Annotated in this window: 62 protein-coding genes, 1 pseudogene and 1 riboswitch (2 of these 64 running past the window's edge); of the genes and pseudogenes, 11 read left to right on the top strand and 52 right to left on the bottom strand. The window is 52.9% G+C overall.

Translation table 11 applies throughout. The features are described 5' to 3' along the window. The 4 genes from thiD to AC6BYQ_RS15685 all read right to left on the bottom strand — a co-directional run. Positions 1-423, bottom strand: partial view of a bifunctional hydroxymethylpyrimidine kinase/phosphomethylpyrimidine kinase gene (thiD, locus tag AC6BYQ_RS15700; protein ID WP_498057185.1) — the 5' portion only. Its footprint begins 378 nt before the window's first position; only the first 423 of its 801 coding nucleotides appear in the window; its start codon is at positions 421-423; its stop codon lies beyond the left edge, outside the window. Continuing rightward, positions 423-1,214, bottom strand: coding sequence for a hydroxyethylthiazole kinase (thiM, locus tag AC6BYQ_RS15695; protein WP_498057184.1), 792 nt, complete (start codon positions 1,212-1,214; stop codon positions 423-425). The genes thiD and thiM overlap by 1 nt, the downstream gene beginning before the upstream one ends. A 35-nt stretch (positions 1,215-1,249) precedes the next feature. After that, positions 1,250-1,346, bottom strand: a riboswitch (TPP riboswitch). Between the two features lie 472 nt (positions 1,347-1,818). Beyond that, positions 1,819-2,766, bottom strand: coding sequence for a hypothetical protein (locus AC6BYQ_RS15690; RefSeq protein WP_498057183.1), 948 nt, complete (start codon positions 2,764-2,766; stop codon positions 1,819-1,821). Positions 2,767-2,797: 31 nt separating this feature from the next. Then, entirely contained in the window at positions 2,798-3,064 is a 267-nt protein-coding gene (locus AC6BYQ_RS15685) for a hypothetical protein (protein WP_498057182.1), read from the bottom strand. Positions 3,065-3,695: 631 nt separating this feature from the next. Here AC6BYQ_RS15685 and AC6BYQ_RS15680 point away from each other — a divergent pair. The 3 genes from AC6BYQ_RS15680 (at position 3,696) to AC6BYQ_RS15670 (ending at position 5,311) form a co-directional block, all read left to right on the top strand. Continuing rightward, a complete protein-coding gene (locus tag AC6BYQ_RS15680; protein WP_498057181.1) occupies positions 3,696-4,022 on the top strand; it encodes a hypothetical protein in 327 nt (108 codons plus the stop codon). A gap of 81 nt (positions 4,023-4,103) precedes the next feature. Then, the gene (locus AC6BYQ_RS15675) at positions 4,104-4,529 is read left to right on the top strand and encodes a GNAT family N-acetyltransferase (protein WP_019452377.1); all 426 of its coding nucleotides are present in this window, start codon (positions 4,104-4,106) and stop codon (positions 4,527-4,529) included. 101 nt (positions 4,530-4,630) lie between these two features. Further along, a complete protein-coding gene (locus AC6BYQ_RS15670) occupies positions 4,631-5,311 on the top strand; it encodes a class I SAM-dependent methyltransferase (protein WP_063919883.1) in 681 nt (226 codons plus the stop codon). On the opposite strand, the gene AC6BYQ_RS15665 is transcribed toward AC6BYQ_RS15670, so the two are convergent. After that, positions 5,288-6,517, bottom strand: a complete 1,230-nt coding sequence (locus tag AC6BYQ_RS15665; RefSeq protein WP_498057180.1) for an MFS transporter — start codon at positions 6,515-6,517, stop codon at positions 5,288-5,290. The two genes, AC6BYQ_RS15670 and AC6BYQ_RS15665, sit on opposite strands and share 24 nt — an antisense overlap. 94 nt (positions 6,518-6,611) lie before the next feature. Here AC6BYQ_RS15665 and AC6BYQ_RS15660 point away from each other — a divergent pair, with 94 nt between their 5' ends. Both AC6BYQ_RS15660 and rluF read left to right on the top strand, forming a co-directional pair. Further along, the gene (locus AC6BYQ_RS15660; protein ID WP_498057179.1) at positions 6,612-7,052 is read left to right on the top strand and encodes a winged helix-turn-helix transcriptional regulator; all 441 of its coding nucleotides are present in this window, start codon (positions 6,612-6,614) and stop codon (positions 7,050-7,052) included. 105 nt (positions 7,053-7,157) lie between these two features. Continuing rightward, positions 7,158-8,027 carry a 23S rRNA pseudouridine(2604) synthase RluF gene (gene rluF / locus AC6BYQ_RS15655; RefSeq protein WP_019452373.1) on the top strand — a complete coding sequence of 290 codons (870 nt, stop codon included), beginning with the start codon at positions 7,158-7,160 and terminating at the stop codon, positions 8,025-8,027. 147 nt (positions 8,028-8,174) lie between these two features. Here the strand turns inward: rluF and AC6BYQ_RS15650 are convergent, their stop codons facing one another. Next, complete coding sequence (locus AC6BYQ_RS15650; protein ID WP_498057178.1) at positions 8,175-11,237, bottom strand: autotransporter outer membrane beta-barrel domain-containing protein; 3,063 nt, start codon at positions 11,235-11,237, stop codon at positions 8,175-8,177. A 195-nt stretch (positions 11,238-11,432) separates the two neighbouring features. Continuing rightward, entirely contained in the window at positions 11,433-11,747 is a 315-nt protein-coding gene (locus AC6BYQ_RS15645; RefSeq protein WP_004941478.1) for a lipoprotein, read from the bottom strand. A gap of 175 nt (positions 11,748-11,922) precedes the next feature. Here AC6BYQ_RS15645 and AC6BYQ_RS15640 point away from each other — a divergent pair, with 175 nt between their 5' ends. Together AC6BYQ_RS15640 and AC6BYQ_RS15635 are read left to right on the top strand one after the other, a co-directional pair. After that, positions 11,923-12,555 (top strand): LuxR C-terminal-related transcriptional regulator, encoded by a 633-nt coding sequence (locus tag AC6BYQ_RS15640; protein WP_498057177.1) that lies wholly within the window; start codon positions 11,923-11,925, stop codon positions 12,553-12,555. Further along, positions 12,552-14,333, top strand: a complete 1,782-nt coding sequence (locus AC6BYQ_RS15635; RefSeq protein ID WP_019452370.1) for a hybrid sensor histidine kinase/response regulator — start codon at positions 12,552-12,554, stop codon at positions 14,331-14,333. Before AC6BYQ_RS15640 ends, AC6BYQ_RS15635 begins: the two co-directional genes overlap by 4 nt. Positions 14,334-14,495: 162 nt before the next feature. Here AC6BYQ_RS15635 and AC6BYQ_RS15630 read toward each other — a convergent pair whose 3' ends face one another. The 13 genes and pseudogenes from AC6BYQ_RS15630 to AC6BYQ_RS15570 all read right to left on the bottom strand — a co-directional run bounded on the left by AC6BYQ_RS15630 (position 14,496) and on the right by AC6BYQ_RS15570 (position 28,273). Further along, positions 14,496-14,723: a type II toxin-antitoxin system Phd/YefM family antitoxin gene (locus AC6BYQ_RS15630; RefSeq protein ID WP_038872484.1), complete on the bottom strand. Its 228-nt coding sequence runs from the start codon at positions 14,721-14,723 to the stop codon at positions 14,496-14,498. A gap of 651 nt (positions 14,724-15,374) precedes the next feature. After that, a complete protein-coding gene (locus AC6BYQ_RS15625; RefSeq protein ID WP_498057176.1) occupies positions 15,375-16,406 on the bottom strand; it encodes a DNA helicase UvrD in 1,032 nt (343 codons plus the stop codon). Beyond that, positions 16,391-17,953 carry an ATP-dependent nuclease gene (locus AC6BYQ_RS15620; protein ID WP_498057175.1) on the bottom strand — a complete coding sequence of 521 codons (1,563 nt, stop codon included), beginning with the start codon at positions 17,951-17,953 and terminating at the stop codon, positions 16,391-16,393. Before AC6BYQ_RS15620 ends, AC6BYQ_RS15625 begins: the two co-directional genes overlap by 16 nt. Before the next feature lie 125 nt (positions 17,954-18,078). Next, positions 18,079-19,185, bottom strand: a complete 1,107-nt coding sequence (locus AC6BYQ_RS15615; RefSeq protein ID WP_498057174.1) for an ATP-binding protein — start codon at positions 19,183-19,185, stop codon at positions 18,079-18,081. Further along, positions 19,185-19,838, bottom strand: coding sequence for a hypothetical protein (locus tag AC6BYQ_RS15610; RefSeq protein WP_498057173.1), 654 nt, complete (start codon positions 19,836-19,838; stop codon positions 19,185-19,187). The genes AC6BYQ_RS15615 and AC6BYQ_RS15610 overlap by 1 nt, the downstream gene beginning before the upstream one ends. A gap of 1,155 nt (positions 19,839-20,993) precedes the next feature. Then, a complete protein-coding gene (locus AC6BYQ_RS15605) occupies positions 20,994-22,376 on the bottom strand; it encodes a Shedu immune nuclease family protein (RefSeq protein WP_498057172.1) in 1,383 nt (460 codons plus the stop codon). 154 nt (positions 22,377-22,530) lie between these two features. Further along, a pseudogene (locus tag AC6BYQ_RS15600) lies at positions 22,531-23,721 on the bottom strand (tyrosine-type recombinase/integrase). A gap of 416 nt (positions 23,722-24,137) precedes the next feature. Continuing rightward, the gene (locus AC6BYQ_RS15595) at positions 24,138-24,446 is read right to left on the bottom strand and encodes a hypothetical protein (protein ID WP_498057171.1); all 309 of its coding nucleotides are present in this window, start codon (positions 24,444-24,446) and stop codon (positions 24,138-24,140) included. Continuing rightward, on the bottom strand, positions 24,443-24,817 hold the full coding sequence (locus AC6BYQ_RS15590; protein WP_498057170.1) for a hypothetical protein: 375 nt from the start codon (positions 24,815-24,817) through the stop codon (positions 24,443-24,445). Before AC6BYQ_RS15590 ends, AC6BYQ_RS15595 begins: the two co-directional genes overlap by 4 nt. Further along, a complete protein-coding gene (locus tag AC6BYQ_RS15585) occupies positions 24,802-25,317 on the bottom strand; it encodes a lysozyme (protein WP_498057169.1) in 516 nt (171 codons plus the stop codon). The genes AC6BYQ_RS15590 and AC6BYQ_RS15585 overlap by 16 nt, the downstream gene beginning before the upstream one ends. After that, positions 25,301-25,534 (bottom strand): class II holin family protein, encoded by a 234-nt coding sequence (locus AC6BYQ_RS15580; RefSeq protein ID WP_380830423.1) that lies wholly within the window; start codon positions 25,532-25,534, stop codon positions 25,301-25,303. The genes AC6BYQ_RS15585 and AC6BYQ_RS15580 overlap by 17 nt, the downstream gene beginning before the upstream one ends. Positions 25,535-25,559: 25 nt before the next feature. Further along, positions 25,560-25,727 carry a hypothetical protein gene (locus AC6BYQ_RS15575; RefSeq protein WP_498057168.1) on the bottom strand — a complete coding sequence of 56 codons (168 nt, stop codon included), beginning with the start codon at positions 25,725-25,727 and terminating at the stop codon, positions 25,560-25,562. Positions 25,728-25,735: 8 nt separating this feature from the next. Next, a complete protein-coding gene (locus tag AC6BYQ_RS15570; protein WP_498057167.1) occupies positions 25,736-28,273 on the bottom strand; it encodes a putative phage tail protein in 2,538 nt (845 codons plus the stop codon). Between the two features lie 188 nt (positions 28,274-28,461). Here AC6BYQ_RS15570 and AC6BYQ_RS15565 point away from each other — a divergent pair, with 188 nt between their 5' ends. Together AC6BYQ_RS15565 and AC6BYQ_RS15560 are read left to right on the top strand one after the other, a co-directional pair. After that, positions 28,462-28,710: a hypothetical protein gene (locus AC6BYQ_RS15565; protein ID WP_033632346.1), complete on the top strand. Its 249-nt coding sequence runs from the start codon at positions 28,462-28,464 to the stop codon at positions 28,708-28,710. A 365-nt stretch (positions 28,711-29,075) separates the two neighbouring features. Then, a complete protein-coding gene (locus AC6BYQ_RS15560) occupies positions 29,076-29,234 on the top strand; it encodes a BRO-N domain-containing protein (protein ID WP_498057166.1) in 159 nt (52 codons plus the stop codon). Positions 29,235-29,334: 100 nt separating this feature from the next. On the opposite strand, the gene AC6BYQ_RS15555 is transcribed toward AC6BYQ_RS15560, so the two are convergent. From AC6BYQ_RS15555 to AC6BYQ_RS15480, 16 genes are read right to left on the bottom strand one after another with little or no spacing between them, the layout of a single operon-like run. Then, on the bottom strand, positions 29,335-29,736 hold the full coding sequence (locus tag AC6BYQ_RS15555; RefSeq protein ID WP_498057165.1) for a Rap1a/Tai family immunity protein: 402 nt from the start codon (positions 29,734-29,736) through the stop codon (positions 29,335-29,337). Beyond that, positions 29,733-33,122: a hypothetical protein gene (locus AC6BYQ_RS15550; RefSeq protein ID WP_498057164.1), complete on the bottom strand. Its 3,390-nt coding sequence runs from the start codon at positions 33,120-33,122 to the stop codon at positions 29,733-29,735. The genes AC6BYQ_RS15555 and AC6BYQ_RS15550 overlap by 4 nt, the downstream gene beginning before the upstream one ends. Further along, positions 33,122-35,929 carry a hypothetical protein gene (locus tag AC6BYQ_RS15545; protein WP_498057163.1) on the bottom strand — a complete coding sequence of 936 codons (2,808 nt, stop codon included), beginning with the start codon at positions 35,927-35,929 and terminating at the stop codon, positions 33,122-33,124. The genes AC6BYQ_RS15550 and AC6BYQ_RS15545 overlap by 1 nt, the downstream gene beginning before the upstream one ends. Further along, positions 35,892-36,491: a hypothetical protein gene (locus tag AC6BYQ_RS15540; RefSeq protein WP_498057162.1), complete on the bottom strand. Its 600-nt coding sequence runs from the start codon at positions 36,489-36,491 to the stop codon at positions 35,892-35,894. Before AC6BYQ_RS15540 ends, AC6BYQ_RS15545 begins: the two co-directional genes overlap by 38 nt. Next, positions 36,484-36,957 carry a hypothetical protein gene (locus AC6BYQ_RS15535; RefSeq protein ID WP_498057161.1) on the bottom strand — a complete coding sequence of 158 codons (474 nt, stop codon included), beginning with the start codon at positions 36,955-36,957 and terminating at the stop codon, positions 36,484-36,486. Before AC6BYQ_RS15535 ends, AC6BYQ_RS15540 begins: the two co-directional genes overlap by 8 nt. Continuing rightward, positions 36,957-39,452 (bottom strand): phage tail protein, encoded by a 2,496-nt coding sequence (locus tag AC6BYQ_RS15530; RefSeq protein WP_498057160.1) that lies wholly within the window; start codon positions 39,450-39,452, stop codon positions 36,957-36,959. The genes AC6BYQ_RS15535 and AC6BYQ_RS15530 overlap by 1 nt, the downstream gene beginning before the upstream one ends. Then, complete coding sequence (locus AC6BYQ_RS15525) at positions 39,452-40,060, bottom strand: phage connector family protein (protein ID WP_498057159.1); 609 nt, start codon at positions 40,058-40,060, stop codon at positions 39,452-39,454. Before AC6BYQ_RS15525 ends, AC6BYQ_RS15530 begins: the two co-directional genes overlap by 1 nt. After that, positions 40,060-40,383: a capsid staple protein gene (gene gp10 / locus AC6BYQ_RS15520; protein WP_421080320.1), complete on the bottom strand. Its 324-nt coding sequence runs from the start codon at positions 40,381-40,383 to the stop codon at positions 40,060-40,062. The genes AC6BYQ_RS15525 and gp10 overlap by 1 nt, the downstream gene beginning before the upstream one ends. 39 nt (positions 40,384-40,422) lie before the next feature. Further along, a complete protein-coding gene (locus AC6BYQ_RS15515; RefSeq protein WP_498057158.1) occupies positions 40,423-40,716 on the bottom strand; it encodes a hypothetical protein in 294 nt (97 codons plus the stop codon). Between the two features lie 11 nt (positions 40,717-40,727). Then, the gene (locus AC6BYQ_RS15510) at positions 40,728-41,174 is read right to left on the bottom strand and encodes a Bbp16 family capsid cement protein (protein WP_404769090.1); all 447 of its coding nucleotides are present in this window, start codon (positions 41,172-41,174) and stop codon (positions 40,728-40,730) included. A 53-nt stretch (positions 41,175-41,227) separates the two neighbouring features. Beyond that, positions 41,228-42,211 (bottom strand): major capsid protein, encoded by a 984-nt coding sequence (locus AC6BYQ_RS15505; RefSeq protein WP_498057157.1) that lies wholly within the window; start codon positions 42,209-42,211, stop codon positions 41,228-41,230. A 6-nt stretch (positions 42,212-42,217) separates the two neighbouring features. Next, positions 42,218-42,928, bottom strand: a complete 711-nt coding sequence (locus AC6BYQ_RS15500; protein ID WP_498057156.1) for a peptidase — start codon at positions 42,926-42,928, stop codon at positions 42,218-42,220. 10 nt (positions 42,929-42,938) lie between these two features. Next, positions 42,939-43,205: a head fiber protein gene (locus tag AC6BYQ_RS15495; RefSeq protein ID WP_498057155.1), complete on the bottom strand. Its 267-nt coding sequence runs from the start codon at positions 43,203-43,205 to the stop codon at positions 42,939-42,941. Beyond that, on the bottom strand, positions 43,171-43,470 hold the full coding sequence (locus AC6BYQ_RS15490; RefSeq protein ID WP_228005607.1) for a Bbp19 family protein: 300 nt from the start codon (positions 43,468-43,470) through the stop codon (positions 43,171-43,173). The genes AC6BYQ_RS15495 and AC6BYQ_RS15490 overlap by 35 nt, the downstream gene beginning before the upstream one ends. Continuing rightward, positions 43,467-45,152: a portal protein gene (locus AC6BYQ_RS15485; protein WP_498057154.1), complete on the bottom strand. Its 1,686-nt coding sequence runs from the start codon at positions 45,150-45,152 to the stop codon at positions 43,467-43,469. Before AC6BYQ_RS15485 ends, AC6BYQ_RS15490 begins: the two co-directional genes overlap by 4 nt. Positions 45,153-45,154: 2 nt before the next feature. Beyond that, on the bottom strand, positions 45,155-45,358 hold the full coding sequence (locus tag AC6BYQ_RS15480) for a hypothetical protein (RefSeq protein ID WP_033648882.1): 204 nt from the start codon (positions 45,356-45,358) through the stop codon (positions 45,155-45,157). 461 nt (positions 45,359-45,819) lie between these two features. On the opposite strand from AC6BYQ_RS15480, the gene AC6BYQ_RS15475 reads away from it, so the two are divergent. Further along, a complete protein-coding gene (locus AC6BYQ_RS15475) occupies positions 45,820-46,191 on the top strand; it encodes a Gp49 family protein (RefSeq protein ID WP_498057153.1) in 372 nt (123 codons plus the stop codon). 76 nt (positions 46,192-46,267) lie between these two features. Continuing rightward, positions 46,268-46,441, top strand: coding sequence for a hypothetical protein (locus AC6BYQ_RS15470; protein ID WP_498057152.1), 174 nt, complete (start codon positions 46,268-46,270; stop codon positions 46,439-46,441). 36 nt (positions 46,442-46,477) lie between these two features. Here AC6BYQ_RS15470 and AC6BYQ_RS15465 read toward each other — a convergent pair whose 3' ends face one another. The 16 genes from AC6BYQ_RS15465 to AC6BYQ_RS15390 form a co-directional block, all read right to left on the bottom strand. Further along, complete coding sequence (locus tag AC6BYQ_RS15465; RefSeq protein WP_498057151.1) at positions 46,478-47,950, bottom strand: terminase; 1,473 nt, start codon at positions 47,948-47,950, stop codon at positions 46,478-46,480. After that, the gene (locus AC6BYQ_RS15460) at positions 47,947-48,498 is read right to left on the bottom strand and encodes a terminase small subunit (protein WP_498057150.1); all 552 of its coding nucleotides are present in this window, start codon (positions 48,496-48,498) and stop codon (positions 47,947-47,949) included. Before AC6BYQ_RS15460 ends, AC6BYQ_RS15465 begins: the two co-directional genes overlap by 4 nt. Positions 48,499-48,596: 98 nt before the next feature. Further along, positions 48,597-48,983: a hypothetical protein gene (locus tag AC6BYQ_RS15455; protein ID WP_498057149.1), complete on the bottom strand. Its 387-nt coding sequence runs from the start codon at positions 48,981-48,983 to the stop codon at positions 48,597-48,599. After that, positions 48,976-49,602, bottom strand: coding sequence for a hypothetical protein (locus AC6BYQ_RS15450; protein ID WP_498057148.1), 627 nt, complete (start codon positions 49,600-49,602; stop codon positions 48,976-48,978). The genes AC6BYQ_RS15455 and AC6BYQ_RS15450 overlap by 8 nt, the downstream gene beginning before the upstream one ends. A gap of 10 nt (positions 49,603-49,612) precedes the next feature. Next, a complete protein-coding gene (locus AC6BYQ_RS15445) occupies positions 49,613-49,921 on the bottom strand; it encodes a hypothetical protein (protein ID WP_171404180.1) in 309 nt (102 codons plus the stop codon). Position 49,922: 1 nt separating this feature from the next. After that, positions 49,923-50,351 carry a hypothetical protein gene (locus tag AC6BYQ_RS15440; protein WP_498057147.1) on the bottom strand — a complete coding sequence of 143 codons (429 nt, stop codon included), beginning with the start codon at positions 50,349-50,351 and terminating at the stop codon, positions 49,923-49,925. Between the two features lie 243 nt (positions 50,352-50,594). Continuing rightward, a complete protein-coding gene (locus tag AC6BYQ_RS15435; protein WP_498057146.1) occupies positions 50,595-50,894 on the bottom strand; it encodes a DUF7739 domain-containing protein in 300 nt (99 codons plus the stop codon). After that, positions 50,891-51,091, bottom strand: coding sequence for a hypothetical protein (locus tag AC6BYQ_RS15430; protein ID WP_197666068.1), 201 nt, complete (start codon positions 51,089-51,091; stop codon positions 50,891-50,893). The genes AC6BYQ_RS15435 and AC6BYQ_RS15430 overlap by 4 nt, the downstream gene beginning before the upstream one ends. Beyond that, positions 51,088-51,261, bottom strand: coding sequence for a hypothetical protein (locus tag AC6BYQ_RS15425; protein ID WP_498057145.1), 174 nt, complete (start codon positions 51,259-51,261; stop codon positions 51,088-51,090). Before AC6BYQ_RS15425 ends, AC6BYQ_RS15430 begins: the two co-directional genes overlap by 4 nt. Beyond that, a complete protein-coding gene (locus AC6BYQ_RS15420; protein WP_498057144.1) occupies positions 51,254-51,979 on the bottom strand; it encodes a Dcm methylase in 726 nt (241 codons plus the stop codon). Before AC6BYQ_RS15420 ends, AC6BYQ_RS15425 begins: the two co-directional genes overlap by 8 nt. Next, on the bottom strand, positions 51,979-52,638 hold the full coding sequence (locus tag AC6BYQ_RS15415) for a hypothetical protein (protein WP_498057143.1): 660 nt from the start codon (positions 52,636-52,638) through the stop codon (positions 51,979-51,981). Before AC6BYQ_RS15415 ends, AC6BYQ_RS15420 begins: the two co-directional genes overlap by 1 nt. Continuing rightward, complete coding sequence (locus AC6BYQ_RS15410) at positions 52,635-53,009, bottom strand: hypothetical protein (RefSeq protein ID WP_498057142.1); 375 nt, start codon at positions 53,007-53,009, stop codon at positions 52,635-52,637. The genes AC6BYQ_RS15415 and AC6BYQ_RS15410 overlap by 4 nt, the downstream gene beginning before the upstream one ends. A gap of 34 nt (positions 53,010-53,043) precedes the next feature. Then, positions 53,044-53,232 (bottom strand): TraR/DksA C4-type zinc finger protein, encoded by a 189-nt coding sequence (locus AC6BYQ_RS15405; RefSeq protein WP_498057141.1) that lies wholly within the window; start codon positions 53,230-53,232, stop codon positions 53,044-53,046. 2 nt (positions 53,233-53,234) lie between these two features. After that, a complete protein-coding gene (locus tag AC6BYQ_RS15400) occupies positions 53,235-53,705 on the bottom strand; it encodes a hypothetical protein (RefSeq protein ID WP_498057140.1) in 471 nt (156 codons plus the stop codon). 209 nt (positions 53,706-53,914) lie between these two features. Next, positions 53,915-54,397 carry a replication protein P gene (locus AC6BYQ_RS15395; RefSeq protein WP_195892178.1) on the bottom strand — a complete coding sequence of 161 codons (483 nt, stop codon included), beginning with the start codon at positions 54,395-54,397 and terminating at the stop codon, positions 53,915-53,917. Next, positions 54,354-55,252 carry the 3' portion of a DnaT-like ssDNA-binding domain-containing protein gene (locus tag AC6BYQ_RS15390; protein WP_498057139.1) on the bottom strand. 115 nt of this gene lie beyond the right edge of the window, so the window shows 899 of its 1,014 coding nt (coding positions 116-1,014); the start codon falls outside the window, past its right edge — the gene reads right to left on this strand; the stop codon is at positions 54,354-54,356. Before AC6BYQ_RS15390 ends, AC6BYQ_RS15395 begins: the two co-directional genes overlap by 44 nt.

Raw genomic sequence — 55,252 nt, 5'->3', positions numbered from 1 at the left:
CGGCAGATTCGGCGTAATGATCGACACCAGTGGCAACAGCTCGCTGCGAATCGAGGCCACCGCCTCCGGCGCCAGCAACGGATCGCCGCTTTTCGCCAGCATCACGGTATCCAGCACCACGAACTCCGGCCGATAATGGCGCAGGCGTTCGGCCACCGCCTGCACGATGTCGGCGTTGGCCAGCATGCCGATCTTGACGCTGTCGATGCGCACGTCGCTGAACACCGAGTCCAGCTGCGCGGCGACGAACGCCGGATCGATGTAATACACCGACTGCACGCCGCGGGTATTCTGCGCCACCAGCGCGGTGATCACCGAAGTGCCGTAGGCGCCAAGCGCCGAGAAAGCTTTCAGATCGGCCTGAATACCGGCGCCGCCGCTGGGATCGGTGCCGGCGATGGTCAGCGCGTTGATACGTTTCATCACAGATCCTCCCCGCGCAGTTGATACAACGCGTCGAGGAACGCCGGTGTAAAGCTGCCCGGCCCGGCGGCCTGTTTGGCCGCGAGGCCGCCGCAATGGGACATCACCCGGCAGGCGGTCGCCACATTGTCCAGGCGATCGCCCGGCAGCGCGCAAAACGCCGCCACCACCGCCGACAGCGCGCAGCCGGTGCCCACCACCCGCGTCATCAGCGGGGAGCCGCCTTCGATCGCCCAGTCGCGCTGGCCGTCGGTGACGTAATCCACCACGCCGGTGACCGCCACCACCGCGCCGCTGCGCAGCGCCAGCTCACGCGCGGCGGGCAGTGCCGCCAGCGAATCGTCACCGCTGTCCACGCCGCGGCCGCTGGCCAGCAACCCGCTGAGCGCCATGATTTCCGAGGCATTGCCGCGTATCGCCGCCGGTTGCCCGTCCAGCAGCTGTTTAGCGAAGGCGGTGCGGTAGGAGAGCGCGCCGACCGCCACCGGATCCAGCGTCCAGGGCTTGCCGGCCTGATTGGCGGCGGCCACCGCCGCCCGCATCGATTCGGCGCGCAGCGCGTTGAGGGTGCCGACGTTGATCAGCAGGCCGTCGGCCAGCGCGCTGAACTGCGCCGCTTCTTGCGGCTCCACCACCATCGCCGGGGAGGCACCGAGCGCCAGCAACACGTTGGCGGTCAGCGATTGCACCACTTCGTTGGTCAGGCAGTGGATCAGCGGAGACCGCTGTTGGAATTGGGTCAGACAGGCCGCGGCGCGAGCGCCGGGTAGTGCATCAGGTCGAGCGATCATATTCCTCCCAACCGGCGTTCAAGAAGGCGGCGCCGGTTGGGCGGCCGTGACTTCCCTACGCTGGCATTATCCAGATCAGGTAATACGGGTATTTCTCAGCCTTCACGTAGAAGGGCACCCCGAGTCATGAAAATCAATAGGTTGTGATCAACGCTGCGTTAATCCCTGAGCGGGATGGTAATGCCAGCGGGAAGTCTTGTAAACGGCAAAGCTACTCTTTTGGGGCATGTATAGCAGATTGAATGTCAATCTATGTGATACAAATAACTCCCCATCCCTTAGACGCAAGTTCTCATGGGCGTTAGAATATGAAGAAATTAACGAAGGGAATTGCATACCAAACTAACCGAGAAGCATGCACTAGCGATCCAGCAATGGGTTAATAGTAAAATATGCGAGCTCACTGATAATCACGAGGGAGTGCTACGTCAGCTTTACTAAACAATGCCTTTTGCCATTACTACAGAATTCCGGCTTAAGACTCACAAAAACCGGGAGTATCCCGGTTTTTGCTGTCAGGCTTGTTAATTCGGTTAGATATCGCCATCAACTATTAGGTAATCAAGAATAGTTGTTCAAGAGAAAAAACCTAATATTTATTATGTTAAAAATCAATTTTATCACGATTATAGTTGGCACGAAGGAAGTCTTCATACTTCACTGGAAGAATCCCAATCTCCCCCCATGTTTTATCTTTAGACCAATACCCTGCACCACATGGTTCGACTTTTCCAAAAAACAGAAGAATTCGTCTTAATGAATTACTCTGAGTAATTCCTCTAGCGTCCAGATCACCGTTACTGGCTGATATTCTAAAATCGACGTTACCAACAAGCCTAGGGTGTCTTAAAAAAACATGACTTTTATTTTCAAATCGTTCTATGCGTACAATTTCCCCAAAATAGAATCTAGGGAAATCATCTTCAGCATCTATTTCAGAAGCTTCTTTCAAGCATTCTGCTAAAACATACTGATGCACATTTTCTCCCACCACTAGATGAATATCTCGGTAGTAATTTTGACGAAAATTCGCACATAAGGATTGAATGCTGGTTATCTTACTTGGTAGATTAAACGTCTGACCTTCGTGACGAGATGCTGGAACGTTAACTGATGGCCCATCTTCGCTTTCAAATTCTGTCTCAACCGGTTCGCCATGCTCTTCATCTTGCTGCCTAGCAGTATTTTGAGGCCTTTCCTGTTTAAAGCCGCTAATAATAATCAGATCGCCATCTTCAACAGCTTTAGCTGCTTCAGCCTCTGAATCGTATTTTTTTCCAACCATAATACCACTCCGTAAGCGGCAATATGGTGCATCTTCATCAGGGAAATGACGAAAAAGAGCATCAGCCCCATTAGCCATAACAGCTACTGCTGGATCTCCAGGAACCCTTAACAAAGGCTCATAACAAGAAGGACAATGTAGATGTCCTTTCATTTCTGCTTCATATTCTAAAGGCTCAACCTCAGTACGGCTCAGAGCAACAATAGGCATTGTTGATTTATCCCATCGGGGATCATAATAAGCATAGGCGATTCTTCGAATGGTCATGTTTTTCTCCCTATAAAAACTACATCTACACTTATTTCTTATTACCGTAAGACGCAGAAACACCATCAAGATAGCCCTGAGCATAGGCAGCATGCGGGCTTTTATGCCGTACATTCCCAGCTTGGCTCTCAGGAAGTGAATCTAATTCAATTCGAAGCATTTCATCTCTTCTTACCCCCGCCAGGTACCCTCTTTCATATGCACAACCACAGCACTTATGCCTGCCTATCCCTCCCTGATCGTCAGGAAGCTGTTCGAAAAAACCCCAGTATCGATGTTGATCTTCACAATTAGCCATAGATCAATTTTCCTTTAGGAAAGGAGTATCAAAGCTATATGAGTACCACCACCTTATTTTTCAAGAAAAATCTCCATGAATTTTTGACCAACCTCACAAAACCAATGGAAAAAGATGACTATTTATACTAAGACAGCTAATCAACCACATAAAAAGCTCATGAGGTAGGAGGGAGGAGAAAATGTCTAACAAGGTCCAGCACTTCTCATGCCTACCATTATTGTTGATTAAAAAATTTACTATTTCAGTCAGAAATCACCACTAAGAAAGTTGCGCGAAAAATAATTTACAACGATTGGTATTACCAAAAACACTCAAGTGCTGGATGTCAAGATGTTCGTAAACATAGACATACATTTTCCCAATTCAGGAAACTCTCGTTTTTAGTGTTCTAAGAAAGTCCTATTCTTCTGTTAATATCTAACATAATTTTTAAATTTCTACTCAATCAGTTTCGAATAGCCCACTACTTGTAAGAGATATCGTTAGCTTTCATCTTCCCTCATCATTCCAACTTCAGTTTCCCCGAAACATCGAAGCCGCTTTTTCCCTTCCACCGATTGTCTTATGATTAGGCAATACCGACCAAGAGACATTTAACTCTCTGCACGCATTATGGACAGGACTGGCGATGCAACGACTTTATACCTACCTCTGCGGCATTCACGCACGCTCTTCACAGGTGCGGGCAATCAACAAAACGGAAAGCGTCGAACGCTTCTTTGATGAGGAAAACGTCATTGAAGAGCGCGAAATACTTTATGAATTCAGCAACGGCGTCACCCTCTTGTGCAAGATGGAATCGGATAGCTTTCAATCCGACGATCTGTGCCGCGAATGCTGGATAAGCTACGAAGTCGTACACGATGGCGGCCATGCCGTCTCGCCGAGAAAAAAGCAGTTTTATAATCGCTGCCAGGAAGCGTTCTGGATGAAAATGCAGGCGGAGCACGCCTGACGACATATCGCCACGCGCTTAAGATGGCCGTGCGTTCCCACCGCAATGCGCTATAGTCTGCATACACCACCGGGAGATGCCATGCAGATAAGACCTTACCAAGAGGCCGATCGCCCCTTCTTGCGCACGCTATACCTGGCATCGCGCAAGGCGGCGTTCGGTTGGCGCGATACCTCAAACTACCAGTTGGAAGATTTCGACAGCGCGACGCTGGGCGAAGCGATTTGGGTGGCGGAAGACGGCGGCACGCTGCTGGGATTCGTCTCCGTCTACCGCGAAGACAACTTCATTCATAACCTGTATGTCGATCCCCATCAGCCGCCGCGCGGCGTCGGCAGTGCGTTGCTGCAGGCGGCGCAAGCTACCTTCACCGCCACCGGCTCGCTGAAATGCCTGGTGAAAAATGAAAAGGCGCTGGCGTTCTACCGCAAGCACGGCTGGCGCGTCATCTCTACCGGCAACGACGGCGAAGAAGATTATTACCTGATGCATTCGCCGGTTCGTTAGCGCCGCATGTCCTGTCACAGAATCCATTAACGATAATGGATTTCATTACCATTTAGGCATACCCTTCTTTGCTTCTCTCGATGAACTTTGCAAGGAAGGTTATGCAACATCAAACGGATACTCGCTTCCCCGATGCTGCGGCGGCAGACTACGATCGCCGTATTCTGACCCTGGTGCCCGGCTATCAGTTTGCCCAGGCGCTGCTGACGGCGACGCTCGTGCAGACGCTGCCGAATGACGCCACATTGTTGTTGGCCGGTTGCGGCACCGGCAGCGAACTGGAGGCGCTGGCCGCCGCCAACGTAAGCTGGCGTTTCAGCGCCGTGGAACCCTCCGCCGGCATGCTGGCGGCCGCACGCGCCAAGGCCGAAGCCGCAGGTTACACACAGCGGGTGAGCTTCCAGCCAACCCTGCTGCAACAAGCGCCGCAAACTCGCCACGACGCGGCGGTGTGCTCATTGGTGCTGCACTTTATCGCCGACGATGGCGCAAAACTGGATTTCCTGCGGCAGTTGGCACAGCGCCTCTCCCCCGCCGCACCGCTGCTGCTGTTCGACTATCAACCGGAGGGCCTGCCCGCCAGCCACTACCAACACTGGCTGCAAAGCACCGGGCATTCGGCGGCGCAGGCGCAGGAAACGATCGAACGCATCCGCCGTAACTGGCACCCGATGACGGCGGCGCGCAGCCGTCTCCTCCTGGCGGAAAGCGGCTTCACCGCGCCTCAGGCGTTGTGCGGTGCGCTGGGGTTCCAGCTTTCACTGCTCCACCGCCGCAGCTGAGCCCGGCATCCGGCGCAGCGTCAGCCACCAAAACAGCAACGCGCTCAGGCTGACGCCAGCACCCAGCCAGCAGACGCCGCGCCAGCCCGCCCAGGCGTACATATGGGTGCCGGCAAAGGCGCCCAGCCCGCTGCCGACGGCGTAAAACAACATGTAGCAGCCCACCAGGCGGCTGTGCGACTGAGGGTGGGCGCTGAAGATCATGCTCTGGTTCAGTACGTGGATCGCCTGCCCCGCCAGATCCAACAACACAATGCCCGCCACCAGCCAAGCCAGGCCGCTGCCGAGCAAACCGAGCGGCAGCCAGGCCAGCGTCAACAGCAGCAGACACACGCCGCTGGCCGCCTGCCCCAGCCCGCGATCCGCCAGATGCCCGGCGCGCACCGCCGCCAGCGCCCCCACCGCGCCGACCAGGCCGAACGCCCCCACCGCCGCATGCGTGAAGTTGAACGGCGCCTGGCTCAGCGGCAACACCAGCGAACTCCAAAAGAGGCTGAAGGCGCCGAACATCAGCAGCGCCAGCATGCCGCGAATTTGCAGCGTGCGATCATGCCGCAACAGGGTCAGCATTGAACACAGCAAGGCGGGATAACTCAGCGTGCTGGGAGAGGTGCGCGGCGCAGGCAGCAGGCGCGCCAGGATCGGCAGCAGCACCAGCGTCACCCCAGCGGAAAAGAAGTACACCGTGCGCCAGCCGCCGACGTCCGCCAGCGCGCCGGACAGGGTGCGCGCCAGCAGCAGCCCCAACACCACGCCGCCCTGCGCTGCACCGACCACCCGTCCGCGCTCCTGCGGCGCAGCCAGTGCGGCGGCGAAAGCGATCAGTCCCTGCGTCATGGCGGTGCCCAGTAACCCCACCAGCAACATGCCCGCCAGCAGCCAAGACGCGCCGTGCGCCCAGCCCACCAGCAGCAGCGCGCCGATCAGCCCCAGCTGTTGCCCCGCCAGCAGCCGATGCCGGTTCAGCCGATCCCCCAACGGCACCACCAACAGCAGCGCCAGCGCACAGCCCAGTTGGGTCACGGTGATCACCATACCGACCGCCGCCAGGCTGATGGAAAAATCACGGGCGATGGCGTCCAGCAGCGGCTGCGCATAGTAAACGTTGGCCACGCTAAAGGCGCTGGCGGCGGCCAACAGCAGCACCAGGGCGGCCGGCAGGCGCCCCAGCGCCGCACAAGGAGGATCCAGCAGTTTGTCGCTCATGCACACCTCAGACTGGTTTCATTATTAAACCCAATGAACTTTAGGCGTGGAGGTTTTATAATGCAACCAGAATGTGCAGCTGGAGATAACCGCCGTGAAACGTAAAAGCCTGGAAGACGCGCCCTGCCCGGTGGCGCGCACGCTGGATGTGATTGGCGACTGGTGGTCGCTGCTGATCGTGCGCGACGCCTTCGACGGCGTCACCCGTTTCAGCGAGTTTCAAAAAGGGCTGGGGATGGCGAAGAACATTCTTTCTACCCGGCTGCGCGCCCTGGTGACGCACGGCGTGCTGGAGATCGTGCCCGCCGCGGACGGCAGCGCCTATCAGGAATATGTGCTGACCGAGAAAGGCCGTGCGCTGTTTCCGGTGATCGTCGGCCTGCGCCAATGGGGGGAGGATCATCTGTTCGCCGAGGGAGAGGCGCACTCAACGCTGGTGGAAAGCGACAGCGGCCGCCCCGTACCGCGCCTGACGCCGATCGGCAGCGCCGGGCAGACGCTGACCCCGCTCAATACCCGGGTGGTGAAGGTATGAAGCGTCTTAATAAGGCCTGCGTGACCTCGCGCTATTGCATCTATTCTCGAACAGCTTCCGCAATCCCCTGCGGGTAATGTATAGTCCGCGTTTTACGGAGATCCCATGCTGACTAACTCATCCATTCGTCTGAACAAATACATTAGCGAGAGCGGCATCTGCTCACGCCGCGACGCCGATCGATACATCGAACAGGGCAACGTTTTCATCAACGGTAAACGCGCCACCGTTGGCGCTCAGGTATTTGCCGGCGATGTCGTGAAGGTTAACGGCCAGCTGATCGAACCGCGTAACGAAGAAGATCTGGTGCTGATTGCGCTGAACAAACCGGTCGGCATCGTCACCACCACCGAAGACGGCGAACGCGACAACATCGCCGACTTCGTCAACCACAGCAAACGTATCTTCCCGATCGGCCGTTTGGACAAGGATTCGCAGGGACTGATCTTTCTGACCAACCACGGTGACCTGGTCAACAAGATCCTGCGCGCCGGCAACAATCACGAGAAAGAGTATCTGGTGACGGTCAACAAGCCGGTGACCGACGAGTTTATTCGCGGCATGGGCGCCGGCGTGCCGATGCTGGGCACGGTGACCAAAAAGTGCAAGGTGAAGAAAGAGGCGCCTTTCGTGTTCCGCATCACGCTGGTGCAAGGGCTGAACCGCCAGATCCGCCGCATGTGCGAACACTTCGGCTACGAGGTCACCAAGCTGGAACGCACGCGCATCATGAACGTCAGCCTGAAAGGGTTGCCGCTGGGCGAGTGGCGCGATCTGACCGATGACGAGCTGATTGAGCTGTTCAAGCTGATCGAGGGCTCTTCGTCCGAGGCCAAGCCGGCGAAGAAAGCCCCGGCCAAATCCGCCCCGGCGAAAAAGCCGAGCGCCGGTGGGCCAAAAGGCGCCGACAAAGCCGCTGCGCCGGCCGGCCGCAAACGCTTTACCCAGCCAGGGCGCAAGAAAAAAGGGCGTTAATCCCCCGCTCGCTCTCGCCAAGCCCACCCACCATGGCGCGGGCTTTTGCATCATAAAAGTCCTTCGCAAGCCGCCGCTGAGCTCTCACCATAAAAAAGGCCCGCATCAAGCGGGCCTGTAAGTACCAGAGAAGTTCAGAAGAAAAAATCAGAACGACCAGCGCAAATTGGCGTTGACCGAATTGACGCGGGTATCTGCGCCAAATTGCCCCTGATAGCCGACATCCAGCGTCGCGGCGCGCGACAGCTTCACGCTCACGCCGATATCGCCCACCATCACGTTGTCATCCACGGCCTGGCCCTGCGTGACGAACGCGTCGCTGCCGGCAAACGCCATGCGCGATGAGGTGTTCTTATCGCCGTAGGCATGCTGCCAGCCGAGCGAGCCGTAAAGGCTGACGTTCTTCGGCAGTTCGGTCACGCCGCGCACCCCGAGCGTGGAGTAGAAGGTGTTCATCGTTTCATTGCGCACGCTCAGCGCCGCCGCGCCGCCCGACTCCTGGAAGCTGTCGGTATGCAGGCGGATATAGCTCAGATTGATGAACGGTTCGACGTTCATCTCAGGCTGGCCGAAACGGTAACCCGCTTCGGTGAACGCCAGCAATGAGTTGGCATCGTAGTCCGACTTCAGCCGATCCGAGAAGCCGCTGAAATCGACGTTGCGCTTACCTTCAATCTTGTGCCAGGTGTAACCCAGCGCGCCGCGCAGCGAGAACGCATCCTGCTGCCCTGCCGCATACAGGCCGAGGTGGTAGTTGTCGGTATCGGCCTTGGAACGGCGGCTGTCGACGTCATAATCGCCGCGGCTGTAGCCGAAGTAGCCGCCGATGCGTACGTTATGATCGGTCAGCTTGCGATCCGCCCCCAACAGGAAGCCGGTGGTATTACCGTCCAGCTTGCCCACGTTGCCGTTGCCGCTGTTTCTGCCCCAGGAGCTGAAGGTCTGCCCCCAGACGCCGCTGTTTTGCGCCGGCGCCGGTTGCACCAGCGACATCGCCAACGGCGGCACCGGCAGGCTGTCGTTGTCGAACAGGCGCAGCATGCGCTGGTTCAGCACGTTGAACAGCTGGGTGCTGCCGGCGATCAGGTTAGACTGCATCGACGGATAGACTTCACCGGACAGCTGATTGAACGCCTCGCGCGCTTCCGGCGCGCTCAGCAGCAGCAGCGAGTTATACAGCGCCAGCGAAGGGCCGCTCTGCGTCAGCGTTGAGAGCGCACCGGCGGTATTCCATTGGTTGCCGCTCTCGGCCACCGTTTGGAAAATGCCCGGTTTGCCGCTGCCCGGATTCTCACCGCCCGGATTCTCACCACCTGGGTTTTCACCCCCCGGATTCTCGCCGCCTGGATTTTCACCGCCTGGATTTTCTCCACCCGGATTCTCGCCGCCCGGGTTTTCACCGCCTGGGTTTTCTCCACCCGGATTCTCGCCGCCTGGATTTTCACCGCCCGTATCTTTCTGCGCGATGGTCAGATCGACGGCGTTGGCACTGTGGTTTAACGCCACATCGAGGAAAGCAGACTTGGAGACCGCCGCCGCGAACTGGCCATCAATGCCGCCGTCCGAGGTCAGAATGCGGTAGCTTTGGCCGGTTTTATAGCTGGTTTGCGGATCCAGCGCCGTAACCTGCACCTTGGCCCGATCGCTGATGGTGGTTTTGCCCGCCACCAGCAGCTGGTCACTGCGGCCGTCGCCGGCGATATCGACGTCGTAGAAGGATTCGCCGATAAAGTTCAGGTAGCGTTTCAGCGTCAGCGTGCCGATATTGCCGTCGCCGGGCGAGATATGGCCGCCGGACTGGATCTCGGTCTGGCCCAGCGTGCCGTTGCCGCCCAGCGTGCCGCCGGCCTTGATCGAGGCGGCGCTGCTGTAGCCCTGCCCGTTATTGACGTCGGAGCCCGCCGTCGCGTTGAGGATCAGCGTGCCGCCGTTCTCGGCACCGAGAGTTTGGATCTCGAAGATATCGTCTTCTTTCTGGGTATTGATGTCGCTGGCGATGATGAGCTTGCCGCCGCGCGCGGTGACGTTGGCCTGCAACTCAGTGAGATCGCCGTTCAGCGTGGTGTGCCCGGCGGTGTTGATCACCTCGCCTTCGCCGCTCATCTTGTTGCTGAAAACGTAATTGCCGTCGGTATGGTTAAAGTACACATAGCTGCGGAACAATCCGCCCCGCAGGGCGATCGCCGTCTGGGCATCGATGGCGCCAGCAGCGCCCGCCGCGCCGAGCGTCGGCTCGGTCAATCCGGTGCCGGTATCCATGTTGCCGCGGCTGCCGATAATCAGCGCGCCGCGGTTCGAGCCGGAGCCGGTCTTGCCCAGCACCACTTCGTTGGCGCCGGCGGAGAATGTCCCGCCGTCCATGACCGCCAACACGCCGTTGCCGTAATCGCCGACGTTGACGCTGCTGCCGCTGGTAAAGCGCGAGCCGCTGCCGGCGACCACCAGCTCGGCGGTTTTACGCGCGCCGGAGACACCCGCCACCTGAATATTACCGACGTTGACCACGCCGCCGTTCAGCACATCCAGATCACCGTAAAGCGTGAGCGCGCGGCCAACGTTCCACTGGGAATTGGCCCCCGTGACCGTGGCTTTCGGGCTCAGCGTATCGGTCTCGTTCGGCCCGCTGCCATTACCGATGCGCGCGTCAAAGGCGGTGTTCAGCACCGCGCCGTCTTCAATCGCCAGCGTGGATCGCGCCCCTAGGTCGGTGCCGACGCTGAGAAAATTGCTGGTGACGCGGGAACCCGCACCGGTGGCGATCAGATGGCTGTCATAGCCGCGCGTGGTGCCGACCACGATCTCTTTTGCGCTGGCCAGCGCGCCGTCTTCAACCCGCAAGGTGCCCCGCCCCAGATTCAGGCCGCCGCGCAGTACGAACTGATCGTTCACCGCGTTCAGCTCGGCGTTCGGCCCGCGGACCGTGACCAGGCTGTCATGAATTTGGCCGTTGAACATCCGGCCGATATTGATGTTATAGGCGCTGATCTTGCCATTATCGATCAGCAGGTTGCCGCTTTGATTACGGCCGACGTAAACGTCCCCGGTGTAGGCCAATGATTCGGTAATGCGTGAGTCGCCGTCAAAAATGGCATCGTCTGCACGAGCGAGATCGGCGGGCGCCAGCATCAACAACGGCGCGGAAAATAGAGCGAGGTAAAGTTTGGAAAGCGGCGTTTTAACCGCTAAAGGGTGCGATGTCTTGTCATTCACGGGCTATCTCCGTACTCATTAGCGTGATGTCGCGGAATTTATTGTTATCGAGAAACTCAATGCGCTAGAGGAGGTATGAGGCGTTATTCCGCGCACGCCGGTTTATTGATCGTCGAAGCAAAAGCTTATTGCCCCCCGGCGCTGGCGCTCCGACGATGGAAAACCAGGAAGCGGTAATACCGCCCCCAAAGCGAATTATTTATGCGTGACGACCGGCGTACAGGTCGGCGCGCTCAGCGATGGCGAGGAACCTAAAATTCCCGGCATCATCAACGACGAGCAATCGAAAATTCGGCCCTTTTCCGTGGTGGCGCGATATGAAAGTTTTTGCCCGCCCAGCGCATCCGGCTGCGCGCCATTGACGTTGGTCACGGTAATTTCGTCCGATGAGCCGAGGCCCAACATTTTGGCGGTTTCCGCCTGCAGCAGCGGAATGGCCTGATCGGTTTTCAGGGTGGAACAACCGGCTAGCATCATCGTAACGGTTAAAGCGATAAGTGGTTTTTTCATAAATTATCCTTTATAACCAATCAGTTGAATTTATTGATTGGCTTTATGTTTTCTCTTATCCAAATCCTCGAATAATATATTTCCCTTTCCTAAACGAAAAAACCCTCCTAAAGTAGGGAGGGTTGATAATAATTCATCAGACCTATCTGATATTTGAAGGCGAAAGGAGAATCCTTTGGGGCAGGATTATGCGTTGGTCGTTGATGACCATCCATTGGTAGCAAGCGGCATCGCTAATTTTCTCAGCACGCATTGCCGATTCAAACAGGCGCATGTGGTGACCAATGAGGAAAATTGCTACCGCCATATTAGGGAAAATGGCCCACCGCGTTTACTGGTGATCGATTTCTGGCTCTCTTCCGCTACGGCGTTGAAATTACTCAAGGAAGTCAAACAGCTTTATCCCCAGGTGCGAATACTGGTGGTGAGCGGCGACGAGAATAACGATATCTGGCAGAAAGTGCATAATGCCGGCGGGCACGGATTCATATTAAAAAACGAGCCACCTGAATTATTCGCCAAGGCAGTTTTTGCGCTAAATGACAATCAGGAGTGGTTCCCCGAAGAGAATGAAACCATCGCTAAAAACAATCACGAACATTTAAATAAATTCAATTTAACACCACGGCAAATTGACGTATTAAATATGATGCTGCGAGGCCTGCCAAATAAAAGGATCGCCGCGCAGCTGTCTATTTCCGAGCCGACCGTCAAAGAGCATATCAGTAATATATTGAAAAAGATCGGCGTCAACAGCCGGGTGGAAGCCATCACGCTGTTGCACGGCAAACGGGAGCCGTCGTCATGAGGTTTTTCCAGAATTTACAAAATGATGGCATTTCGCCGCGCGCGCAGATCCGCCTGCTGGACAATACCTTCATGCGGTTGGTGTTCAGCTTTACCGCCGTGCCTTTCGTCGGCATCCCTTTCGCCATCTGGATTTATTTGCTGGGCGATGAGCTCGGCCCAACCATTACCTGGATCATCGTTTACCTGCTATGCGCCGTGGCGATCCGAATAGGGTACCGCCGCTATCAGCGCGAGGCTAAAGAAAATGATGAAGACACCGTGCTGCGCCGCTGGCTGCCGCGCATTAATAAGGTGGCCTTTATTCACGGGCTGGGGATCTCCTCACTCTATTTAATTACGCCGCAGACCCATAACTTTGACTTTTTTCTGCTGCTCAATATCAGCATCGCCGCGATCGTCGCCGCCAACGCCACGCATCTGACGCCGGTCATCAGCACCTTTACCCGTTTTTTCTTCGCCTCCTGGGGGCTGCTGAACATCGGCATCATCTGGCGGCTGGAAGACGTGATGTTCATCGTGCTGATGCTGAACTTGCTGTACGGCTTCGCCATTTACCGCCACGCGTTAACCTCGCATGCGTTCTTTATTCAGCAGGCGCTGCTCGAAGAACAAAGCTCGCGCCTGGCGGAGCAGTTCCGCCAGGCCAAAGAAGAGGCGGAACAGGCGCTGCTGGATAAGAACCAGTTCCTGACCACCGCCAGCCACGACCTGCGCCAGCCGGTGCACGCCATGGGTTTTCTGATCGAAGCCATCATCCACAAAAACCGCGACGATAGCCTGACGCCACAGCTGCTGGATCTGCAGCAGAGCGTGCGTTCGGTGCATTTGATGTTCAATTCGCTGCTCGATCTCAGCAAGATCGAATCCGGCAACGTGCGCACCGCCGCCACCCATGTGGATATCGGCGCCCTGCTCGACTCGGTGATCACCCTGTTCCGCGAAGAGGCCAACAGCCGCACCCTGGCGCTGCGCACCTGGCGGCCCAAACGGCGCATCAGCGTGATGGGCGACCCGCTGCTGGTGCGGCAATCGCTGATCAACCTGATCCAAAACGCCCTGCGCTACACGCAACGGGGCGGCGTGCTGATCGCCATCCGCCCGCGCGGCGCCGAGTGCCTGGTGGAAGTGTGGGACACCGGCGTGGGCATTGCCGACGAAGAGAAAAGCAAAATCTTCTCCCCTTACTACCGCCCCGAGCTGGCGTGGAAGATAGACAGCGCCGGCCACGGGCTGGGGCTGGCGGTGGTGGCGCGCTGCGCCAAGCTGATGAAGGTGAAGTACGGCATGCACTCCGTCGAAGGCAAAGGCTCGCGCTTCTGGATGCGCTTCACGCAATACAGCGGCGAAGATAAAGCGCCGGAAACCGCCGCCGCCTACGACAACACCGCCACGCCTACCCGCTATGCGCCGCTGCGAGGCGCCTGCCTGGTGGTGGACGACGATCCCTTGGTGACCTCCGCCTGGGAGAGTCTGATGAGCACCTGGGGCATCACCGTGCGCTGCGCGGCCTCCGCTGAGGAAGCCTTCGCCATCGTCGACGGCGGCTTCACGCCGTTCGCCGTGCTGTGCGACCAGCGCCTGCGCTCCGGCGAGAGCGGCTTCGACATCCTGCAGGCGCTGTTCGAACGCCTGCCGGACGTAAGCGGTGCGATGGTCAGCGGCGAGTTCAACTCGCAGATATTGCAAGAGGCCGAGCAGGAAGGCTATCTGGTGCTGCGTAAGCCGCTGGAGCCGGCCAGGCTGCATGCGCTGCTGACGCAGTGGGGGGCCGGCTAGCGCATATTGAGGGCTATCAGGCCATGATCAGTCGTTTAAACAGCAGCTGCTGGATATCCTGCCGATGGGACAATGGAGTCAATGCCGTACTTTACCGTAAGCGTGTACTCAAATGTCACCTGCTGTTCCATTGCAATCCCTTAATGTTGAGCACTGTAATGCTTAAAGCCCATCCAACAGCTGCTCCTTTGAGAACACGCGCCCTTCCGCTTTATCTTTCTCTGACAGCGTCAGCAATTTCAACAGAGCAATGGCGTTCTCTCGCTCCTGCTGCTGCTCATAGGATTCTATCACATAGGCGGGAACCCCATTTTGCGTGACCAGGATAGGCTCAGAGAGATCGAGCGTGGCCGCGTTTTTTTTAACATAGCTGATGGTCTCTACTTTCATCGTGCCCCCAGGCGCTATCAATCATTCCAAGGTCCGAACATAGGCCATATTTCGACCACAAACAATAATCTGCTTTACCCATGACTCAACTCATGGCCGCAGGCAGGCAGAAAAGACACCGCCATTTAAAAAGAAGAACCCTCTGCAAAAAAACAGAGGGTTTTAGTCACTTCGGCCCACTTACGAACGGGCTGCGGAAAGTGTCAAATCATTCCCACTCTATTATAAACAAACTTATTAAGTTATTATGAAACAGATACTTAATATACGCCACAATCGAAAAACCATGAAAAGTGCCATGCATAGTAAAAACATTCAAGAATGTCGGATTAACCTCTATCGTGGCAAAGGCTGTCAATTGCTGCCTCTCCAACATGATCAACGCCCCCACATAAGCTGACGAGCAATCTCAGCCAGCAGCTCCACAGCATAAGAAAATCGGCCTTGAAAAGCTTTACCATTGCCTCATCGTGATAACAGTCTTCATCAATCGCCCTAGCCCGTAGATGCCCTCATGCCTAAAATAACCTGCTCAGGCCACTACATGACCGCCCGTTTCTGCCCACCACCACATGTCACGATTGACAGAAATAGGCCAAAAGCCTTCATTACTTAGCAACTGATGTTGAACTGATTCAACGATGCAACCGGCTATTTCCTCTGTTTAAACGCTTTCAATAGCTTCTCGGGCATGAAATACAGGTCACCCCGCGCCCTAGTGCAGGCAACGTACAGCTTGTTGCGCGTTTGCGGATTTGCTTGGTGTAGCCTTTCTGCCAAATAGTCTTTCCAGATACCCGGTCCCATCACAACGCAAACATCATTAAAGTGATCCATGCCCTTGCTCGCTCCCCAGTTCTCCGAGTAGCAGCCGTACTTGTAGTGTTCGCTCAAAAACAGCTTCACAATGGTTGGATCAGCGTGCAACAAGTTTGCTTGCTCTTGGTCATCAACCGTAATGATCCGGCTGACCCTTTCCTCATGAGCACCCATCGGGATTTGTAACTTTGCACTAATGAAGTCGCAGACCATTTTTGTGCATCGCCAGCTACAGCTCAGGGTTTCCTTGTCTACCGTAATGCCGACATCACGAAAGCGTTTCTCGTAACGGACAACATCGTCGTGGAGGTTGTTGTTTATCGCACCGTCTCTACTGGTATCAAAGGTATGTTGGTGGAAGTCACCGACGAATGTTATACCAATATTCGCTTGTGAAATCTCCAGCAGCAGGTTGAAGTCGTGGCCCGCAAAATCCTGTACCTCGTCAACGTAGAGGTGGTCGTAAAAGCGCTCCAAGCGAGCACGCACGTCCGGCATAACCTCTACGACCCGTAGCAGTTTGGCAAGGCGGCAGTGATAGAGCCTCCCGCTACCATCGCGATACCGATTGAGATCGTCCAAGCGGAACTGTCTATTTGGCGGACGCCTGAAATTTATGCCTCTGGTCCCTAGCCTCAATTGCATCAAAGGCCTATAACAGAATCCATGCAGGAATGAGAAGTACGTAGTGAGTGTAATGTTGGGTGGGATCATTCCGAACTTCTGAATGATCCTGTTGCGCAGGTGCCGGTGATTATTCTCCGTGTAAGTGACGATCAATGCCCGCTGATCAAAGCTGAGCCCTTCGATGATCAGACTGGTTTTTCCAGATCCTGCGACGGAAAAAATTACGCTCTTATCCACTCAATCGCATCCTGTATATATTTCGGGGCAATCAGCTCAGCGGACTTCTTAGTTAGCAGTTCGAAAGCGGCATCCGCTTTATTTTTCAACATGTACTCTTGAACTGTTAGTTTTTTTCGACCTGCAGCAAAAAGGTCGTCGCAGGGATGCTGATTGTCTCTGTAAAGACCTATTTCAAAGGTACTTCGGTCGGGATTTGTATCTGCAAAGATCTGGGCCGACTCGTACAGGTAACCTTCGTAGTTCGTTACACAGTTCTGTTGGTAATCGCTGTCGTTATCCCGAATTGCGGCGATCCTAATACTCAGGAGCTTTCCGAGCTCTAGGTAGCGTTTGAAGCTCGTACCACCGATCGAGATGATGTGCACATTATCAGCCTGAGGAGGATGGCCTACCAGCTGCTTGTAGAAGTGCTCCATGAGGATAAATTCTGCATCCCCCTCGACCAATATGGCTCTCTTGGAAAGGGCGAGCTCAAGGACATTGTTATCGGGCGCTTTCATAAAGAAGTTTGCGGTGGGCTCCGACAGGTCTTTCAAGCGTCCCGCACACCCTGCTCCAAGCAGTAACGCGTGGCGTAGATCGAGTCGAGCACAGATATGGCTACTGTGCGTCGTAATGAACAACTGAGTGCCCGTCGTATCAGCCAGTCTTTCAACCAAGCGTTTCATATTCGTGTGGCTTAGATGGTTTTCGGGCTCCTCCAGTAGGAGCGCGTTCAAGTTCCCTTTTTCCTCATATTTCTTCAGGGCGAAATTGGTCTTGATAAAGCACTGTTCACCTTTACCACGATTCTCAATAGGGATGCCGTCTTTAGTGATCACCAAGTCGGTTTCAAGGTTGGCGCGAGAACTTGTTCGCAAGGAAAACTGATAATCACCGAGCGTATTGTTCAATTCCTTCAGACTCTCTCGACTGAAAGCTTCTTTGCCTTGCCTATAGCGATTTTCGAGGCGGTAGCGATCCGGCACATTGATATGGAATCCGAACAGCGCTCGGGTGTATTCACGAGCGGCATATTCACTGTCGATACGAGAACTGTCAATCATCAGGTGTTTGACCGGACGCCGGTAGCTGACGTGAGGCGCCCCGGCGAACGTTGAGAACTTGACACTGTAATACTCAAAAGGAAAGCTGTCCTTGTTTGCTTTGAGCAGATCGACAATTGTCTGGCCGAACTCTTCGATCAAGGGGACAATCGCCATGCGCAGACCATCTGTCTGTATTCCAAGAACGTTTTGGGTACCGTAAAAACCTTGGTCGTCTCCCTCTTCCAGAAAAACGTCCACGATGACTTCTGGAAGCAAATCCAGTCTTGCTGGCCCTGCCAAGAAATTCTGCACCGCCCCCTGATTCAGCAGGGCTTCATAGCCTATGTTTTCAACTCGACTTCGGCTTGCGCTTAGTGCCAGATCTAATGCCAATAGCACGCTGCTCTTACCCGTTTCGTTGTCGCCGATCAGTATGTTCTTGCCAGGGTCAAACTCAAGGGTCAGGTCGGCGATTCTTTTGAAATTCCTGATCACGATTTTTTTTATTGCCGGCATGTTCACTCCTTAACCTCCACAGGGTCGGCCAAAGCAAATACTTTGTCCGATATTGGCTGTCCTTTTCAACCTGCTTCAAAACAAAAGCAAGCGAGATCAGTCCGAGATCGAACCGTAAAATGTCGTTACTTCTGCAGCCTTAATTCGACAGTAAATATTGAATATTCCAAACCATTAAAGGTTAGAATTGTATCCTCTGAATTTACAGAGATATCAATTTCATGAAGATCACATATAAGCTTGGCAAAATACAACCCATAGCCTCCTCCACTGGGGTCAAGATTTCTAGCGACCCTACCGCGGCCACGTTTGACAAAAACCTCACGAAGATCGTCTTTAGTATTTTTAGGTCCCAACGAAGAAACGGTTACCTTCAGAGATGTAGCGGTATCATCAAAATTGACAGAGATACTTTGATCTTTTGGAGAATATTTAATAGCATTTTCAAGTATCACAAATGGGAGGAAGTCAAGAACTTGATAGCTGTTCATTTCGTAGTATGAAGTGCCATCAAACTGATCAATCCGTACACGCTGATCCTTTGCATATACTTCCAAAACTCGACGTGCTTTATCGAATTTCTTATAAAGACTCGCGCGCTGAGAGCTTGAAGTTATGACTTGAGGGTTAGCTTCGAAGTCGTAGACACTTAGTCTGGTCGATAACATGGAGCTAGATGCAAATATGCTCTTAGACTTTAATTCTACGAAAGCTACAAATTTATCATCAGGGTTTGCAGAGCTGATCATAAGCTCTTCTGCATATCTTTTTATCTGAGTATTAAATTTCCTAATCTCATGGAGTGAAAAATCCACAAGCGCCTTATTCTCTGTGGTTCCGAGGTCATTGCCTCCATTTGGCTCTAAGGGCTTTTTTATTTGATTATCCAACTGTCCTTCAGAAATAAGTCGTCTAATTTTAAAGAAACTATCTAAGACAGTCTTTTTAGGCAAGGTTGGCAAAAAATCGTCTACTTGCTTCAATTTTTTTACGTCATAAGTTTCAGCTATCCGCACCGCGGTGACAATTGGTTGTCCTTTTTCACCAGAACTGTAACTACTTAGACCCATAGGGCACTCATGAAAACCCTGTACTAGCTCAATACTCTCATAATGCTTTTTACACAGTCGCATTTTGGCTTTATGACAAATTTTAGGAGCATCAAAAAAAGTACCGTCGAGAACGGACAAATCATCTTTAGACCAAGACGGAAAAGGAAGATTATTTTTCATCAGCCCGCCACAATACTAAATAGAAAGCTAGCTATAAATCCCTGCATAACTCCGCGTACATCAGGGTTTATACTTTTCAAGATCTTGGAGTTGGCGAGGATATTTTTGTTTTTCTTTAGCACTGACTCAATATAATCTAGTTCAAGCAAGTACACATTTCGTGTTGAAACATCCTTGCCAAACAAATATTCACGCATACGCTTCCATTGCGCGACAGGATCAATCACATCTCTAATTGCCAGATCTAAATTCTCTACCCATTGATCAGAGTCAATGTCCTTAGAGTACATAGCATCAGCCATAAAAAAGTATTTATTATATAAGGCATCATGTTTTTGTCCGGTATATGCAATGACGACCTTATTCGGATACTGCTTCTTGATCTCTTCGATTATATGCGCTCCTTCGAACTGTGACCTAAAAGCCTTTCCGACTCCTTGAATATCACATATGACTATGGGGTATTCACTTACTGCTTTAATATCGTTGACATCATGAACAACGCGTATATTGAAACCGTGATGCCTAATTATTCCTTCGTATTCAAGACCTTCGTCATCAATGCAAAGTATCGGGACTTTCCCACGATCCCGTCCCCCAACTTCTTCAATGCCGTTTAGCTCTGAAAGTTCGTACTCTTTTCTAAGAATCAATTTATCTATCCTCGCTCATATAGAAAAACCAGCCGCTATTATATAGCAAAAAATCTATATAATTCATACAACTAACTGATTGCCCACCAGAATCTCAGCTAGCAAAGCAGATGGAGCAGTCCCAAGCCCTCGCTGCTTACGCGATGGAGCTAATCCGTTGCGGGAGGTACGCGAGCACCTCTACTAAAAAAGATGCAAAGGGCTCTGTAAATTTCTTCGCCCTATGACCCATAAAATTCTCACACGCTCGCCAGAGCGTGAAACGCAAAAAAGCGTTCGGATAAAGCGCTGCGCAACTCGCTGAAATCGCACCTTACCTTTTACTTATGATCCTTCCACCGGTTTCTTAGAAACATTCAAGAGGCTGCTTCTGACCGATAGCCAAAACTCATTCCAAGCAGCCCTCCTATTCTGGCCCACACTCCCGCTATGATCCAGCATAAGTGCTTCTATCTCAAGCCAACCGTGCAGCCTCTGCAGCTATGTGACCAACCAGCGCATATATACTAACACGAATTGATACGTCCAGACATACAGGTGAAAAGCCCTGTATACCTTTAAAAAATAATAGCTTATTTGGAAGATTTTGTAATCCCACAAGCCTATGACCTTTGTTATTTATCACTGAACCGCCCCCAAACAGGCACGAGTGCTTTTATGACACTTGAGGGGCAACAGGTTTCATGACATATGGCGTAGCCACCGATGGATTACTTCCGTCGTTCCTTCTGTTGATCTTGCAACTTCTACAGATTGCTCCAAAAATCCTCATCAGTACCAAATACGGCAGCAAGAACCCGAGCCTCATCATCCGTAAGACGACGTAAACCGCAGATAATATCGTCAATATACTGCTCGCAGATACCTATAGCTTCCGCCAGTTAATCATGAGACATGTTCAGCGGTTTTAAGAATTCTTCTGCCAGCATTTCTCCCACGGTCACAGGCCCGGCGGTATCTGATTTTGTGCAGTATGCAAAAATCTCAGAACGCCCCTGCTCATACGTCAGCTCGCCTGAAATAATACGAGCCTTAACGGACTCGTACAGTGGCGTACCACTAGGGTCCATTCCTTCAAGTCTCAGGGAAGCCTCTGCTTGCGGAAGCCCTCAATGCGTAATCGATAAATATTCATCATCTAATGGGATGCGCTTTTTAACTTGGAGAAAGCGCGTTTCTTATTTCAATTAAGCGCTGAAGAAGCTCATCAAAAGTAATAACCACGACTTCAGAAAATGCGTTCCGAACCAATTCAAATGATTTCTTATGTTCATTTTCAGTGGGCGATGCGCCAGCTATAATTATACAGCGTATAGCAAACCCATGGATATTATTCAGGTTAGCATCCATTTTCAGGACAGGAAGCGTCATCTGTAGTTTAAATCGCTGATCGAGTAATTGAGTAAGCGCTCCACTCAACTCTCCGGAAGCAGCATAGACATCGCCACCTCGATAGGGTTTCTTACTCAAAAGCTCCGTTTCAGGTCTTTTAATTTCTACCAGAGCTAGGTTACCCGAGGCAGCTGACGCATAAACAAAATCGGTGTATTTTCCCTCGCGCCCATTCAACTTTTTCCCTCCGGCATATGCTTGTCCTTGGACCAAAAAAACCGGAATAGCAAAGGCTAGGCTCAGAATAAATGGATTGTCCATAAAAAAATTTTGCCATTTATTTTCAGTAAGCTTACAACCAAGCATTTCACGGTAGCGAGCTATCAGCTGTTCGAGAGTGACTAGCTCAATATCACCTCTCAGTGCTAGCAAAGAGCGAGATTCAGTTTTAGCTAAGGCCTCAACATTATCTTTCACCAGTTGAACAACAGCACGTCTATCTTGAGGCCCTAGTACCGTATTATCACGTCCTCCATTTGTTTTCTCAGCGATAGTACCTGAACGTAACTTCTTTATTAATGCAGGATATTTATCTGGATCTGCCGCATGTAAAATGGATTGATAAGTTTGGAATTTTTTTTCACTTCTCGCATCTCTCTGGTATCGGGAAGTAATGGAGTTGAGTTCCCTTCGAAGACGATCAAAACGTTTAATGCCAAGCAAGAAAAATGGTGGGTCTATAATAGCCTTATCCCCCCCCTGTATAATCAGAACACTTACATCATCTCGGCTTGTTACAGCATCACAAATGTGCCGATATTCCCAGAGAAGGCCTAAGCCAAATCGATAATCTTTTGCAAAACCATCAGGTAGCTCTTCCAAGAGACCGACTACGTCATCTTCCGATTCGGGTAAAGAATAAGGTTCAACAACTGGCCGGGTGATAACAATACGTTCAAGCGCGTCATATTTCGGAAAGAGATACTCGTCAGTGTCTCGGCGAACATTAATCGGCCAAATAGTAATCTTATCAGGACAGATGTTCATTAAACGAGCAACCGGAGAATCAGAAGAGAATTGATTAGGGGGAACATCTGTAAAAAAAACATCAACACCCTCTTCCAGTTCAGCCGACTGAATAATTAGAAAAGGGCCACCGTCTTCACGGTCACGTTGATTATAAGCAGAAGGACGCAGAGAGGCCAAAGGTAAACTCCTTAATTAGATAAAAGCTACGGACTTATCAGTCTATAATAGCCATAGATACACTGTTGCTGCTTTAACCGCAAATTTTAGCGGCTAAAATTGTCTTCTAATGACCCAGAAAGGGATGGATTTAATTTAACCAATTGATTATTAATCATTTAACAATCCACTCATCAATCATATTCACCCAATTTTGCAGCATTTCTGATCTCTGCTCGCGGTACTCTGCCTTGTTGTAAACAACCCGTACCCCTTTCTGTTCATGCACAAGGCACTTCTCAATCCAGTCAGTATTGTACCCGACCTCGTGTAGTAAGGTGCTAGCTGTACGCCGTAAATCATGAGGACCAAACTTGGGCAATGACTGCCCTTCTTTCTGTGCCATGCGATACGTAGTGTCAAAACCCGGTTTAAAGTAGCGCTACTCATTAGCGCATCGGAATCGTAGCGCGAAGGAAGGATAAAATCAGAGCTACCGGCAAAGGTTTTGAGAGCAATCAAAATATCCACTGCCTGTCGGGGAAGAAAAACCAAATGTGGATTTCGTCGTTTCATCCTCTCCTTTAGTATCGTCCATACAGCTTCACTAAAATTGATCTCATCCCAGGTCGCGTTAGTAAGCTCACTTGTACGTACCATAGTTAACAGTAATAGTTTAACCGCTGCTCTGATTGATAGCGTCGTGTCTACACGTTCCATATAACGGTACATCAACCCGATTTCACCTGCCGTCAATGGCTCTGTCACGAGGTTCAAATTTTGCAATGCTTGCAGGACGTACCAGATCAGCAGAATTATCAACCTTCTGTCCGCGCTCAATAGCCCAGCGATAGACTTGCAATACAATCTCTCTGGCGTGCACAGCTGTCGCCGGTGCCCCTCTCTCGACAATGTTATCGGTTAATGCACGTAAGTCTTCATGTGTAATCTCACTAAGTTTCTGCTGGGCAAATTTTGACTTCAACTCCCTTTGGTATACCGAACGCCGCATATCACGCGTCGATTCAGCCATTTGATAACCGCGTAACCATTTCTCAGCCCACGCACCAAAAGTCTCCGCATCTTTGATACGCGCTTTATCTCTGGCTTTTTCCCTAGCAGGCGATCTTCCACTGGCAACCATTTTTTTGGCTTCATTGAGCCGTTCACGCGCTTCTGCAAGCGCGATCCCTCCAACACCATAGCGGCCAAAAGTAACGGTCTCCTGTCTTCCGTTTATTGAATAGTTATAACGAAATGAAATAGTTCCAGCCGGAGTGACCGCAACATACAGACCATCACGGCCATTAACTTTATAGAGTTTCTCCTTCGGCTTAAGGTGACGCAGCCTGGTGTCAGTCAACATGGTTTATTGTTTTCCTTTATCAAAAAATACCATGTTGTAAAAAATTCAGAAAAGTCATTTAACTCTCTGTTTTTAATTTAGTTATAAAAAAAAATACCATAACTCAACCGAAATTTATCACATGGTACTTTTTCAAACCTGAATTCGAAACCAGAGAGTACCATCAAAAATTCCATTGAAAAAACCGTGCTTCCCGTTGCTAACAGCTGCCAGCAAGTGCCAGACACAAAAACAAAAAAACCCGCAGTTACGCGGGCTTAGAGATATTTTACTGCTTACACGTGCAGGCTATTGCCAGACACCAAATCACTCCCACTCAATTATTTACAACAATATTAAGCTGTTGATTTTATTGGGTGATATGATTGGTTTGAAATACTCATACCGACTTTAATACCGTCACCAGAAAAACCAGCTCAATTTTTGCACGCTGCGTTGGCAGCTATCAGCTCTCTTTCGTAGCCGATCCTCTGGTGACGCTCAGCACGCAGTGCTCGCATCTGGACGTCGATAGTAGCACCGATAGGCAACTGGTCAACTGCGAACGCCGGGCGCGCAACGTCTGCCGTTTTGCACGGCACAGCGATCGGTACTTTCACTTCAATATATGACGGCGCCGGCGGTAAACCGGCACAACCAGACAGAGCCAATACAATGATGGTGCTCCTGCAGATTTTTGCCACTCCTGCAGCACCTGCAGTTTTTCGATGCTCCTGCAGCTTCATTGTGCACGCTCCCGGCGCAACTCGTCGTCAAACGCCACGGACGCCGCGGCGCAGGCTTCGCCGGTAGTACGCTCAGCCATCACCGAGTTGGCTTTTTCATAATCGCTCTGCGCCTGTCTGCGCGCCTGGTCCTGCTCAGCCTTGGCTTTGGCCTCTCTATCGGCTTGTTCACGCTGCAGCGCCGTTATGCCAGCGTTCTGGCTGGCTATAGTACCCGCCTGTTGCCTGTTACTGTCCCTGCATTGCGTCAGCGCGTCGTTGAGGCGATCAATCGTTGGCTGGTAGTGCCGCCCTGCCAGCCAAGCGCCGGCGCCGGCAATGGCAGCCAGAGCCATCAGGATCACCACCGCAGATGTTATTTTGCCAGGCATAGTGCGCGCTCCTTGTCTCGGCGGATCACCAGGCCGTTGAGCTTTGCGCCGCCGGCATATACCCAGCGCGGGAATTGCTCACAGGCAGCCACAGTTTCACCCTGGCGGAACAGGCGGAACATGGTCGATTTCTGCATCGTCGCGCAACCGGCATTAAACGTGATGCTAACCGCCGCGTCGAATGCCCCCTGCGGCAATTTGTCGCCGGCCGCATAGTTGGTAACGCATCGCTCGGCGGCCAGGATGTTCTTTTGCCAGTCGGCGGCGATCTGCTGATCAGTCTTATGCGCGCCTGGGTTAACACCGTGCGTATTGCCAACGCCATCCGTCCACACATCAGCGGGGCATTTGTACGGATCGCGGCGGCATCCCTCGGCATTGCCGATAAGCTCCAAGCCGGTGCGGCTAGTTTTTACCTCGCCACTTGATAGCACTAGGCCGATGATTACCATCACAGAACAGACGGCGCCAGCGGCGCCAGTTTTATTCAGCTTGCTCATCGGCAACCCTCCCCATGCGTTCTCGGCGGCGATCCTCACGAATCTTAAAATAAAGGTTCATCAGCCAGGTGAGGAACGCGAAAAACAAGCCCCCCAGAACGCCTATGGCCGCCCACTGTTCTGGTGAATAGCCATCAAGTAGCTGAGTAAACCAGAAAGCAGCACCACCGCCAGAGGCGCCATAAGATAAACCAGTAGTGATTTTTTCCATCCTCATGTCCCACCCCGCAGGCGCGGATTGATTAACCGGTTGCGCCATCATCAACGCTGGCCTGCGCATGCATGGCAGCATTTTTTAGAGATTCGTTAATGATCTGAGCAATGTTCATTTCATCAAATCGCTCGTCATCCATTCCATACTCGGCGAGCTGTTGCCCCTGCTCGCCGTATACCATCACCGTTGTTTTCATGCTCACTCCTATGCAGATTTAAGCCACCAGGCTGGTAGCTTTACGTGTATAACCCCAACAAACCCAGATACTCGCAAGCCCGGGTAGCAATAATCCGCCTTTCTATCCGACTTACATGAAAGCGGCGGCGTAGCAATAAATTGATATGTTCCAGGATTTGGCATACCGGGAGCATTGAAATACGGCAGCATGTTAATACTGGTGTCAGCACTGATATTTATCAGGTTCTCAACCAATGCTGTTCCTGATGCGTTTAGAGTGCGTTGAGCCATGTTTCGTAAAATACCGGAAACGTTTAAAGCACCTGTTATCCCACCCGGTCTTACAGAGCACATCGCATAAAATGTATCTCGCCGCGTGATCGACTGCGGACCGTTGAAGTTAATGTCAACCTCTGTGGCAGTATTCGCACAGGATATTTCTAACGAGATTTCTCCATTGGAATCGACATCCATATACTTCACAGACGCCGTACCGTTTCGAATGATAAACGTCAGACCAATGCTGCTATCACCTGTGGCGGTAATATCAGTTCCTGATGTTCCTAGCAGTATCCAACTGTTGATAGCGGCGCTATAGGTTGTCAGATATTCCGGTTTATCAGTATGTGAGCGAATCTTTAACCTAACGTTATTTGTTGAGTTGCCATCACCACTAGACACCAATGCGCCATAATATGCATTGTTTGTCTTTTCAAATATTAAATGATGATCTGTCATGTTCACGTAAACTGGCGAGTCAGCGCTAAATAGCTGGCGTAATGCGTTATAGCCGGGTACGTTCTTGCGCGGCAAAATTGTCGTTCCATTGAACAAAACCCGATTAGGACCAGCCCCTGCAATCTGAGCATCCTGCCTGACCAGTGCGCCGCCAAATGCTTCAATATGTCCACCTGTAAACGTTAAGTCTGAGTAAGCGCCAGACGGTTTAAATGCCAGAATGTGATCTGGCGTAAAATCAAAGCTGCAGCTGACAAAATCAAACGACATTCCACTCGCGTTGTGATTTATCGCATTGTTAGAGCTATCACCAAACACGCATCGTATAAATGCAGATTTCTCCCCGCTATTTCGTGCGGTTGTATCATCCACAAGTAAGCCGTGACGGTTGCGCTCAAACCGGCTGTCATAGACAGTACAAAGATATGTGTCGACGGAGCGCCAGCGCGTGCCGGCGATAAAGCCAGTAACAAAAATATTTCTAATTTTGGCCTCTCGGAAATTAGGATATCCAGTAACTGTATTACCTAACTGCACTCCCGCTTGATTGCTGCTAGCGGAACCAATGCCGATGATGCTGATCATCCCGCCACTGCCATCAAGAAAATAAGCTCCAGATGATGCATTGAACGACACATCATTGTTTTTCAATCCGTCCCATACGTTTGTAACTGAAAAACCAATAATATCGCTACCGGCAAAACTAAACGTAACGTTGCCACGGCTTTTAATCGTGATGAACGGCGCGTGTTTTACTGTTTCCAGCATTGTGTACCTGCCCTTTTTCACAACAATCATTGGCAGGTCTGCAAAGCTACTTGTTTTAACTGCAATGGATACTATCAGATTAATAATCCGCTGCAGGGCAGCAGCGGCGTTACTGGCTGATGGGTTGTAACCGGCCCACTCGAGCGGAATTTCTCCAGTATTAGGCCTCTTCCAGCGCGCACCGCCAGGGGTGACAAACGTCATAATCCCATCGTCAGGGGTGCTTGTGTCGTTCGGATCGTAATAAATGTCACTTCCGCCACCGGCATAACCCGCGCCATAGCGAACGAGATCAAGCCGCTGATTGGCAACTGAAGGCTCAATAGTCCGTAGCGTGGCTACATCATGGCAACGCCCGATGTATTTTGCACCATCTGGCTGCGCCAGCTCGATCATCACGTCGGTTGCGGTTCCGCTCCCGGGCAATACCGCTATTGGATTACCTGTGTTATCGAACGCCAAAACCTTATTGCGCCTTCCGGCGACTGAGGCCATCACACTAACCGATGCCTCTGGAACTCTCAGCGTGCGTTTGAACAGATCATCGGTATGCGATGTTGACCCTGCCACGGCAGAGTCAACATAGCCTTTTGTTGTTGCATCCTGAGGATTAATTGGAGAGCCAAGATTAGCGATACGATTGCCTTTAGCATCGTAATATTTTGCCAGCCAGTTAGGCTTACGCAGTGCAAGGCCCAAGCCGCTAATCGCCTGCTGGATCAGCATGGTCAACTTGTCCCATGCATCTTCATGCACTTCAGGAAAGAAGTTGCCCTGGTTACGAATGTCGGTTTCCTGGGTTACAGGAAGCTCCCGCTCGATGCTGATCCGCCAGTTGCTGGCCAGCGCACTTACAAGCTTAACCTTCCCGCCATTGCGACTGCCGGCGCCAGTTACCGTATAGTCGGTGTTCATCACCAGCGTGCGGATGTTCTCTGTTGTGTCGGCGACAGTAACAACAAGCTCATCCGCAGAAAACACACGGAAGCGATAGTCAAAATCTGTCGTCACCCCGTTGCCGGTGTATTCCTCTCGGCTTACCTCTGTTGATACGGTCATCTCTCTAATCCCATTTGCTCACATAAAGAGCATTCTAGCGCCTGTCAATCCATACATGAATTTAATTATGTGGTATATTTAATTTTGTTACCTTAATGGTAATTAGTGTTGCGCATATTGCTAAACTAATCATTTTTATATATGGTTATTTATACAGTAGTTACGAGCTGAGCGAGGTGCATTACGCAATGAAGAAGTACAGCTACCCGGCCAGCAGGATGCTGGAGAAAAGCGTTAACACGCGCGAAGGGATCGCGGGATTAGCTAAGGCTTCACTACTGGAAACGCTGCTGAAGGAACTCGATGATGACGGTTCGGAGATCGGCGGTGCTATGCTGGAACTGAATGCTTTAGTGAACTATGTCACACAAAATGAAAAAATGAAGGAACAAATCAAAACACATTCGCAATTTATTACTCACCAGTTGGAACAATAATTACCATCGTCAACACCTAGCCGGGCCTAGCCCGGCTGCTTCTCAGGTAATCTTTTCTCAATCCCGCTCGCAAAATAGTTACCAAATTGGTACATTTACTTTCTCGCAAACCTGCGCCACAGTAATAGCGCATCAGCAAAATCTGATGCCGGGATTGGCGTCCCGAAACTGACTAATAGGCGCACATGACACGCGCACTGCGTGTTTTTTTGTTTGTGCGGTCCAGCTACATCTCAATGGTGGGCTGGGCAGGGGCATCGAAAGATGCGCCGGTATCCTATTAGGCCGGTACGCCAACCTTGTCCAGCTCACCACCAGCTGATTGGCGTCGGCGGTGGTGATTATCCAACTAATAGGAAATCACTATGAAAACTCAAGCAACCATCTTCAGCTTCGAATCATCCTCAAACATCCGCGCAGTAGAAATCAACGGATCACCGTGGTTTGTCGCAACCGATGTATGCGATGCCCTTCGCCTGTCAAACCCCACCATGTCCCTGAAGGCCTGCCATCACTGCTGCTAACTGTACGACACCAATCGCTAAGTAAATGATAAAACCTATTGCTTGCATGTAATCACCAATTTAAATTATGTAAATAATAATATATTGCGATTTAATACGCTCACCATGACTCGCAATATTTGCCACCAAAATGTATGCATTGCTTTCTATTTTCGGTGCATGGGTATTCCTTCCCTAAGGCAAAGGACACAGACATGCTACCAGGAATGCTGTTTTTACCTTTATTTTCCTCCAGGTACTTAGAAACCGTATCAACCAAAACCCGCTTTTTAACTTCTGGTGAAATGCAAAAGTCCACTGCATTAAGCGAGTCTACAACTCCAGTAACAAACCCAAGAAGTTGACCTGCATTAAGATAGTCTATTTTTGTAGACGCGTTATCGCCACTCATGACTTTATTAGCTGACTTAGTATATTTCAATAAATCATCACCTGTTTCAGCATTACCCAATGCAGGGGTAAAAGAAATGATTAATATTGAAGTAATAATCGTTTTCTTCACTTCAGTTGTTCCTCAACTTCGTTAAGTAGTGGAGCTATTGCCCAAAGGTTCTGATATGGCATAACTTTTCTTACAGCATGAACTTGCTTGCTGTCAAATTCTCCGTTCAGCACACCATTGGCGATCACCGCCCCATCGCCAGCCATGTCGAACGTTGGCCCCAGCAGAGCGCCGATTGCGTTACGACTCTGGAATCGGGATACCGGCGGCGCGCCAAACATGGCGCCAAGGCCGAACCGCCCGCCGCTGATATTCTCCACGGCGTTCAGTGGCTCCGACAACCAGCCGATCATGCCGGCGCGGTCTATACCCTCTTTCACCAGGTTGTTAGGGCTGTAGTCGATATCACGGCCGCTGAGCTTTTGCTTCATGACGTAGACCATTGCGCCGAGCGCTATAGTCCCCATGGCGCCAAGGTAGAACGATGCATCGCCCTGCTGAATGCCAGAGGCTATCACCCGGTTGTGCTGCGCGAAAATGAAGGTCTTGAACTGCAGGATCATCTTGCCTACTTCGTTGCTCATCATCAATGGCGTATCGCCAACGCCCGGCGTGACGACGGTAGAGTCAACGTCTTTCAATACGGCAGATTGGAAAGACTCACGCACTGCACGGTCGTCCCACAGATGGCTATGGCCAGTCAGAAGCCCGTCCATATCCTCACCATGTTTCGCAAACTGCTCACCAATACGGCGCAGCATGCTCTGATCTATACCGATTTGCGCCAGCTTTCTGACTTCCTTCTTGGGAACTTCTTTCCCTGCTGCCAGCAACTGTGCATTGTCCAGGATGCGGGATTGAATGATCAGGCCTGACCATGACTTCAATGCGCTGTTCCATTGGTTCATCAGCGTCCAGTTACCAAATTTCTGCGTACCCCAGTTAAGTCCACGCTCAAAAGCAGAGCGTCGGCTGTATGGGTCAGTCAGATCAGCAATGGCCTTCGTTCGGGTAGATAGTACATAATCCAGGCCGACAGCCATTTCACGCAGGTCTTTGGTTGCCACTTTCACCGCGGCCATGTTTCGGAGCATGGCGCCCATTGGGCGAAGTGATTTGCTTAAACCGTGCTGCATGACAGGACGCATCAAGTCGGTGGCGGCCGATATTGTCATGCCACCCAGCAGGCGCAGGAAGTTGACGTTTCGCGCGACACGGCCGGCACGGACAAAGAAGCTCCGCGGGTCCTTTGGTGCTCCATAAGTACCGATCAACCTATCTCGCATTGCCTCAATGTCGCGAAGATCAGCTTCACGTTGCTTCTCCAGCTTCGCACGTTCCTTCGGCGTCTTGGCATCTTTGATCAGTTGAGTGTATTCCTCAGATACCTGTCGGATCTGCTCACCCATATCCTTGCTACCGAATTGCGCGGTTAGTTCGATCTCCGGACCTACCTGGCGTAGATAGCTTTCCATGACGTGGTTGATGTCAGACTCCAAAAAGTCCTCAATCCGTTCGTCTGGGATAAGCAGGCTTCGGCTCTTAGTGAAGCCAGCTCGGCCGATTATTTTTTCAGGCAGCAGCTGAGCGGGAACCAGACCAGAAGGAGCGCCAATAATCTTGTTGACGATTTCATCTGCGGCATCCTCTGCTTCCTCTCGTGAAAGTGGCTCCATCGCCTTCAGCGCGCGCTCACGGCTTGCATTCAGTCTGGTCGTGGAGTTGGCCTTCTTCTGCAGCTTGCGCAGCTCTGAGCGGTGCTTGCGTGGATTATCCAGCAACTCAAGATGGCGCTGCAGGGTTGGAAGTTCCTCCTTTGCCCTGGCAACGTCATCCAGCTTGGTGCGCAAGTCAGAAACCTCTTTGTTAAGCCGGGTGATCAGCTTCTGATTTTTGGCTGTGGCCAGTTGCGCCTGTTGCTTCTCGAGCCTGGCTGTTAAGTCCTGCTCCTGGCCGATCAGTTTCGTCCTGTTGCCAACCTCGTCCATAAGTTCAGTTTTACGGCCTGACCATGACTCTGCTGCGGAAATTTCGTCAGCCAATGCTTTTGCGCGCGGCTCAGCTTCTGCTGCTGCAGACAGACCTGAATCGATCTTCTCAATGCGAGCGCCGGCCGCATCCGCGCCTTTTGCACTGATGCCCTGAATCCAGTTAGCAATGCGCCCTCGGAACTCAGTGCGATCAGAGAGAATTTTGTCGAACTTATAAATGCGAGGCAGGTAGCTTTGCGCCGTGGAGACGTCGACATCCTCTGGAAGAATACCAAGCTCCTGCATGCGGACCTTTGTTGTTTCGAACATTGGCCGAATCTGAGCAGCAGCCTGTGCCACTTCAGGAATGTCACTCTGATCGCCGCGGCGCATAGCCATGCCAACGGCCTCGTTGAAATCAACAAAGTTCATTCGCTTACCGCCGGCGGCGCGGATGTTTTTGCTGTACGCCTGATAAGCGTCCTTTGTTGACTCCATTTGCTTGTACAGCATGGAATCATATTGCTTGATTTTGGTTTCAGCCGCGGTGAACGTTGCCAACCCTTCATCGTTCTTCGCAAAGAAATAGTTGTTCTCTGCCAGTTGCTGATTGATTGCCCGCGACGCGCGGGATGGCGATTGAGCCAGGCGGCCGCCAGGATTAACGCTCAACGTTTTGTTGATTAACCCAACACCTGCAAGCTGTTCCTGATCCAGCGTTGTGTTGAAAACCTGCGCCGCGCCGATGCTCTGCGGAGAATCATTGCCACGTAGGTTACTGGAAACCGCTTGAGATACCGCGGTACGCTGACCGGCACCGGCAAGCAACTGCGCCCCAGCCCCGAGTATTCCGCCAACCATTGCGTCAACAGCAACGTTAACCGCGCTCTCATCCAATGTCCGAGTTTCCTGGGTGGCGCTAAGCGCAGCCTCGGACGCGATACCGCCGACGGCATTGGCAAGGGCAAACCTACCTGCAGTAGCCGCAACCTCACCTCCGCGCACCACCGCGCCGGCAGGGACAAACATCGATGCCAGGTTGATAGGATCGATAAGCCCCATCGCCAAGCTTGATATTGTCCCTGCTCCGCCAGTTTCTGATAGGTATTGCCTGTCCTGCATCTGCTGATCGATACGCTGCTTTATGGCGCGCGTCTCGTCAGGAGAGCCGGCATCAATGAATGAGTCTGCATAATCCTCATATCCTTTAAGATCGGCCGCATCATTGTCGAAAGGGTTATACCCATCAACCTTGTCAAACTGGCTGAATGGCGCAGTGGCAATGAAACTTCCCAGGGAGTTATCAATTCGGAAGGCCGCGTCACGACCGCGCTGAACCTGCTGATTATCGGTGAATGGATTCAACGCTGAAAGCAATGACGGCGTTTCCATATATGCTGCACTGTCATCAGGCTGAGGAATGCTCTGTACATCAGCAGACAGCAGCTCATCGGGCTTCATCTCATACGTTGGCATTACTGACCTCCTGCGGTGATGTTGCTCGGCAGTTGGTTGGCAATGCCGGCGCCAAATGGTTTAGTAAAATCAGGCGGTGTATATCCTTGCTGGCTTGTGAATGCCGGCTGTTTTTCTTCCTGCCGAGCAGCGCGCGCCGCATCAACCCTCTGTTGCTGGATATCCATAGTTTGCTTGTACATAGGCGAGGTTTTTTGCTCAGGCCTGAATCGCAACGGCATACCATTTTCGCCGTAATACGGGCGAACATCGTCATAGCCTTCTGCGTTCTTCTGGCGCACCATAACGCTGTAACTCTGATCGCGTGGCGTAACAGCATCGGGAACCAAAACCAAATCGGTATCATCTCGCGCGCCGCCAAACGCAGCGCCTTTCAATGCTTTTTTCTCTTCCTCCCACTGACCTTTGATCCAGTTACCAGAACCGTTAGTCACACCATAAACGGCTTCAGGGGCATACTTCATCACCTCTTCTTTGCCGTTGATGGTCGATACCGCCCACACCTTTTTAATCATGGCGTTAGTCATTGCCTTGGCCTGATCAGCATCGCCGCCGGTCTGTGCAAAGTTCGCATCGTAAATGGTCTGGTAGTCGCGTTGGTACAACTGATTAGCCTGCCCTGCGGCGCTGATGCTTGGCGCACCGAAGCTGGTCCACGACGGCGAAAGACTATTGATATTATCCTGCGCTGCGGTTGCTCTAGCCTTGATGTAGTCTTTATCCCTGACCTGTTGGCTAATCATCTGCTTCAAGCGATCGTCCTGCTGATAGACCTGGTTGTATGCCATATCGACCGCTTTCTCTGCAGGCACGCCGGCGCGGTCATAGGCATAAACTTTCGAGTAAAACGCCATCGCGCCTTTATCAACACCTGTGGCCGCCGCCGGATTGTTGTCAAAAATCTGTCCGTACATCTTAGCCATAGGAACAACGACAGCAGGATCGCGCGATGTTGCCCCAGCGGTGAGCATCGTCTTGATCTGCGTCGGCAGCATGCCGGATTTAGTAGTTATCTCTGCGACCTGGTTCAAGCTGTCGGCGTTGTTGATGTTGAAGCCGGGGGCAACCTTTTGATCAAAGTAGTGATCAGCTGCTGCCTGATTGTTTTTGTCGTTCGGGTCCAAGGGAAAATTATTTTGCAAGGATGAAGAGAATCGCGCGCTCCCCTGGTTCTTCTCCCATTCGGCATCGAGCTGCTTAAATTTCGCCTGCATTTTGTCCCAGCGCTGCTGGTTGGCTGCAAAATTAGATGCATTCGGATCCGTTGGCCGCAATTGCTGAAGCAGGTCATCACGCGCACCAGGAGTCATGTTTTTAGCAGCGGCAATCGCAGCGCCATAGCGCAACTGATCCTGCATGTCCTGCCACTTACGCAGTCCAACCTCAGGGGTCTTTGCCGAATTGATAAAAGCCTGCTGGCTTGGGACGTAATCTGGCTGCAAGCCTTCGTCAGTTGCGGAATAAATATTTTTCACCTGTTGGTCAAGCGCATCAGATTGCTGTGCACGATACTGATTCTGCATTGCCTGCATCTGGCTAAGGTAGGATGCTTGATCGGCAGGACTTGAAATATCGAATGCCAGATCACCAGTGCGTCGCTTTGAGCTTGGTAGAGCAGTGATGCCGATAGCAGCACTGACGCCGGCAACAATTTGTTCGTCGGTATAAGGTTGGCTGCCGTTCTCATGATTCACAATGCCGGCACAAAGCGCTGCCAAGGTGCGCGGGTTGGTAACATCTATTTGCTGGTCTGCAGCAACGCCGAGCTGATCACAAATGGCTTTAATATAAGCATCAGTTTTGTTCTCTTTTGGGGGCGCCCAGCGGGTAATGATTTCGCCAACAGTATCTAATCCGTGTTTCTGGTAATAAGTAAGAAGGTTCTTACCCAGTGCCCGAATCCCATGTTCAGGCGTTTCAAACTTGGCAAAGCGCCCATCGCTGCCTATCTGTCCTTCCCATGGGTTTTTGTCACTAGCCTCAATGTTTCCAGGGTTGTTATTGCGCAGCCCACGCGCAGCAGACGAATTGCCATGAGCAGAGAAGCGAGACACCCCGCCAAGGTCTGACGGCTCCCCATTACGATCAAGGTATTGTTGGAACTTTCCAGAAGCTACACGCGCCCGGAGAACTCCACGCCCCAACCCTTCACGATATTCATTCCAGTTAGCTTCAATCTCTTCCGGGCTTTGCCCATGGGCCTGTCCGTAAGAAACTATCTGATTGCCACCAAGAGTTAACGAACTACCGATAATCTCCTGATTGTCATAATTATCACTGCCCTGCCTTTGCAGATTAGACAGCACTCCAGTCTGCTGATTTGCCTCAAACTGCTGTCGTTGCCCTACTTCGTATTGCCGAGCGCGATTAGCCAGAGGCTGGCCAGCTATTTGGAACTGATTTCTGAATCGCTCTTTAACCGGGCCGTTTGGAATCGAGTCAAAGGCAGCGCTAGCCATCTGGCTTAGTTGTGCGGCCACCTGTTCACCCTGCCCAATAGCATTAGCACCCTGCTTAGTGATCAGTCCGGTCTGTGGGTTATTGATCAGGTCATCAGCATCTTGCTGATACTTCAACATGGCATCTTGCGCGAATGCCAGATCTTCGCGTTCCCGCTGCTGCTGATAAATACCCAATGCATTAGAACCTACGTCCGCCAGCGCAGTTAAAGCGTTGTCTTTTGGGATCCGCAAATCCTGCGTATTAACCGGCGCCGCTTGTGATTGCGATTGGCGCTGATAAGTTGGGACAATTGGCATGATATTTCCCTTAGAAATTGAAGTTCTTATACCCGCCTTTGTAGCCATATCGGCCACCACCAGCGGCGCTTAGGGTGTTTTGTGTCTTGCCCACCGCACTTGCAGAGTTGGCACCACCTGAATTGGCGGGCTTATCCAGCGCGCCAGATGATTTATAAGCGCCATATGCGGTAAGCGAAGAATTCAGGATTGTCGTTGCTGCCCCAAGGTTTGCCGCGTTGCGGTCGATCTGCCCCTGGGCGCGACTAACACCAGCCTGGAAGTTAAGGCCAGCCGCCTGGCGCTCTGCGTTATTGACGGTGGTCAGAGCATCAAGCTGGCCGCCGGCCGCTGTATCGCCGAAGATATTCAGTGCGCTGCCACTGGTCATGTCAGTGCCGCCGGCGCCGAAGGCTGCAGCCTGCTGACCCTGTAGCTGGCGTGTCTGCTGGCGCTGCTGATAAGCCGCATCATTGCCCGCATTAATCGTGTCGCGCGCGGCGATCTCTTGTGCATCTGCGTTGGCGTTGGCTATCCTTGCCTGTTGCTGCCCAGTTTGATATTGGCCATAAGCGCTAACTGCACCGAGAGCCAGCGCCGAGCCTGCAAGGATTGTTGTTGGCTCACACATGATCACCTCGTCTCATTTCAAATCTGTGGAATGGAAGCCCGGCACGGCCAATAGGCTGAGATTCATGGATGGTGAAACCCAGCCAGTGCAGCCAGCATTTAGCCGCGGTGTTGCGTGCGTCGACGTAGTTTTCCAACTCTGGATAATGCTGTAGGAAAAGACGCAGAACTGGCCGGCACCGGCGGAGGAAAGTGGCCTGGTATCTTTCAAGCAGATCAGAACCAACCAGCCACGGAACCCCGGAGCCGGTTATCATTGACCGTGGCGCCACACCGAAGATGGTCACCACCTCGCCATTGATAAGCCCAGCGAAAGCAAATGCCGAGGTGCGCAACGCCAGCTCAAGAACCTGAGCCGGCGTCTTGCCACTCATCGCCTCGAACTCATCAGCGTCAGCCTGGCGAACGCGCGGCAGGAGCGCCGCAACGTGTTCCAGGGTGGCTTCGACAACTTCAACCTTGCGCACTAAATGCCTCCTACGGTTACGCGCGGGATAACTGCGAGAATGGTCATCGGCAGCGGGTCGTTCTGTTCCACAATCAGCCGGCCGTTCTTGCTCCAGTTGGCATCCAATTGTAATTCAATGGTTCCCGTCTTCGGTTCGACCGGGTCATCATAAAATTCATCGTTGCGTTGCGCGTATTCGTACATCTCGCCGCCTGGCGTGCCGGCAAACACACCGCGAGATTCATTCACCAGCAATGATGCGGCCGTGAAGAGTTTCTTCTTATCCAGCAGTGTTTCGTTGCCGTTCAGGTTAACGTCCAGCGTTTCAATGACCGCAGCGATCGGCAGGCCCGCATGCACAACGGCGCCAGCCTTCTCCAGCTTAATAGCGCCAGCATTTACAACCTTCTGCGGCTCAACGCTGGCATCTGACAAAATGCTCACGGTCTGGCCTTCGATGTGGTCAAGTCCTGCGAATGCAGAGCGCGCCATGCTCCAGTCACTGACCGGGACACCACGGTACTGCGGCGGCACATTTCGGTTGCTGGTAACGGTTGCCTGGTTGCCACTTGCGACTGAACGGATCGGCAACTTCAGCACCTTGCTTACATCATCCTCGACATAAGGCATGTGGATTTCACTGCCAACATCGCCAGCCGTGAAGTAACTGGCGCCGGCCACTGTCAACGTCATCTCTGCATCGTATGGCCAGTCACCTGCGCCACCGGTAAGAGTCATGGTTTTGCTGGCGTCACGGTTCCTGCCGTCATACGTTAGGCCACAATCAACGAAAAAGGCATCATCCATCACATCGTATAGGCGGCTCTGCATACGCTCGATATAGCGTCGCTGCTGGCCATTGATGGTGCGTTCAACCACGCAATAGAGCGCATCTTCGTTTCCTTCGGCAATGCTGCACACTGATTCATAGCGGCCGGCGCCAGGATGGAGATGCCAGGCTGCCACCTGTTGATCGCGTAGGTAGGTTAATCCCAACAGCGCGCCGTCATTGCGCGTACACCAAACGATCGACATAGGCGTGATGGAGAACGCCCAATCGGTAATCTGGTATCCGGTAAAGAAGTGGTTAGCGAGGATGGTCAGGTCAGAACCCTGGAAGCCGTCGACGTCGAACGAATAGGCAAGATCGCGCACCGCGCCGCCCTTCTGCTGGATGAATAGGGCGACGTTGCTGATGGCGATCGGCTGCACATGACTGGCGCCATTCTGCCCCTGGCTTGAAAACTGGAAGGCCGACGGGGTTAGCGTTCCTTGCTGATTCCCGTTCACCTTGTATTCGCCACCGCTGGTTAGCGCGACGAGAGAGCCAACGTCGATCAGGTGCCGTATTTGGTTAAGTTGGCGCCCGGCGTAGGTATAGGCGATCGCGTCATCGTCAACAGTAGGGTTTGATGTGCCAAAGTCCTTATAGTCGCCGCTGCGGCTGGTCCATACTGTTTGCGGCTGACTGCGCGATCCGGCAAACATCAAGCGCTGCTGGAAATACACGACAGTGCCAGGATAACCGGCGTCGCCATTCCAGGCATAATGCGCCCATTTGTATGTTGCATTCTCGGCGCCAACCATTGCTAACGGAAGTTCCTGAACTCCGTCCGACTCCGTTATAGTTGTAGCATTAGCGGTAAGGCCATCAGCTGCCACGCTATTGATTCTTAAAATCCCAGAGCCACTATGAATATATTGCCAGCAAACTCCGTTTTGATCTGCATTTCCCCAGCCATCCCATTGAGCGCCATCAGTATGTGAAGGTGCTACTGTCCCGGTGTGTCCTTTTGGTCCAGCATTTATGCAACGATAGAAGTTGAATGAGTATCGGCAGTAGTCACCAACTGCAACTGGCTTATCAGTTTCCCAGCGTGGGGTGCCATCGATATTCTTTTGCTCCGCATAGAATAGCTTGCCAACATGCCATGCTTTAAAAATTGCAGAGCTTGCTGTAAGCGTTACATTTCCGCTGCGATCGCTTGCGTAAATGGTAATTGACTCATCAACGTTGATAGTGTTAAACGGACCGTTTTTTGTTTCCACTTCAGCAGTGCGCCAGTCATCGTGCGCATAGCGCTGTATTTCCATAGGCGGGTAGTTAGGATGGCAAACTGTCATAACGTCTGCGCTCTGCGTGTATTTCAGCAGGTCGATATCTGCAGCGGCCCACGGCGTTGTTACGTCGACAGGCTGGCCAGCACTGGCGCCAGATGAGTAGACAACCTGAGCGCCATCCATAAACACGCGGAAGTAGTGGTCGCCGACCTCGAGCACATAGGTCTGCTCCGTGTTGAACTGAAACGGGATCAGACGACACTTGCGATCGGGAAACTTTGCCGGCGCCACATAGCGCGTTCCCGGGCGGTTCTCAACGCCGCCATATTGGCGCACGATGAAGTTACGGCAGCGGCGCAGTGACGTCTGGTATTTCTCCAGGTCAACGCGGCCGTAAAGGCTTGGCGATACCTCGCCACCAGCAAAGGACGGTTGAATGAGGCTGGTTGTCATTATGATGCCCTCGCGTCGGAAACATCAGACCACGGCGCCGGCGGCTCCTGGGTTTCATTCATACTCAGTGTTGAAGCTGACGAAATGGTGAGTTGGTATTTCTGCTCGGCACGATTACCGAGACTGGCATCGCCAGTGATCTGCATGTTGATTTCAGCGGCCAGGCGCCAGCTAAGCGCATCGCGGAACTCTGCATCAAACATGTTGGGGTCGGTGACGCGAGTCACGTAGCGCAGCCATGCTTTAGGCAGGTCAGTCAATATCAAACGGCCGGTGCCATTCTCATCAGAACCGACCTCATACGGCACGCGCCGTTCTGGCGTAATAAAGCGCTCCCCGTCTGGAGAGACGATCGCAACAATGCGCAGGCAGTCCACCGGGTAGCGGTAACTGTATTGCCAATCAGGCTGTTCGATATCCAGATCGGCGAGCGCCACGCGCTTTGTGGCGAACCTCCACGGGAAATCAGCCAGCACTGCGTCGCGGCAGTCTTCATAAAACAGCGAGCATACCGCAGCTTCTTTGCTCTTTTCCGTCAGGCTGGCAATCACTCGGCTGTTGCCAAGCCGCCCAAGCGCCACATTGCAGATCTGGATAACGGATGCCATCACTCGCCTCCTGCGTCGCCATAAAGCGTGTCGGCAGCAGAACGCTGCGGCGCGGCCGCCGGCTCTACGCCAATATCGGTGAATTGCAGATCAACGCTGCTTTCGGCTTTGTCGCCTTCTGTGCGCGTAGAGACAGACAGCACTTTAGCCATGCCGCCAATGGTCAATGACTCGCCGACCTTTGGCAGCTGGATCCCCAGCTTTTCCAAAGTGTCATTGTTCAGCGTGAAGCGAAGTCCCCACGGATATTCGTCGCGAGTCTCAGGCTTTCCGCCTTCGCTTTCGTAGGTGTCTGTGCCGATCTTGAGGTTTACGGTTTTCATGCGAGGACTCCAGGAAAGAAAGGGGCCGAAGCCCCTTTGTTAGTTGATGCCTAACTCTTTGCGCTTGGCTTCAATGTCGGCGGTCAGCTTTGCCACACCGGCATTGTGGTGCGGCTTGGTGCCAAAGATTTCTTCATACTGCTGCTGCAGCGCGGCCAGCTTCGCACTATCGTCGCTGTCGCCGCCGCCCTCTTCCAGCAAATTGCCATCACCATCGATCAGCTGCAGGTTGTCGCCAGCCTTTCCGCCGTATTCGATGGTGTCGCCCTCTTCCAGCAGATGCCCGTTGATGAATGACTTCCGTGTGACGCGGTACATTTTCAGTTGTGACATGTCACGCCCCGTTAAGCAGTGATGTTGAAGGCGCTTGCATAGCTGCGTTGTGCATCAGCATCCAGCAGCAGGCCAGCAGTGAAAGTACCGGCGGTCAACGGGCCAGTAGCCACGGTGTAGTTGACGCGCAAATAGCGCTGAACACCGTGTGGAACAGTGGCCACGTAGCGATAACCAACCTTCAGATCAGCAACTGCGATTGCACCGGTCTGCAGCAACGTGGTTGCACTGGCGAAATCGCTGGTCTTGGAGGTTTGCAGACTGATCGTTACGGTAGCGGAACCGCCGGCAGCTGCAGTGGAAGCCACTTGGGCGATGAACTCAACCGGGTAGCCAGGGCCGATATCGCGTACATCATTGCCGGCATACAGCGGCCCGAGGTCGATAACGTCAGTAGAAGGCGCGGTTGCCGTAACAGCCTGCGCCTGCGAGAACATATTCAGATAGTCGAGGATCATTTTGTCTCTCCATCATTGAGAAAGGAGAGCCGCACCCGGCGGCTCAGCCGGGATTATTGAACCTGAGATTCAGTGCTCAGCAGAGCATCGCAGGTACGCACTGGCACGCCGCGGAACGAAGTCCACCACACGCCTTCGGTTTCTTTAACGCTGATTGCCAGAGAGGCTTTTTCAGTTGCCTGAATGTCCAGGTATTCAGCCGCATCGCGGTTCATATAGAACACAGCCTTACCCATCTGCAGGTTAGGGATGCGATGCAAGGCCTGCACCATCAGCTTAGCCAGATTCGGGCCATCGTCGGCGCCCAGCTTGGTGGTGTCGATGTTGGCAATGCGAACCACATAGCGCCAGTCGCGAACAGTCAGACCATTGTCCCACTTGTAGTGAGTGCGGTAGCCTTCGTATTTCCCTTTGTTCTGGTCTTCAAGGGTGACTTGCCCCTTGTCAACGTGGCTCAAACCTGCAGCTTTACCTTTAGGAAAGATGCCATGGACTGTGTTTGTACCCCAGACAACCAACCAGATTGACGTCAGGTTAGAACCGGTGCCGCCAGCATCGACGATGTTCTGTGCATTTTTGGCAGACTTGTCGTTATACCGAGCAGCCAGGCCAGTGAAGCGTTGCGGATTGATGCGCGTATCACCATAGATCACCGTTTCAGCCATCTGTTGATTCATCGCCTCAATGAACGCGCGATCTTCTGACAGTCGAAACTCATTGGTATTGCCGTTCAAATCCGCCAGGTCTTTATCGATCTCTGCATAAGCTTCCAGCATGCCAGTGCTGTCAGTTACTTGGGCGGTGGTAGATTTGCTTGGTTGCACGCCATAGTTAAGCAGGCGCCAGGTTGCTGAAGGCAAACCCGTGCGAACAGTTGTTCGGTGACCAGTAGGAAGATTGCCCTCAACAAACACCATATCCGAAAGGAAAGGGTTAGTTTGAGAAAGCAACTCAACGATTGCGGGGATCTTCCCGTCCGGGTCCATGCGCTTTGCGTGGTCTGCCAGCGTCAGCGCGTTAGTGCCTTTAATAGCCATTCGATGTTACTCCTTATTACCGTAGAGAATGTCGGCCGCGCTACGCTGACCGCCTTGACCTGGCACGACGAAGGTATCTTCAGCCATCGCCTTGCCGACTTTTGCACAGAAGCGAACCAATGCCGGGTGATTACCCAGGCCGCTCGCATTCAGGTATTCGCGCAACTCTGTGTTGCCGAACTGATCCAGCGCGCGCTGTGCTGCGCCTACGCTGGCGTTGAACTTGTCGCCGCCGATTTCTTTGTCGGCCTTTACCTGCTCGCCCCAATCAGCAACTTGCTTGCTCCAGGCTTCTGCCTGCTGCTGCTGGATCTGCGGGTAGATGTCGACCAGCTTTTGCGCCTGCTCTTGGCTCAATCCCAGTTCTTTGGCGATCGGCTCAAACACAGCCAGAGCATTGGCATCCAGTACCTGGCCTTCAGGCGGAGTGAACTCGTATTTATCCGGCGCAGCGGGTTTCTTTTCCTTTTCCGCTTTTTCCGCAGCTTCCTTATCGGCTTTCTCTTTCGCGTCTTTTTCAGCAGCAAGTTCTTCGGCCGTCTTGCTGCCTTCCTGTTTTCCTTCGCCTTCCGGGTTGCCACCTTCCCCCGGATTATCTGAATTGGCAGCTGCTGCCGGGTTATCGCCGGTTGCTGCAGGTGCTGCGCCACCATCTCCACCTTCTGGCGGAGCTTCAGAGCACAGACGGCGATACATCAAACGTTCGAACAAGTTCATGCGTTGCCTCTTAAGCCATGATCCCCGCGGCCTTAAACTTGGCCAGCAGAGCGTTAAGGTCAGTTACCAACCCAGCCACATCGGTTGCGGTTGAGTTAGCCTGGGTTGCAGCCTGCTTCACGCCGCCTACTACAGAAGCGGATGCCGCCGGCGGTGCGAACGTGGTTGGTTTGCCGGTAATGTCACCCCAAGCAACGGAGGAACCGCCGCCGCTCAGAACCTTAACGACTTGCACGCAGCCGTCATTCCGGATCACTTTCTGGCGTTGTGTTGCCATGATTAGCCTCTCTGTCTTTCTCGGCCTCGGCGGCCATCTTTAGGTACAGTTCGGGGCAGAACTTCAACACATCATTGAATAGCGCCAGCCCTGAATTGCGGTTACCTTCATTGAAAATTGTGCTATTCACCTCGCCGGTGAATGAGATGCGAAACACACCAGCCTGATCGAGAAGCCCCCATACAAAACGGCGGCCACTCTCAGTTGCCATCACCTTCTTCACGTCGTCAGCGTGGCGCTGTTGGAGTTGCTCGCGAGTCATCATTGCTGCGCCACCTGGCCTTGCTGCATAGCCTGCTGAATGCTGGTCAGTAAGTTAGGGTCTGCAGTTCCTGATTGGCTGAGAGTCTTCGCGATATCCGCTGCACCGGCGCCCATCTGCAGGCTCTGCGCTGCCTGTTGCTGCTGCGCGCGCTGTTCGCGCTCTGCCTGCACCTGCTCATCGGATTTGGTGATCGTCGTAGGAACGCCAAGCATGTCGCCGTACTCATCGATCGCCTGGTCAACATCAAGCTTGTCAGCGGCCTGCTGGAACCCTGCCGCAGCCATATTCCCGATGAAACCGACAAAGCGCTCAATAGAGCCAATGCCAACAGACTTCTGCGCCTGCGCCATCACGCTGGTGTATTCCACGCGCAGCGGCTGCCCCTGCAATTCATCCGGAGGCGGTGGCAACATGCCGCGGCGCATCATAATGTTGAAAATCCGGTCGATAGCCGGGTCCAGCAGTTCATCGTTCAGGCGGTCGAGCACCGGGCCGATCTGCAGCATCTTCTCGTCGCGCATCTCGTTGACCGCTTCGATCGGCATGCTGCGGGTGTTTATGTTGCTGAACATGTTGAACAGCGGAACGAAGTAGCACTCATTAACAAGCTGGCGACCGTCCTGAATACTGCCGAGCAGTTCCTGAATGCGGGGGTTGATCTCGTAAACCGGTTTGAATCCAGCCGTGTCGCCGGCGCCGTTGTAATAGGAAACATCGCCAGGCAGCAACGACAGGCGTTCATTCTTCATCGAACTTGGCGCCATCATTGGCGGGTTAACCAGCTTGTCGATCGCCTGGTCTTTGCGCTTCTGCTGAAGCTGCAACGCTTTAACGCCGCCCAACGCAAGAATGCCCGGGCATGATGAGCCGTATGCATCCTCGCCGTTGATGTCCCAGCGCGGCACCAAGATAGGCATTTCATCGAAACCAGACTCGCTCAGCAGCTTGTCACCGGAGCCGCCTGGTTCGTAATAAATCGAGCTGAAACGCTTGTTCTTCGCGTTCAGTTTTCCAGTGTCCCGGTTGGTGTTCGGCAATACGGCATGCACGACTTCGAACCACGTTTCAAACGAGCCAGTATCCCAGGCGGATGCCACAGCATCGCTCACGTTCTCCTTTCCAAACTTCGCCACCAACTGACGGCAGGTCATGGAGAATTTGCGGAAGACGGTGTCGACCTGCAGGCGATCGCTGTTCGAGATGTAGTAGCTTCCGATCGGCAGCACGTGCGTGCGGATCACATCCTCTTCATCTTCCAAGATGGAAATCGCACCGGTGGCAAACGTGCCAAGGTAGCGATAGAGCACCGTCAGGGACTGATACCAGTTAGATTTGTTCATCACGTCGTTCATTAATTCGACGACCTGAGAAAGCCACATCTTGACCGGCCAGCTATCCATCAATTGCTTGTCGGGAGTGCTCAGAGAAAACCACGGGCGCGTCGGGCTGGTGATGCCGGACAACATGCCAGATTCAAGAGTGCGCGAAGCAAGCCCGCCGGTAGGGTCAACAACCTTGGTGTTTCGCTTATTGCGGCCGGCATCGGTTGTAAGGAATCGCCCGCAGTTTGGCAGGATGAAATCGCTCAGCTCTTTCCAGTGCGAGTCATACGACGCCCGCGCGGTTACAAGCTGAGATAGCTGCTTTTCAAGAAACTGCTTGCGGGATTCCTGCTCAACCATGATCAGCCACCCAACAGAGTTTTGCCGGTGGTGCTGGCCTGGCCAGTGGCGCCCTGCGCACCGGTAAGGATTGTCGACTGTTGGCCAGCGGCTGCACGGCGCCGAGCCTTGTCCTTATCGGCAGCATCAATCACTGCAGCATCCTGCGCTTGCGGCGCTGCCTGTGGCTGCGGCGGTGTTGAAACCTTCGGCGTACTCATGCACATGCGCGTAACCCTCCCAAATAATTACCAATTAAATCACATGAGAATTATTTTGACTAACTTGTTGACGTTATAATCAAAATAAATTACCTTTATGGTAATCATTGAGAGCGTAAGCCGAGCCAGCAACTTAAACTTTTACACAGTATAAAACTGGTATCGGTGCTCTCGATGGTTCAACAGGTAAGAGCATTGCCGGTACCAGATTGATTTATTGTCGGCGTCTAAGTAGTGCTCTTTCCGTTGTGGTGAATGCGCAGGCTGATGCGACGTGTACTAAGTACAAGCGGCCATAGGCAGAAATGCCATGAATTGAGCGGTTGGATGGCTCCGCTTCCAAGCCAACAAGCCGGAGATCAGCACCGGCCATCACAACCAATAGCCGTGACCGTTATTAACCTGGAATGCTGTGTGTAGGATTTAGCCCGCCTTGCGCGGGCATTTTTTTAACGAGGAATCATTCGATGAACGACAAAGAAATCGAGCAGGAAATCCAAGCCAAAGGTAAAACCGCTCCGCGTGTAACGCCTGACCATATTGAAAGCATTATCGCCAGCGAACATTTTTTTACCGCTGCTCAAGGATACGATAAGTCAGCCGCTGATAATTTCCATGATGACCCTTACCCACTGGCAACGCCGGACGCATTACACCTGCTGACATTCTGCGTTCTGGTACTTCGCAATGGCTTCACCGTCACCGGCGAAAGCGCCTGCGCCAGCCCAGAAAACTTCGACGCCGAAATCGGCATGCAGATCGCCCGCGCCAACGCCGTGCAAAAAATCTGGATGCTTGAAGGCTATTTGCTCAAACAGAGACTGCACGAAGGCAAGTGACAACAGCCCCTGAGCAGAATTTTTTGTATACTGCCTGTTGATGGCAACATGACGAACAACGTAGGCGAGGTTGCATATGGAACGAAGAGAACTAATTGCAAGTCTGTTCGAAGAACTTGTGATAGCCAGGGGTTTGATTAAAGAGATTTGCACGGAGCGAAACATTCCAGAGCCAAATGCTTCTTTGCAGCGGATGGATAAAACCATCAATGCAGCAAAAGAATACATGAAGGGAAACGTATCATTATAAAACGATCGCGCCAATAGCCCGCAACCGCGGGCTTTTTTACGCGTATGGGTCATAGTCTGTTATCGCCCCGCCGCGCTTCTCGCCGGGCAGAGCGTGCTGGCGTTTTGTCACTGGATAGGCGAACGTCAGCACGAAGGCATCACCACAACCTGGGGAGCGACCGAGTCGCTCCTTAATGTCTTCCTTCGGCTCCAGCACTATCTTTCCATCTGTCCTAACTTTGTACTCAGCCGCAGATAAATCCTCTGCTGTCTCGCGCTCATCCAGCGCGCCGCCGAGCTTTAACCAGGTCTTGGCGTTGTTATACATCTCACCGCGCTTATTCAGCATCTGCGGGTCGCTCGATGCACTACCGAATGGCACCAGCGTCCATGAACGCCCCCAGCCGCTACCGATTGAGTGCAAGCCAGTACCATACCCGAAATCGATATGCACAGCATCGGCGTGATACTGGTCTTCGAAGTCAGCAATCCGTTTGGCCATTATCAGGTCATCGGTGGTTTTATTGCCACGCCAGAGAAGCTTCGCATGCAGCCCGCGCCGCATGTAGATTACCGCGTCATCGGCGCCAGAGTATGCCGGGTCGACACCGATGATTGTCGGGGCGTGCGCCACATCCCGCTCTGTAACTATACGCGCCAGCGCTGCATCAGTTAGGCCAGTTGGGATAAACTGCGTCTCCGAGGCGTCAGGGAATGTCCCGCGCACGCGCACTTTGAAGAAGTCGCTATCCTCGCCGTTGTCCTCTTCCCATTTGGCGATCTGCTCTTTGTTCGTTCCCTCAACTGTGCGGCTGTCGATCTGCTTACCCTTCCAGCGGTGGCGATACTTGCGGAAGCACTCACGAAATCGCCCCATATTTCGCGTAGGGTTACCGAATGCCACCCAAATAATTTCGGTTCCTTCATCCGTCAGCGCACCCTCGGCAACCTCCCACACCAGATCGGCAATGTTGGATGCCTCATCGAAAATCAGGATGATGCGCTTGCCCTTGTTGTGCAGGCCGGCGAATGCCTCCGTGTTGTTCTCTGACCACGGTACGGCGTCAGCTCGCCACGATTTCGCGTGAGCTGGGTCATTGGCATAGATAGCGGTAGCAGTGCAGTTAAACCAGTCGCTGGTGATAGATAGGCGCTGCCACTTGGCGATCTCCGGCCAGGTCTTGGTGCGTAACTGATTCTCTGTGTTGGCGGTCACCACTACCTTGCAGTCTTCGCAGGTGTCCATGCCCCACTTCACCAGCATAGAGATCCAGGCAGACTTACCGATTCCGTGGCCTGAAGCGCGGCAGATTAGCAGCGGTTGATGGCGGGTAGCTGGGTTTTGAAGGTGGTCGCCGATCTCATCGAATGCCTCACCCTGCCATTTACGCGGCCCGGCTGAGTCGTGCAGCTCGGTTCCTTCCTCGCCCCATGGGAACGCATAGAGCGCGTAGCCGTGAGGGTCATGCGTGAAGCTGGCGATATCCTCAACGAGCTGCTGCTCGAGTAGCTCTTCGTCATCACTCACTTGGTGTTTTTCTCCAGTGCACGCCGGCGGGCGTTGGCCATACGATCGGCCAGGGTTACGTTAACGTTGACGTCTACGCGATCTTTGAAGGCCTGTACATCGACGTGCTTACCAATCAGCTCGAGGTTCTTCACTTTGTCAGGCCACTTGATTGACTTGAGCACGCCGATCATCTGCTTGTCATCGCCCTGGCCTTCGAACAGTTCCGCCACCTTCACGCCGGACAGAAATTGTCGCCACGCCTTCGGCCACGAGCTAAGCGGCTTCAGCGTCAGATCATCGTTCATGATATCGGCGAGGTCCAACTCATCGATTTCCACCAGCCGCTTGAGAACGTAGTCAGCGCCTATCTTGGTGCGCTTATTGCGTTGCTTCATCAGTTCCGCGATACGCTTTTGCACCTTCGGGTTGTTCATGTTGCGCGACGCCGACACGGCCGCATTCTTATAGCCTGCAGCCGCCGCCGCCGCGGTCTGGTTGTCCGGGTTCTTGATGTGTTCCTGGCAGAAGCGTTCCATCTGCGCGTTAAGCTTACCGTCTCTCGCCATAAAAATTACCCCCTGGGTAATATCATAACACGCAGTGAAAAACCGCCAAGCGGCGGATGTTGTGTTGTGTGACTCGTCACGCTTTGCCATGTGACACGTCACAGTGTCTTTAACATCAGCTCTCGCCAGATCTGTGTCTGACCACACGCCGCCTCACCGTTGCGGTAACAACCTCCGCCAGGGCCTGGCATAGATTCACCGCACTGGCATTTATGGCTGGCCAGTTCCGCAAGCTGGCGCTTCAGTTGGTTGATGTCCTGCACCGCCAGCAGTTCAAAATATTCATCGACGCTGTACGGCTCTTTACCGGGACGCCGCGCACTACAGTTGGCCTGGATCTGTTCGAAGATGTGATCGCTAACCTCGAACGTAATCCGACGCCGGCCGCTTACAGCTGCGCTGCTAGCCGCTTCTCTTTCGCGTTGCCGCTGGGCGCGCTTACGGTCGCGCGCGTCAGCCTTGCGTTGTTCGTCGCTCTTAGCCATTCCCACCCCCTGGCGCTGCTGCCAGCATTGCGGCGCGGCAGGCGTTCCAGCCTTCAGCGAATTGCTCAGCTTCGGCGCTATTAAGAACAGCACCAAGCCGGAATGCTTTTTCTGCTGCCATTGACGCTGTAATAATCCCTGGCATTGCTGGCGGTGACGGCTGGGGAATCAACGCGTTCAGCCTTTCAAGGCGCGCATCATTTTCAGCCCTTTGCTCTGGTGCCATAGCCTCCAGTTCGGCCTCATATTCTTCGCGTCTATTGAGAGCATTCAACATGCTTTCAGTGGGAACGCCTTTTCCAAAAAGAAGACCGGGCAGGATGCGCACAGGACACGGCAACCTTTCCGGGAAAGTTGGCGCTGGCGGGGCGATGTAGAGCGGGATAACATTCCTAGCCTGCCCCTCATCAATTGCCCATTGCGGCGGAGCCTCGCGCTCAATAACGGGTTTAAAATTCTGTGGACCTTCGCATGTTATGCATGAGGCCCACTCATAGCTCCACGCTACAGGCTGCGCCTCCCGGTTAGCCAGGAGTTCGCGCGCCATCAATTTAGCGTCGCCATGCTCCATGAATCCATCCTCTGCGATTTCACGCAATCTTTCGATCGTTAGTGTCATGCATTCTCCCTCAGTCCCAGCATAATGTTGATGCGAAATAGGCACCGCGGCACGGCGTATCGCGTGGGTGGTTCCAACTGCCGTAACCTTCCTGACCGCCAATCGGGCTTACCTTGTACCAGGACTGGTAATATCGAGCGGTGCGCGCCCAAATCTCAGCAATGTCGCTATCGATTTGGTCTTGACTTACCGCTGCCTGGATAATATCGGCTTCGGTATAGTCGCCACGCATTACTAGAAATCGGCAATCGTCTGACGTCTGATATTCAACAGCGCCATCGTATAGACCTTTCTTTGTTGGCTTGATTAATTCTGTCATCCTACTCACCCCCCTCTACGGTGAAGCCAACGGCGCGGATGGCGTCGGCGCACTTGATTACGGTAGCGTTATGCGTATCCCGCTCAGCCCATAGAATGCTGCTTGCGTATTCGCTTGGGGCAGCAAGTAATGCTGGCAACCGCACCGGCGTAGCCAGCTTGGCGTCCAGCTCGGCGATGCGCTGCGTTAGGGCGGAGACGTACTCTTGCGAGTAGAGAGGCTCAACGATTGGATCTTGTGACGGGTCGCGAACACAATCTATCTTGCCGTCATCTTGCGTTACATACCGATTCCCCAGGCCATACGCCTTGGCTTTCTCCAGCGTAGAGAAAGTGGTGTTGGCGTTGATGGTTTTATCAGGCTCGCCATTCATATTCCGAAATCGCAGTGAATACGCCACCGGCTTGCTCAGTGCGTTTATCTTATCCACGCTTCACCTCCGCATAATGCACCCCTCACCTCCGCATAATGATTCCGCTCTGTGCGTCGGGCCTTTTCTTCCGTTGTGACCGTCAGTGAGTTTGCAGGGACACCGCGATAGCCACTACCGAAATGCTTAACCACGACCGCGCCGTTATGAAATGCGACGACCTCACACCCACGCTGACCCCACTTTGTTTTATGAATGCAGAATGCGCCAACAGTCAGCTTGCTCAGCTTATTGTCCATCTCGTTACCTCACTCTGAATCCGTTGCAGTTGCGAAGGAACTCGACGATGTAGCCCTTCATTCTGGTGTGCCATTCTTTGTCGTTACCGTTGCACCAACCGTCCGGCGGAGTCCATGTTTCAACAAAATCAGCCATCTTCTTGGCCTTGGCTGGAGTTGCGGTAGCCGTATCACAGAATTTCCTGGTGTCTGTCAGCGCTTCCATGCCGGGGATATCCAGCACACAAAACCATGTGTGATTTGGCATTTCGACGTCAGGAATCCGTTGGTTAGGTCGGCGAATATCAACCATGCATACGCTCACAATGCTTGCTCCTTCTCATCCCACACCGCGAAAGCGCAATCATCGACATCTACTTCGCCAGTATTGCCACACTGCGGACAGGTAATTTTGTCACCGGCATATAGCCAGCAACCTATGCCTTTTTCCGTCTCAACTTTGTGCGTCTCGTTGTCGCATTTAGGGCATGCGCCAAGCCATGAAATATTCAGAGTTTTCATTGTGCTTTCTCCTGGGCCTCGGCCCGCTGCTTAATCCGCTGGCTTTCTTCCCCGGCTTCAAATGCGGCCTTTAAATCGATGCGAAGGCGGTCAGATGGAAATCGGTTTTCTGATTCAAGCCATTGATCGAACGTAAGAGGCTGCGGTCTGTTGCTCTTACGCTTAGCCATGCTGGGACTCCTTTGAGTTAGCCTCAAACACTGCCATGGCAAATCCCCGTGGGGTTGCGCTGCGAATGTTCTTTGTCCTCGTTGACTTGCCACCGCACAGTCGCCAGCCTGGGTTATCTTTCTGTGCCGGCGCTATGTGGCGCGCTTTTGGTTGGCGAAATCCATTGCCGCACCAGATATTAGTCGTCTTGTTGTAGCGGTCGCGCCCGGGGTAAACCTCCGGGTAGAGCGGGTGCTCATCACCATCAGGCAGGTAGCCGGCGAAGTCACATGGCTGAAAAGCAAAGTCTGGCTTGCGGTAGATGCTGGACAGAACGCCGACAGGATTTTCGAAAGCCCACGGCGCACCGGTGATGACGCCAACAATACGGACGAGGTCGGCAAGCTCTGCTGCTTCAATCTGGAACATCGGGTTAGCCTGTCGCTTGGCTTCGAAATGGCGGGCTCCGGCAACAGTCAGGTCGGTACACTCAGGGAACCCGAACACCATGACAACGCCATCACCCACCATCCGTGCAATCTCGCGCGCCTGGCTGAGCTTGTCGCCGGCACTGAACCACATGCCAACACGGACATGATTACCATCTCTGGTAATGCCGGCATCGTGCTGTCCATCGAAGCACCAACACTCGTAGCCGGCTTCCAGCCACGGTTTTGCCATCAGCCCGGTGAAGTCGTAGAGGAAGATTGCCCTAGGCTTCAGTTCATTTGTTGGCATCACGCACCTCCCACACGACGAAACTCGATAACCCACACCCAGGGATTAGCGTTCCAGCTGTCTTCACCGTAGATGGATTGCCATAGGCGCTGGAATGCAACTTTGGCTGTAGCAAAGTCGCCCTTTGGCGTCAGGAATGTGTCTGGGTAATCCGGCAGCATGTCGCCAGCCGGTTTTACGCCTTCAGCCTTGGCGTCCTCTTCGCTGATATCGTTCAGGCGCTCAACGCGCACGGCGGTGATTTCCAGCAGGATGCGGCAGGCTTTACGTGGCATGTGAAGTGAGGGCGTCCACTTCAGCCCATACTCTTTGCGGACTTCATCGCCATAACTTCCTGCCGGGGTGTCGGCGCGATATGCGAACCCTTCAAATTTACCGGTAGTGGCTTCAATGCCGGTTCCGGTTAAGTCCATGAACGTCTCCCGCACCCACAGCCGATCGCCTACCTGGCCGAATGGGAAGACCTTAAAGCAGTTGGCAAAATTTCTTACCGTGTCGCGGTATGTTGAACCAATGCCGTATGCGGCACCATTCCAGTTAAACCCTGTCCGCTCGCTTAGTGTTGGTTGCGGATTGATAACCCGCCGCGTCTGGGTCTTGCGGCCGTCGAGAATGGCGCGAACCATCTCGCCGTTGAAAATCACTGGGCGCTCTTTCATTTGGCCTCCCGCAGCTCGTCAGATTTGAGTTCCGCGACCGTAGCGCTGATAAGCTGGCAGTCACATAGATGCTTGATGGCTAGCGCGGTAGCCTCATTCCGGATAGCTGCAATTGCTGCGTCAGTGGCTGGGGTTTCGTTTCGCTCCCAGTCTTTGATATCTCGCGAATGGTCTATTTTCAGCTCAGGGTCTTCCATTAAGCTGATGGCACTGAGGAACATTTTATTCCCCGCGGCCTTCAGCGCCGCATTCTCCACAGCCAGAGCGTCGGCTCGCTTCTGCTGCGCATCGCGCTCAGCCTTCAGTGCTTCGTAACTCATTGGCAGCGGCTTATCAGTTTTTATATCTTGATTTTCAACGATATTTTTCATTATCAAATCCTTACCTGTGTGTACGTTGGTTCAGTTATTCCAGCTCTTTGCAGTCGATGCAGAGCCGGACGCCTGGCACGGTTCTGCGCCGTGCTTCTGGAATTTCTTCGCCGCACTCGTCGCATTCATGCGCCGCCGGCAGTGATGACTTTTTGGTTACTGCATCGATCTGCGCCTGCAGGTATGTGGCTGCGCGTTCGTTTGCGTCGTCGATGTTGTCCATAGTTACGCTCCGATTCCGTGGCGGGCGATGAGCAGTGCATCGGCTACGGCCTGCCCTTTGGCTTTCTGGTCGAGGATCCGCAGTGACGGGTAAAGCTGAATTGCCCGGCTGCGTGCCGCGTCTTTGTCGCTACCGATCAGGCCTGCGGTTTTCTTCCAGGCTTGCGGAGTCACCAGGCTGTAGGGAATCAGCAGCCCCTGCAGGATCCCTTCGACAACGCCAGCGGCGTGCCCAAAGGTGAACATGCTGCTGACGCCCTGCCCCGGCATTGCGCCGACTTGTTCCAGAAACGCCTCTGCACCAGTCAGGTCGAAGGTACGAAGAAACGATGCTACTGCTGCGCCGTTAACACGGGACTTAGTGCCGACTTTGACCGTTGGCATGCAAATCGAGTCCTGATACACGCCACAGTCATCCAGAACGACAATCGCGCCTGAACACCCTGGGTCGATCCCGATGATTACGTTGCTCACTGCTCACTCCTTAAATCACCTTTTAGGTAATCATTACCAATTAGGTAATTATTTGCAACTAAAAAATAGCGATTGCTCTCACAAATCGCACATGCGCTAAAACTCTCTGTGCGGCCTTACAATCGATTTTATGGCTCAACCCATCTCGTTACATGCCATCAAGGCACTTAACGCAATCTACCTACCGTAGCCGCAGTAATTTCAGCATTTCAATTCGTATTCGGTTTTGGTTTGTATAAGTCCATCCATGCAGGGCGTGGTCTAGTCTTGTCTTGTAGCCGCATGGTTGGCCTTGGAACCTCACCGCCGTTAGCTACCTTCTGGCACCAGTGCTCAAGCTGTTGCTTAAGTGCCTTTTCAACTTCCATTTCTGTCAGGCGATACTGGATCATGCGCTGCCTTACGTCGGTGCATATCCAATACAAAACCGGATGCGACCAAGGGAAAAGCTCAGCGCTGTCGTACATGCCGCGATCCCGGCAGTACCAACGAAATTCCGTAGATATATCCTGCAGAGAAATACCAAACGGGTTTTGCTCTGCTGATACCGATGAGACCATGGAGATGAACTCTGCCAAATCAGGAGGCCAGGAGTTACCCGCCAGACAACGAGCAATGCAGGCATCCATGACTCCAGACATTTGCTTTTCACTCAGCCCGCCAATCGCTGCTTTCCAGGTCAATGATGGCATCGTCCCGTTCTTTGCCACCCACCGATCCGAATACATCTCGCCCATCATTTCCCACAGGTGGTATGCCTTCTCGCTCGCGCTCAGCAGCGATTGCTGCCCGTATTCTCTCGACAGCTCTGCCGCCTGTATTGGCGCCTTGTTGAATTCGTCCATCATTGCCTCCAGATTTTGATTCGATAGCTCTACGCTTCACGATGCTTTGAGCAAACTTCTGCTCCCATTGAGCTTGCTGAAACACTTTCCCTTCAGCGATCCAATACGTTACAAACTCGGCCAGCTCTGGCTGTGAATATCCATTCCCAATTGACCTCCCCCAAAGTGCCGCGCTTTTCACAAAGTCGGGTCCAGGCGCCCAGCCTTCCACCATCTGAAACTTTCCAAAGTTGTTCCCGTTCATTGGGAATGGTGGCGAATCCTCTTCTTCAGGCGCAGCCGAATTTTCTTCGCGCGCGTCAGAGTGGGGGTTTATCCTGCTACTGCTACTGCTACTGCTACTGCTACTGGTTACGGAACGGTTTGCGAAGGGTTTCAAAAGGGTTTCCCAACCCTTTATTTTTTCCGCATTTTTGTGCTCTGATATTGGCATCATCAATTCAATGAAAACCCGCGCCATTGCTGGCTTTGCTTCGAATTCATCAGGTATTTGACCGAACAATTTCAGGGCCGCTACTGCCTGGTTAACGTTGTCGATGGTGTTCCATCTCATAAAATTTGTAATGAACACCCATTTGTTCTTTGGATTTCGGGTTATGAAACCCCTTTGAGACAGTTCCAGTAACCCTTTCGAAACCCTTTCTATTGGCCAATTAACATCCTCGGTTATGTATCCGTCCGGGAGTCGGAAGCAGCCGATCA

The sequence above is a fragment of the Serratia sp. LTN-2 genome (assembly GCF_059740205.1).
Note: the sequence above shows the minus strand (reverse complement) of the source record. Positions and strands in the feature narration are given on the sequence as shown.

Coding starts and splice junctions, on each gene's coding strand:
- thiM (WP_498057184.1), bottom strand. CDS start 1,214: ATGATCGCTCGACCTGATGCACTACCCGGCGCTCGCGCCGCGGCCTGT.
- AC6BYQ_RS15690 (WP_498057183.1), bottom strand. CDS start 2,766: ATGACCATTCGAAGAATCGCCTATGCTTATTATGATCCCCGATGGGAT.
- AC6BYQ_RS15685 (WP_498057182.1), bottom strand. CDS start 3,064: ATGGCTAATTGTGAAGATCAACATCGATACTGGGGTTTTTTCGAACAG.
- AC6BYQ_RS15680 (WP_498057181.1), top strand. CDS start 3,696: ATGCAACGACTTTATACCTACCTCTGCGGCATTCACGCACGCTCTTCA.
- AC6BYQ_RS15675 (WP_019452377.1), top strand. CDS start 4,104: ATGCAGATAAGACCTTACCAAGAGGCCGATCGCCCCTTCTTGCGCACG.
- AC6BYQ_RS15670 (WP_063919883.1), top strand. CDS start 4,631: ATGCAACATCAAACGGATACTCGCTTCCCCGATGCTGCGGCGGCAGAC.
- AC6BYQ_RS15665 (WP_498057180.1), bottom strand. CDS start 6,517: ATGAGCGACAAACTGCTGGATCCTCCTTGTGCGGCGCTGGGGCGCCTG.
- rluF (WP_019452373.1), top strand. CDS start 7,158: ATGCTGACTAACTCATCCATTCGTCTGAACAAATACATTAGCGAGAGC.
- AC6BYQ_RS15645 (WP_004941478.1), bottom strand. CDS start 11,747: ATGAAAAAACCACTTATCGCTTTAACCGTTACGATGATGCTAGCCGGT.
- AC6BYQ_RS15635 (WP_019452370.1), top strand. CDS start 12,552: ATGAGGTTTTTCCAGAATTTACAAAATGATGGCATTTCGCCGCGCGCG.
- AC6BYQ_RS15630 (WP_038872484.1), bottom strand. CDS start 14,723: ATGAAAGTAGAGACCATCAGCTATGTTAAAAAAAACGCGGCCACGCTC.
- AC6BYQ_RS15620 (WP_498057175.1), bottom strand. CDS start 17,953: ATGCCGGCAATAAAAAAAATCGTGATCAGGAATTTCAAAAGAATCGCC.
- AC6BYQ_RS15615 (WP_498057174.1), bottom strand. CDS start 19,185: ATGAAAAATAATCTTCCTTTTCCGTCTTGGTCTAAAGATGATTTGTCC.
- AC6BYQ_RS15595 (WP_498057171.1), bottom strand. CDS start 24,446: ATGAAGCTGCAGGAGCATCGAAAAACTGCAGGTGCTGCAGGAGTGGCA.
- AC6BYQ_RS15590 (WP_498057170.1), bottom strand. CDS start 24,817: ATGCCTGGCAAAATAACATCTGCGGTGGTGATCCTGATGGCTCTGGCT.
- AC6BYQ_RS15585 (WP_498057169.1), bottom strand. CDS start 25,317: ATGAGCAAGCTGAATAAAACTGGCGCCGCTGGCGCCGTCTGTTCTGTG.
- AC6BYQ_RS15580 (WP_380830423.1), bottom strand. CDS start 25,534: ATGAGGATGGAAAAAATCACTACTGGTTTATCTTATGGCGCCTCTGGC.
- AC6BYQ_RS15575 (WP_498057168.1), bottom strand. CDS start 25,727: ATGAAAACAACGGTGATGGTATACGGCGAGCAGGGGCAACAGCTCGCC.
- AC6BYQ_RS15570 (WP_498057167.1), bottom strand. CDS start 28,273: ATGACCGTATCAACAGAGGTAAGCCGAGAGGAATACACCGGCAACGGG.
- AC6BYQ_RS15565 (WP_033632346.1), top strand. CDS start 28,462: ATGAAGAAGTACAGCTACCCGGCCAGCAGGATGCTGGAGAAAAGCGTT.
- AC6BYQ_RS15560 (WP_498057166.1), top strand. CDS start 29,076: ATGAAAACTCAAGCAACCATCTTCAGCTTCGAATCATCCTCAAACATC.
- AC6BYQ_RS15550 (WP_498057164.1), bottom strand. CDS start 33,122: ATGCCAACGTATGAGATGAAGCCCGATGAGCTGCTGTCTGCTGATGTA.
- AC6BYQ_RS15545 (WP_498057163.1), bottom strand. CDS start 35,929: ATGGCTACAAAGGCGGGTATAAGAACTTCAATTTCTAAGGGAAATATC.
- AC6BYQ_RS15540 (WP_498057162.1), bottom strand. CDS start 36,491: ATGTGTGAGCCAACAACAATCCTTGCAGGCTCGGCGCTGGCTCTCGGT.
- AC6BYQ_RS15530 (WP_498057160.1), bottom strand. CDS start 39,452: ATGACAACCAGCCTCATTCAACCGTCCTTTGCTGGTGGCGAGGTATCG.
- AC6BYQ_RS15525 (WP_498057159.1), bottom strand. CDS start 40,060: ATGGCATCCGTTATCCAGATCTGCAATGTGGCGCTTGGGCGGCTTGGC.
- gp10 (WP_421080320.1), bottom strand. CDS start 40,383: ATGAAAACCGTAAACCTCAAGATCGGCACAGACACCTACGAAAGCGAA.
- AC6BYQ_RS15515 (WP_498057158.1), bottom strand. CDS start 40,716: ATGTCACAACTGAAAATGTACCGCGTCACACGGAAGTCATTCATCAAC.
- AC6BYQ_RS15510 (WP_404769090.1), bottom strand. CDS start 41,174: ATGATCCTCGACTATCTGAATATGTTCTCGCAGGCGCAGGCTGTTACG.
- AC6BYQ_RS15505 (WP_498057157.1), bottom strand. CDS start 42,211: ATGGCTATTAAAGGCACTAACGCGCTGACGCTGGCAGACCACGCAAAG.
- AC6BYQ_RS15500 (WP_498057156.1), bottom strand. CDS start 42,928: ATGAACTTGTTCGAACGTTTGATGTATCGCCGTCTGTGCTCTGAAGCT.
- AC6BYQ_RS15495 (WP_498057155.1), bottom strand. CDS start 43,205: ATGGCAACACAACGCCAGAAAGTGATCCGGAATGACGGCTGCGTGCAA.
- AC6BYQ_RS15490 (WP_228005607.1), bottom strand. CDS start 43,470: ATGATGACTCGCGAGCAACTCCAACAGCGCCACGCTGACGACGTGAAG.
- AC6BYQ_RS15485 (WP_498057154.1), bottom strand. CDS start 45,152: ATGGTTGAGCAGGAATCCCGCAAGCAGTTTCTTGAAAAGCAGCTATCT.
- AC6BYQ_RS15480 (WP_033648882.1), bottom strand. CDS start 45,358: ATGTGCATGAGTACGCCGAAGGTTTCAACACCGCCGCAGCCACAGGCA.
- AC6BYQ_RS15475 (WP_498057153.1), top strand. CDS start 45,820: ATGAACGACAAAGAAATCGAGCAGGAAATCCAAGCCAAAGGTAAAACC.
- AC6BYQ_RS15470 (WP_498057152.1), top strand. CDS start 46,268: ATGGAACGAAGAGAACTAATTGCAAGTCTGTTCGAAGAACTTGTGATA.
- AC6BYQ_RS15460 (WP_498057150.1), bottom strand. CDS start 48,498: ATGGCGAGAGACGGTAAGCTTAACGCGCAGATGGAACGCTTCTGCCAG.
- AC6BYQ_RS15455 (WP_498057149.1), bottom strand. CDS start 48,983: ATGGCTAAGAGCGACGAACAACGCAAGGCTGACGCGCGCGACCGTAAG.
- AC6BYQ_RS15450 (WP_498057148.1), bottom strand. CDS start 49,602: ATGACACTAACGATCGAAAGATTGCGTGAAATCGCAGAGGATGGATTC.
- AC6BYQ_RS15445 (WP_171404180.1), bottom strand. CDS start 49,921: ATGACAGAATTAATCAAGCCAACAAAGAAAGGTCTATACGATGGCGCT.
- AC6BYQ_RS15430 (WP_197666068.1), bottom strand. CDS start 51,091: ATGAAAACTCTGAATATTTCATGGCTTGGCGCATGCCCTAAATGCGAC.
- AC6BYQ_RS15425 (WP_498057145.1), bottom strand. CDS start 51,261: ATGGCTAAGCGTAAGAGCAACAGACCGCAGCCTCTTACGTTCGATCAA.
- AC6BYQ_RS15420 (WP_498057144.1), bottom strand. CDS start 51,979: ATGCCAACAAATGAACTGAAGCCTAGGGCAATCTTCCTCTACGACTTC.
- AC6BYQ_RS15415 (WP_498057143.1), bottom strand. CDS start 52,638: ATGAAAGAGCGCCCAGTGATTTTCAACGGCGAGATGGTTCGCGCCATT.
- AC6BYQ_RS15410 (WP_498057142.1), bottom strand. CDS start 53,009: ATGAAAAATATCGTTGAAAATCAAGATATAAAAACTGATAAGCCGCTG.
- AC6BYQ_RS15405 (WP_498057141.1), bottom strand. CDS start 53,232: ATGGACAACATCGACGACGCAAACGAACGCGCAGCCACATACCTGCAG.
- AC6BYQ_RS15395 (WP_195892178.1), bottom strand. CDS start 54,397: ATGCCATCATTGACCTGGAAAGCAGCGATTGGCGGGCTGAGTGAAAAG.